This is a genomic window from Streptococcus suis, from assembly GCF_002964575.1.
Lineage (GTDB): Bacteria > Bacillota > Bacilli > Lactobacillales > Streptococcaceae > Streptococcus > Streptococcus suis_R.
The window spans coordinates 57,672-115,342 of record NZ_POQQ01000057.1; the positions used below are offsets into that span (position 1 = coordinate 57,672).

Here is a 57,671-nt window from a genome sequence, read left to right on the forward strand (position 1 = left end):
AATTGTTCAAACCTATCACAATCGCCAGTTTGTTGACAAGTATGCTTATTTAGCTCCGTTAGAGGAAATTATTGAAAACGACTACAATCTTAATATTCCTCGTTATGTCGATACCTTTGAGGAAGAGGAAGAGATTGATCTTGGGCAAGTGACGCAGCAGCTGGAACAAGATAGAGTAGAGATTTTGGCATTGGAAGACAAGATTCGCCAACAGTTGAAAACTCTGGGAGTAGATTTTTAGAAATAAGAAAAGAGCGAGTAGGGTCACTACTTGCTCTTTCTTATATACTAATACTCTTCGAAAATCAAAATCAGACGTTGTTGACTTGATTTGATGACTGAAAAGCTCCTGTGGAGTTTTTCAGCCTGCTCCCTTGAAATGTAATAGGAACAGAGTTCTATCTGCATCTGCGTAGCCTAGTCTGTTTTTGATTTTCATTGAGTTTAAGGCTTAATCACATCAACCCCACCCATGTATGGACGGAGAACTTCTGGAATGGTGACAGAGCCGTCTTCGTTTTGGTAGTTTTCAAGGATGGCAGCCACGGTACGACCAACTGCTAGACCAGATCCGTTGAGGGTGTGGAGCAATTTAACTTTGCCGTCAGCAGCATCGCGGTAGCGGATTTGGGCACGGCGGGCTTGGAAATCCTCTGTATTTGAACAGCTAGAGATTTCACGGTAGGCATTTTGGGCAGGAATCCAGACCTCCAAGTCATAGGTCTTAGCAGCTGAGAAGCCCATATCGCCTGTACAGAGAGCTAGAACGCGGTATGGCAAGCCTAGTTTTTGGAGAATATTCTCTGCGTTTGCCGTCATTTTTTCCAATTCATCATAAGACTGTTCTGGTGTGGCAAATTTGACCATTTCAACCTTGTGGAATTGGTGAAGGCGAATCAGACCACGGGTATCACGACCAGCAGAACCAGCTTCAGAACGGAAAGATGGGCTCATGGCTGTGAAGTAGATTGGTAGGTCTTTTTCTTCCAAAATTTCGTTGCGGTAGTAGTTGGTCAATGGCACTTCCGCAGTTGGGATGAGGACGAAGTTAGTGTCTGCCAACTCAAAAGTATCTTCCTTGAACTTAGGATATTGACCAGTACCGAACATAGAATCATGGTTGACCATGTAAGGCGTGATAATTTCTTGGTAGCCTTCAGCGATATGCTCATCCAACATGAAGTTGTAGAGGGCACGCTCCAAGCGGGCACCCAGGTTCTTGTAGAAGAGGAAGCGGGCACCAGTTACTTTTGCCCCGCGTTCCCAGTCCAGAATGTCTAGGTCTTCGCCCAAATCCCAGTGAGCTTTTGGCTCGAAAGTGAATTCACGAGGCGTGCCCCAACGGCGAACTTCCACGTTCTCTTCTTCATCCGCACCAACAGGGACAGAATCATGCGGCGTGTTTGGAAGTACAGTGAGGATAGCGTTTAGTTTTTCATCGATTTCCAAGAGCTGAGCGTCCAAGTTTTTTACATCGGCAGACAATTTTTGCATGGCTGCAATCTTGTCGTCAGCGTTTTCCTTGTTGCGCTTGGCTTGGGCAATTTCAGCAGAAACAGTGTTGCGCTCTGCTTTTAACTCTTCAACAGTGACCAGGATTTCACGACGTTTTGCGTCCAATTCTTTAATCTCTGTCAAGGTTTCAGCAGCTACGCCACGAGTAGCAAGTTTAGCAGCCACTCCGTCAAAATCTGTACGAATGCGTTTCATATCTAACATATCTAAGATACCGGGCCCTTGAAACAGTCTGGGGACTGCTTCGGATTGGGCGAGTTCAATTCTACCACAACTTTCTTGCAGTAAAACCAAACCTTCCTTTCTATTTTAATAAAAAAACGCACACAGGGAAACTGCTGGAGCGACTTTCACCGCGGTTCCATCCAGCTTCACATGTGTGCACTTTGACTATTTTATTTGTTAACAACGGTAGAATTTCACAACTTTTTCCTATCTGCTCGCAGCGACCGCAGACTTTCTGAAAGGAGCCAGAGGCTACTTATCCGTTTCTACTATTATACTTGATTTTCTATTTTTTGGCAAATAGATTTGAAATTTTTTGTCCAATAGTTTGAACCAAAGTGGGTAGTTTGACGACCTTCTCATTGCCAATATGCTCACGGGCAATTTTTAAGATCTTACCTGAATCTTTAGAAGCAAAGAGAAATTTACCACTGTCTGTAAAGACTTCGAAGTGTCGGCTGACCTTTTTATTGCTCACATTGGCACCGATTTGTTCAATCGATGTCCAAGGAATTTGCACATAATTTTCCACGTTGTTATCTGCATAAAATTCCAAAGCTTGATCACCCAGAAGAAACTTGCCGACAGTACTACCAGCTATGCTCAGATAGGAAACACCGGTTGTTGATAGTTCGACATTTTTATTTAATGATTGTGCCATAGTTACCTCATTTCTTGTTTTATTATACCATAAAACCCCGCATGAGCGGGGTTTGTGAATGGATTACATAATTCCAAGAAGGCGAGCTGCGATACCGAACGCGAACAAGCCAACGATGATAGTGATTGGAGAAACTTTTTTCTTCAACAACCACATACATAGGAAGGTAAGAAGCAAGTGCATGAAGCCTGGGATAAGACCGTCCAAGTTTTGTTGGAAAGTAGTAACTTTAGTTGGAGTTTGTGACAAACCTTGACCAACCAATTCAAAGGCTTTTTGGATACCTTCGTAGCCTTCTGGCAATTTATCCCACTCGATGTAAGCACCTTCTGAGAGTGGAACTTCAGAAACCGTGAAGTTGAAGCCGATAGATACCCAACGTTGAGCAAGTACGGCAAGGATGAACATACCGAGGATAGAAGCCCCTTTAGTGATGTCTTGGAGGATACCACCTGACATATCTTTAGTGATTTCTTTACCTGATTTGTAACCAAACTCTTGAGTGTACCATAGGAAGCTCATACGGATAGCGTTCCAAAGACCGAAGAAGAGGATTGGGCCAAGGATGTTACCTGACACAGCAAGTGAAGCACCTAGGGCACCAAGGATAGGACGTACTGTAAACCAGAATACTGGGTCACCGATACCAGCGAGAGGTCCCATCATACCGATTTTCACACCTTGGATAGCAGCGTCATCGATGTCAGCACCGTTTGCACGCTCTTCTTCAAGGGCAAGTGTTACACCGACGATAGGTGCAGCAACGTATGGGTGTGTGTTAAAGAATTCCATGTGGCGTTTAAGAGCCGCAATTTGATCTTCTTTCTTAGTGTAAAGTTTTTTGATAGCTGGAACCATTGTGTAAGCCCAACCCAAGTTTTGCATACGCTCAAAGTTCCATGATGCTTGAAGGAAGGTTGAACGCCAGCAAATCGCTTTACGATCTTTTACTGAAAGTTGAATTTTTTCTGTCATGATTGTGTTCTTCCTTTCTTCTTAGTAGTCTTCTAGGATGTCGCCGATTGGGTCGTTAGAACCAGCTCCGCCACCGTTTCCACCTTTTTTAGAAAGGTTAAGGTAGATGAAGGCAAGAGATACACCGATAGCACCAAGAGCGATAAGTGTCAATTGGCTAACAGCAGCAAGAGCGAAACCGATAGCGAAGAATGGCCATACTTCACGAGTAGCCATCATGTTGATAACCATAGCGAAACCTACGGCAACAACCATACCACCACCGACGTTCATACCACCTGACAACCAAGCTGGCATAGATTCAAGAGCAGCTTGAACAGCCTCAGTTGGGATAGCTAGAAGAAGGGCAGCAGGAACAGCAATACGAAGACCTTGAAGTGAAAGAGCGATCAAGTGGTAGCGCTCAAGTGCACCGAAATCACCGCGTTCTGCAGCAGCGTCAGCACCGTGTACAAGGGCAACAGATGCAGTACGCACAAGCATTGTAAGGAAAAGACCTGCAACAGCAAGAGGGATAGCAAGACCTTGAGCAACTGAGATAGCAGTTGCTGAGAAGTCACCACCCTTAATCAAGATGATAGCGGCAGCAACAGAAGCAAGGGCAGCGTCTGGTGCAATCGCAGCACCGATGTTTGACCAGCCAAGAGCAACAAGTTGGAGAGTTCCTCCAAGCATAACACCAGCTGTTAGGTTACCGGTAACAAGACCGATGAGGGTACATGCAACGATTGGTTGATGGAATTGGAATTGGTCAAGGACACCTTCCATACCTGCAAGAAAGGCCACAAAAACGACCAAAATTGCAGAAATAATTGAAATATCTGACATATTTATAATCCTTTCATATTTCTGATAATCACACAGTGTTAATCAGTTATTATTTAACATCTGCCTTGTTAATCAAATCAAACAAATCTTTTGGTGAATCGTTTGGAACTTTACGAACATCGAATTTGACACCGAGTTCACGCAAGCGTTCAAAGGTTGCAACATCGTCCTTATCCATAGAAAGAACAGTGTTCACCATTGTTTTACCTGTTGAGTGAGCCATCGAACCAACGTTCAATTCCTTGATTTCTACACCACCTTCGATTGCTTCAAGAGCTTCTTGAGGTGTTTCAAAGAGAATCAAAGCGTGTGTGTTACCGAAGCGAGGATCTTTAGAAACCTCAATCAGTTTCTTGATAGGAACGACGTTTGCTTTAACGTTTCCTGGAGCCGCTTGCTTGATCAATTGCTTACGAAGGTCGTCTTGTGCAACTGTATCTGAAGCGACGATGATACGGTCAGCCTTAGAAGCTGGAGTCCAAGCAGTAGCGACCTGACCATGCAAGAGACGAGTATCGATACGAGCCAAGTTGATTTTCAACTTACCATCACCGATAACAGTTCCTGGTGGGATTGCTCCTTTAGGTGCTTGAGCAGCACTTGCAGCTGGAGCAGCCTCAGCTGGTTGAAGTTCTTCTGGAAGAACCTTGATACCATCTTTGGCTTCCTTGATAATGTTTGCGGCAACCTTTTCAACCCCTGCAGATGCATCCATTAGACGCTCTGTGTAGGCTTGAATTAGCATTGGCAAGTTAAGTCCAGTGATGATGGCAAATTTACGGTCTGGACGTTCGCCAGCAACGCGACTTGCTTGGTTAAATGGAGAACCACTCCAAAGGTCCGCCAATACCAACACTTCATCATCAGCATCGAATGAGTCAACAGCTGCATTGAGCTTAGCATATAAATCATCTGGTCCTTCACTTGGCATAAAAGTTACAACTTGAACTTTTTCTTGTTCGCCAAAAATCATTTGACCAGACTGATGAATGCCAGCTGCAAATTCACCATGACTTGCAATAATGATTCCAATACTCATTATTGTTCCCCCTAAATTTTTTCTAGTTCCTTTGAAATGTAAAACTAATGAATAGGCTTACATTTTCTTGAACTCGTATATTATAAAACGTTTTCAAGTTATTTGTCAAGCAAATTTGTGTTAAAAACAGAAAAAATTTCCGAAATGTTTACATACTCTTTTCAGAAATATGCTGCTAACTGTGCAAAATAAAAGAAAAAAACTGACAGGGATCAGCTTTTTCTTCTATAAAAACATTTTCTCCAATTCCTTTGCCACGCCATCTTCAATATTTGTAAATTCAGTCAAGCGGTCTGCGTGAGGTCGTAGGGTATCGCTACAATTTTTCATGGCATAGCTGGTACCTGCTAGTTCTAGCATTTCGACATCATTGTGCTCATCACCAAATGCGACTAAATCGCTAGGGCTGGCCTGGAAGAGTTCTAAGACATAGCTGAGGGCTGTAGCCTTGTTGACTCCTTTGGCGCAGGTTTCTAGGATGTTCAAGGGGCCGCCCCAAGTATTGATCTCTAACTCATCATTAAAGTAAGATTTCATTTCCTTGGCTAGCTGGTATTTGTCTGCGGCCCGTGTTTGCATGAGGATGGAGTGGGGGTTACTGGTAATCAGTTCGGGTTTAATGAGGGTTTCTGGGGTAATTTGCTCCACTCCCATAAGGGCAGGGTCGATTTTATCCAAATGTTTTTGCGTAATGAAGAATTTATTTTTGTATTCTCCTGCGATAAAATCTGCTTCAAAACGCTCTTCTTCCTTAAGAAAATCGAGCAAATATTTTTTGTCAATGAGAATATTTTTTTCCCAGGCCCATTTTTTTCCGGGAAGATGGATAAGGGAACCGTTGAAGTTAATCATAGGTGTATCTAATTCTAATTGGTGGTAGAACTGTTCTGCCATACGGTAGGGACGACCTGTCGCAATCAAAACAGTATGTCCAGCCTCTTTTACCTTTTTAATAGTAGAAATCGTGTAGTCACTCAGCAGGCTATCTTGATTTAGTAAGGTGCCGTCTAGGTCAATAGAAATAATTTTTTTCTTCATACTTGAATAATCCTTTTCAAAACTAATAAGTTCCAGTATATCAAAATGCTCAAAGAAAAGCAAAAAACCAATCATTTTGAGCAAAACATGGGTAAAACGATCGAAAAATTCGTAAAACACGAACGTTGCTTCAAAAAATAACGCTTTCATATTCAAATTGCTTGAAGTATAAAAATGATTTGTATATAATAGCTGTATCGTTCGTAAATAAAGGAGAATAATTGAAAAATGGAACAGTTTTTTAAACTAAAAGAACATGGAACGACCGTTTCAACTGAAATTATGGCAGGTCTTACGACTTTCTTCGCCATGAGCTATATTTTGTTTGTTAACCCAAGCATCCTTAGTGTTGCGGGTATGCCAACCCAAGCAGTCTTCCTAGCAACCATTATTGCTAGTGCTGTTTCAACGCTTGTCATGGGGCTCTTTGCCAATGTTCCTTATGCCTTGGCACCAGGTATGGGACTTAATGCCTTCTTTACCTACACCGTTGTTATCGGTCTGGGCTTTACCTGGCAAGAAGCTTTGGCAATGGTTTTCCTTTGTGGTTTGTTTAATATCTTTATTACTGTCACCAAGGTTCGTAAGAGTATCATCAAGGCTATTCCAATTAGCTTGCAACACGCTATCGGTGGTGGTATCGGTGTATTCGTTGCCTACCTCGGTTTCAAAAACTCTAACTTGATTACCTTCTTGACATCTGGTTCTGATATTATTACGGTCAACGGAGTTGCTCCTGCAGATGCGACAGCTGAAACATTCGCAAATGGTGTCTTCTCTGTATTTGCTGGTGGTGGTGTCGTACCTGGCATTTCAACTTTCACTGACCCAAGTGTTCTTTTGACAGTATTTGGTCTTCTTTTGACAGCTGTCTTGGTGATTAAAAATGTTCGTGGTGCGATTTTGATTGGTATTGTCGCAACAACCTTGGCAGGAATTCCAGCAGGTGTAGTAGACCTTTCTACGATTGACTTGGCCAACAACAATATCGGTACAGCTTTTGCTGAGTTGGGTACAACTTTCCTAGCAGCTTTCGGTGGTTTGTCTTCTCTTTTTGCTGACTCAAGCCGTTTGCCACTTGTTTTGATGACTATCTTTGCTTTCAGCTTGTCAGATACCTTTGATACACTTGGTACCTTTATCGGTACAGGTCGCAAGACTGGTATTTTCTCAGAAGAAGATGAGAAAGCTCTTGAAAACGGTACTGGATTTAACTCTAAGATGGACAAGGCTCTCTTTGCAGACGCTATTGGTACATCAATCGGTGCCCTCTTTGGTACATCAAATACGACAACTTACGTTGAATCTGCAGCAGGTATCTCTGCGGGTGGTCGTACTGGTTTGACAGCTGTAACGACAGCCGTTCTCTTCTTGCTTTCAATTCTTATCTTGCCATTTATCGGTATTGTCCCAGCAGCTGCAACAGCTCCAGCCTTGATTATTGTCGGTGTTATGATGGTTTCATCCTTCCTTGATGTTGATTGGAGCCACTTCGAAGATGCTCTTCCAGCCTTCTTTGCAGCCTTCTTCATGGCCCTTTGCTTCTCTATCTCATACGGTATTGCAGCAGCCTTCATCTTCTATTGCTTGGTAAAAATTTCAACTGGTAAAACAAAAGAAATCCACCCAATCCTTTGGGGAGCAACTGCCCTCTTCATTCTAAACTTTATCATTCTTGCTTTCTTGTAAGAATAAGGAAAAACACATTTATATACCCTAGCTGACTGCACAAAAGCGGTCAGCTTTTTTGGTTTCTAAAAAACATTGGCTAGGTTAGTTGTTTGGTAGAACTTCCAGTCTAGTAATACTATTCCATGTATCTCGTATGTCGTGGAATAGTGTCGATCTTTACTATTTATCAGAGAGTAGTAATTGGCAACTTCATTTCCTTGTTTCAGGTCATCATTAGAACACTCACTTTCCTCTTGTCAAGGAGTGTTAGATGTTATCGTAGGGGTCATTTTTAACTATTCCCTCACTTTCTTCTTTCGAAGCTTAGGGGTGTACGGCTAGTTTCTTATCCTAAAGAGATCTGCTGAAACAGTCTATTCACAGACTGTTTCACTCGCACCTCCGCACACCTCCAACAGTCATAGTAGGAACTGTTGGAGGTTGGAAATGAAGCGAACTCGTTCGCATCAGCCGTAGAGGTCAGATTTGGAGTGCAAAACACGAATTGCTGAGATGTTGACACGAACTCTGAGAAGTGGGCCTGGGCTTGAGCCCAGCCTCTGCCTACAATCACCTGCCCAACTCCTTCATTCAGGTCTGTTCGTAGAATTATTCGTTCCGCAGTTGTCACAATCATATAGTCATTCGACTATATTTTGATATTTATCCATCAAAAAAGACTTGAACGTATCATTGGATACGTTCAAGTCTTCTGCTATTTTATCTACCAGCCACACTTGATAGACTACCTTGGTAGTGATTGAAGAGGGAGTGAGTAGCCTGGTGGATATAGCGAGCAGTTTCTGCATTGTTCATGGTATAAAGATGGACACCTGCGACATCGTTGGTGACTAGGTCCACAATCTGGTCTACGGCATAGGCTAGGCCAGCTGCACGTAGGGATTCAGGATTATACTCGTATTTTTCCAAGATGGACTTGAATTTACGTGGAAGACGAATATTTTCGCAGGTTTTCAAGAGGCGAAGTGCCTGATTCCTGTTGATGATAGGCATGATGCCTGCAATAATCGGCACTTCGATGTCTGCTAGATGGCATTTCTCTTGAAACTCATAGAAAGCTTCGTTATCGAAGAAGAGTTGAGTTACCAAGCTTGAGCAACCAGCATCCACTTTCTTTTTCAGATTCTTGATGTCAGATACAGAGTTTGGTGACTCAGGGTGAACTTCAGGATAGCAAGCTCCGATGATGTCAAAGTGAGGGGCCTCTTGCTTGATGAAGGAGATGAGGTCCGTTGCATAGCGGAAATCTTCTTTTGGAGGCAGACCATCAATAATATCACCACGAAGGGCTAGAATTTGATGAACACCGACTTCATCAAGAGATTGAAGTACAGACTTGACCTTGTCTTTGGTCAGGTAGGCCGCTGGTAGATGGGCGATGGTTGGAATTCCTAACTCATTGCGAACATGGTTGACCAGGCGAACAGTCGTTTCTTCAATATTGAGGTTGTTATTGCTACAGGTAACGCTGATAAAATGAGGGGCCAAACCCTGCATCTCATCAAGGGTTTGGATAATCTTTTCATTGCCGACTTCTGGTTTTGGAGGAAAAATTTCAAATGAGAGACTTGGGGTTTGACCGATCATAAATTAGAGTTCCTTTCTGGCTGCCTTAGCTGCTTGGGTCAAGTGGATAAGGCTAGCTTTTGTTTCTGATTCGCCACGAGTCTTGAGTCCGCAGTCTGGGTTGATCCAAACTTTTTCTTTCGGTACTTTTGCAAGGATGGCTTGAATAGTGTGTGCAATTTCATCAACGGCAGGGACACGTGGAGAGTGGATGTCATAGACACCAGGACCTACCTGGGTTTGGAAGTTCTTAGCCTTGAGTTCGTCTAGGATTACGAGATTTGAACGGCTAGCTTCAAAGGAGATCACGTCTGCATCCATATTGTCGATAGCAGGAATGATGTCTGTAAATTCGCTATAGCACATGTGAGTGTGGATTTGAGTATCTGGTGCAACAGTTGAGTGTACCAAACGGAAGGCAGGGATTGCCCAGTCAAGGTACTCGCTGTACCAGTCGCTACGGCGGAGTGGTAATTTTTCACGAAGGGCTGCTTCGTCAATTTGGATAATCTTGATACCTGTTGCTTCAAGGTCGAGAACTTCTTCCTTGATAGCAAGGGCGATTTGAAGGGTTGATTCCTTGATAGAGATGTCTTCACGTGGGAAAGACCAGTTGAGGATAGTTACAGGACCTGTCAACATCCCTTTGACTGGTTTATTGGTACGGCTTTGAGCATAGCTAGACCATTTAACAGTAATTGGGTTCAAGCGAGTAACATCACCCCAGATGATTGGTGGTTTTACGCCACGAAGTCCATAAGATTGGACCCAACCGTTTTTGCTGAAGAGGTAGCCAGATAGGTTTTCACCGAAGTATTCAACCATGTCGTTGCGTTCAAATTCACCGTGAACCAGTACATCAAAGTCAACTTCTTCCTGCCACTTAATCCACTCATCCGTACGAGCTTCAACAAAGGCATCGTATTCGGCTTCGGTGATTTCTCCACGGCGGAAAGCCAAACGTGTACTTCGGACGTCCTTAGTTTGAGGGAAAGAACCGATCGTAGTGGTTGGAAGCAGTGGCAAGTTCAATTTCTCGCGTTGAATAGCTTCACGTTCCGCAAAGACTGGGAGACGAGTGTAGTCGGCGTCAGTCAAACCTGCCAAACGGTCTGCAAGGGCTGCATCACGACCAACACGCTCAAGGGCAAAGAGTTCCTTGTTGGCTGTGAGAGCAGATTCTCCTTGACCATTACGAATAGCATCCAAATCACGCAATTCGCTCAATTTTTCAACCGCAAAGGCGAAGTGGTTGAGGATAGCAAGTTCAAATTCTTCATTAGCTGTTGTAAATGGTACATGAAGAAGGGAACAAGAAGTTGTTAGAACGACATTTTCAGCTGGGATAGCCTCCAAGACAGCCAGGCTCTTTTCATAGTTGTTGCGCCAGATGTTTTTACCGTTGACGATACCAGCATAGAGAGTTTTATCAGCTGGGAAGCCTGTCGCAACAAGTGTAGCCGTTTCCTTGCCTTCAACAAAGTCAAGACCGATGGCATCGACTGGTAGGTTTGTTAATTCTGTGTAAATATCACGCACATCTCCGAAGTAGGTTTGGATAAGGACTTGCAAGCCTTTCTTGTCTGCCAAGAGAGTTTGGTAGATGTTGAGGAAAAGGGCTTTTTCTTCAGCAGTCAAATCCTTGACCAAGCTAGGCTCGTCTAACTGGATTTTTTCAGCGCCAAGTTCTGCCAATTTTGCAAATACTTGTCCGTAGGCAGCAACCAAGCTATCTGCTACATCTTCAGCTTTCACCCCTTCTACAAAGTCAGTTAATTGTAAGAGCGTGAATGGACCAATAAGGACTGGACGAGTTGTGATACCTAAGTCTTTTGCTTCTTGGAATTCGTCGAAAATCTTGTGACCAGCTAGTTTGATGTCTGTGTTTTTTTCAATAGCTGGAACGATATAGTGGTAGTTGGTGTTGAACCATTTTTTCATTGGTCTAGCACGAACATCACCCTTGTCTCCTTGATAGCCACGTGCAAGAGCGAAGTATTTTTCAAGGTCTGTCAAGTCTAGGTCCTGAACGGCTTTTGGTACGATGTTGAAGAGAACAGCTGCATCCAAAACATTGTCATAGTGAGAGAAGTCGTTGCTTGGGATTTCAGTAATGCCTGTTTCTTTAACAATAGTCCAGTGCTTAGCACGCAAGTCTTTAGCTGCTGTCAAGAGTTCTTCTTGTGGAATTTCATTTCTAAAGTATTTTTCAGTGATAAATTTTAATTCACGGTGTTCTCCGATACGTGGGAAGCCGATAATAGTTGTTGTCATAGGATTTCCTCCAAAAATATTTCTATGCTCTTATCCTAACAGAAAAAATCCCACTTGTATAATTGGAAAAAATTAGGGATAGTTATAAGTTTTGGCTATAACGAATGAAAAATGAGCTACTTTTTTGATATTTCTACTATATAAAAGTCTGAAAAATGCCTGTTTATCAAGCTTGACTTTTTAATGCCGGCTCCGATATAGTTTTTTCTTAAGCCTGATATAGATTTTATCTATGGAAGGGTAACAGGCATGCTCATGCTTGTGGGCAATGGTTTCTTGGTCGGTCTGATAGTTATTTTTTATCAGCCCATAAAACTTCTATATTAGACAGACAATAAGGCGCGTGGTAGAATGGAGCAAAACAAGGAAGCAGAGTTGTATAGTCATTTAGTTGACTTTTATTACTTCGACGCAAGAGGAAACTCCGTTTCCTTATTTCCAACTTCAAACACTCCACTGGATTGTTTGAACTCGCTTTGCCGTACTCCAGTACTGTCTGCAGCTGTTGATGCGAACTTTGTTCGCTCTATTTCCAACCTCCAACTATCCACCAGATAGTTGGAGCGAGTACTAAAAGTAAACTAAAAGACTATACTGGTTTAGTGATTAGAAAGGAGTTCCTATGAAAAAAATTCTTATTGGTATTTCAGGTAATGAAAGAGAATTTCCGACTGCGGAAGGTCGTCGCTACGTGACAGTTGCGCGTGAATTGGCGGACGGTGTTCGTCAGGCTGGTGGTGTACCGATTGTCATTCCCATGGGGGCTCCTGATATGGCCAAGGACTATATCGACATGATTGATAAACTGATTTTGTCAGGTGGTCAGCACGTGGATCCGAGCTTGTACGGTCAAAAGCGTTTGATTGACAGCGATGATTATCTTTGGGAGCGGGACGAGTTTGAGCTAGCCTTGATTAAAGAGGCGCTCCGTCAGGGGAAACCAATTTTTGCGGTCTGCCGTGGCATGCAGTTGCTCAATGTTGCTCTGGGTGGTAGTTTGGAGCAGGAAGTGGCGGACCATTGGCAAGAGGATATCAAAGGGACTTCTCATCGGTTGCAGGTCAAGCCTCAAAGTCGTGTCAGCCAGCTGTTTGCTCAAGGAAGCTCCATCAATTCCTTCCATCATCAACGGATTAAGGATTTGGCACCTGGATTAGTAGCTACAGGTTTGGATCCGAGAGATGGTACGATTGAGGCCTACGAGAGTCAGGGTAAGCAGGCCCTATTTGGGCTTCAATGGCATCCAGAATTTCTTTACAATGACTGCAAACAGCATAGGGACTTGTTTCAGTATTTGGTGGAGGTGTTTTAAAGAGGGGGTTCCCTCTTTTTATTATCAACTCTTATAATTGCAAGGGTATTTGTTATAACTGAAACTTATAACATTCTATAAAAAAAGCCAATTAGCCAGATTGTTTTTTCTGTGTTAAGATAGTTTCAGTTCAAAAAATTAAGGAGATATTTTTATGAAATTAAAAAAATTGTTTAGTTTGGCAGCAGCTGCCTTGTCAGTAGGTGTACTTGCTGCATGTGGTAGCTCTTCATCTGATTCATCAGCAACAACTGTTCGTGTTGGTGTGATGAGCTTGAGTGATTCTGAGCAAGCACGTTGGGACAAGATCCAAGAAATCCTTGGTGATGAAGTGAAATTGGAGTTCACTCAATTTACAGACTACTCACAGCCAAACAAGGCAGTAGCTGAAAATGAAGTAGACATCAACGCTTTCCAACACTATAACTTCTTGAACAACTGGAATGAAGAAAACGGTGAGGACTTGGTTGCTATTGCTGATACCTATATCTCACCAATCCGTCTTTACTCAGGTACAGCTGATGGCAAAAACAAGTACACTAAAGTAGAAGAAATTCCAGATGGTGCAGAAATTGCGGTTCCAAATGACCCAACAAACGAAAGCCGTGCCCTTTACCTTCTTCAAGCAGCTGGTTTGATCAAGGTGGGTGTATCTGGTACAGAATTGGCAACGATTGCTGATATTACTGAAAACAAGAAAAACTTGAAAATCACTGAGTTGGATGCAAGCCAAACAGCAAGCTCACTTAGTTCAGTTGATGCAGCAGTTGTAAACAACACCTTCGTATTGGAAGCTGGTTTGGATTACAAGAATGCCCTTTATAAAGAGCAAAAAGATGAAAACTCAGCACAATGGTATAACTTGATTGCAGCTCGTAGTGATTGGGAAAAATCAGAACAAGCTGAAGCGATTAAGAAAATCGTTGCTGCTTACCACACAGATGAAGTTCGTGAAGTTATCGAAACAACATCTGACGGTATGGATGAGCCAGTTTGGTAAAAAGCAAATAGATTGAGGACTGGACAGGATCGTTCAGCCCTCTATCTGTTTTTATAGAGATAAGAAAAATCTCTTAACCAGAGTCAGAAATGCGAGAAATTTTTGATTTTGGTTAGAAGATTTGAATGAGGAGGAAGCATGGCAGATAGTAAAATTCAAGCTTTTGAACAGGATGCGATTATTCAGCACTATTTTGAAAAGTTAAAAGTCTTGATTTCAAAGAAATCCATTTTCGCTCAACAGATTGGTCTCTTGGATGTGGCGACTTACTTGAAAGAGATGTTTGAAGAGGCGGGTGCAGAGGTTATTCTGGATGATAGTTATGCGGCACCTTTTGTCATGGCTAAGTTTGCAGCGACAGTCCCAAATGCCAAAACCTTGATTTTCTATAACCACTACGATACAGTGCCAGCGGATGCCGATCAGGTTTGGGAGAAGGGCCATCCTTTTGAATTGACCATTTCCAACGGCTATATCTATGGTCGTGGGGTGGACGATGATAAGGGGCATATTACAGCTCGTCTGTCAGCCTTGAAAAAATACCTGGCTATACAAAACGGTCATTTGCCAGTCAATGTCATCTTTATCATGGAGGGGGCAGAGGAGTCAGCTTCTGTTGATTTGGATAAGTACCTTGCCAAATACAAGGAAGACTTGCTTGGAGCTGATTTGCTGGTTTGGGAACAAGGACACCGCAATAGCTTACATCAGCTAGAGATTGCTGGTGGCAATAAGGGAATTGTGACCTTTGATCTTCAGGTCAAATCAGCTGACTTGGACATTCATTCTTCCTATGGTGGAGTCATTGATTCGGCAAGCTGGTATTTATTATCAGCACTTCAATCCATGCGGGCTGCAGATGGACGAATTCTAGTAGAGGGCATTTACGAGCAGGTGCAAGAGCCAAATGAGCGTGAATTGGCCTTGGTGGAGGAATTTGCACTGGCGACCAGTCAGTCCATGAAAGACATTTATGGCTTGACCCTACCGACCTTGGTAGAAGACCGTCGTGAGTTCCTGAAACGTTTGTATTTTGAACCGTCGATTACTATTGAAGGTTTGTCAACTGGTTATCTTGGACAAGGTGTCAAGACCATTATTCCAGCTCAGGCTTCTGCAAAAATGGAAGTTCGTCTGGTGCCTGGTTTGGAGCCACATGATGTATTAGATAAGATTCGCCAGCATTTGGACAAGCACGGATTTGACAAAGTTGAGGTTATCTTTACTTTGGGGGAAATGAGCTACCGAAGTGATATGTCCCATCCTGCCATTGTCAATGTGATTGAATTGGCTAAAAAATTGACACCAGAAGGAGTGGCTGTCTTGCCGACTTCACCGGGGACAGGACCCATGCACACAGTCTTTCATGCTCTAGGTGTGCCGATTGCAGGATTTGGTCTAGGAAATGCCAACAGTCGTGACCATGCAGGTGATGAAAATGTCAGCATCGCTGACTACTATAGCCATGTTGAATTAGTAGAGGAGTTAATTGCAAGTTATGAGTAAGGAAATGATTAAGCTAGATAATATTGATGTAACCTTCCAGCAGAAAAAACGGACCATCGAAGCGGTAAAGGATGTGACCATCCATATCAATCAAGGGGATATTTACGGTATCGTAGGTTATTCTGGTGCTGGGAAATCTACCCTTGTCCGTGTCATCAATTTGTTGCAAGTGCCGACAGCAGGTAAGATTACCATTGATGAGGATGTGATTTATGAGGGGGATCGGGTCACGCTTACCCCTGCTCAACTGCGAAGCAAACGTCGTGAGATTGGGATGATTTTCCAGCATTTCAACCTGATGGCTCAAATGACGGCAGAAGAAAACGTAGCCTTTGCTCTCAAGCATTCTGGCTTGAGCAAGGAAGCGAAGAAAGAAAAAGTTGCTAAGTTGTTGGATTTGGTTGGTCTTTCGGATCGTGCTGAAAACTATCCAGCTCAGCTGTCTGGTGGTCAAAAACAACGTGTTGCCATTGCCCGTGCCTTGGCCAATGACCCTAAAATCTTGATTTCTGATGAGTCTACTTCTGCCTTGGATCCGAAAACGACTAAACAGATTTTGGCACTCTTGCAGGAATTGAATGAAAAACTGGGCTTGACCATTGTCATGATTACCCACGAGATGCAGATTGTAAAAGACATTTGTAACCGTGTGGCTGTTATGCAAGATGGTCGCTTGATCGAAGAGGGTTCAGTTTTAGAAATCTTCTCTCATCCAAAAGAAGAATTGACCCAGGATTTCATCAAAACAGCAACAGGAATTGATGAAGCCTTGGTGAAAATTTACCAGCAGGATATTGTTCAGAATTTGCCTGAAAACAGTATTTTGGTGCAACTCAAGTATGCTGGTTCCAACACGGATACGGCCATTGTTAATGATTTGTACAAATTCTATCAAGTATCTGCCAATATTTTGTATGGCAATATTGAGATTTTGGACCATACGCCAGTCGGTGAGATGGTAGTTATTCTCTCTGGAGAGCCTGGTCAGTTGCACCGTGCGATTGAGGCAGTGACGGAGGCGCGTGTGGAAGTGACGATTTTGAAAGGAGCAAACTAGATGTTAGAATGGATTCAAACGAATTTTCCAGATATTTATAAATTGGGCTGGGATGGTCAGACAGGTTGGTTAACACATTTTAATTTGACCCTTTATATGACCTTTGTTTCCTTTGCTTTTGGTGGCTTTATGGGCTTGGTTTCAGGTTTGTTCTTGGTATTGACTGGTCCTCGGGGTGTCATTGAAAATAAGACGGTTTATTGGATTTTGGATAAGGTGGCTTCTATTTTCCGTGCCATTCCTTTCATTATTTTGTTGGCGGCCATTGCTCCTTTGACAAAAATTATTGTTGGAAAAACGATTGGTACAGAGGCAGCCTTGGTGCCCCTTGCACTTTCAGTCTTCCCCTTCTTTGCTCGTCAGGTTGAGGTGGTCTTGTCAGAATTGGACCGCGGTGTCATTGAGGCCGCTCAGGCTTCAGGAGCGACTTTCTGGGATATTGTCCTTGTCTATCTGCGTGAGGGTCTGCCTGACTTGATTCGGGTGACGACCTTTGCCCTGGTTTCTCTGGTCGGCTATACAGCTATGGCAGGAGCTATCGGAGCAGGTGGTTTGGGACAGGTTGCCCTTTCATATGGTTACTTGCGTTACAATGATGATGTGACCTTCCTTGCAACATTTTTGATTTTGGTTATCATCTTTGCTATTCAGTTTATTGGTGATTTCTTGACCAGAAAGATTAGTCATAGATAGTAAGGAAATCAGGCATTTCGCATTTTGATTTATTAATTGCTTTTTTAAAAGCAATATTATACAATGAAAGCAACCAAATATTTACTGCCACCGGGTAGTCTTGAATCAGCATTTTATGAACATCGTTAGGTCTTTGAAGATGTTCATAGGGTGCTGATTTTGTATAAAAAAGGAGTAAGAATATGTCACAATTTATTGTTGATTCATCTTTTTGGAGTCTATTTCCAGATGCAAAAATTGGAGTTCTATTATTGAAAGATTATAAAACGCCAGCGCAATCGCCTGATGAATTAGTGAAATTACTGGAAGAAAGCAACGGAGTTGCCCAGAAATTTCTCACAGAAGATACTTTTAGTGAAAATGAAGTCATCCAAACGTATCGCCAAGCTTATCAAAAATTCAAAACTAAAAAAGGTGCACGTTCTAGTATTGAAGCACTTTTGAAGCGTTCTGCTAGTGACCGTCCAGTTTCGACAATCTCGCCCTTAGTGGATATTTATAATGCAGCAAGCTTGCGTTTTGGTCTTCCATGTGGTGCGGAAGATATAGATACTTTTGTAGGCGATTTACATTTAACAGTTACCGAGGGTGGAGATGAGTTCTATCTGATTGGAGATGAGGTCAATCAACCAACCTTGCCAGGTGAAGTTTGCTATAAGGATGATAAAGGTGCGGTATGTCGCTGTTTCAACTGGCGTGATGGTGAGCGAACCATGATTACGGATGAGACAAAGAATGCTTTCTTGGTCATGGAGTTGGTCAATTCTGATAGAGTAGAAGATTTGGAAAATGCCCTTGATTTTATCAGTCAACACGCAGAAAAATTCTTGGGAGTAGTACCAGAAAAATATCTACTAGATTGCGATACGCCTGCAATAGCCTTGTAGGATTTGTCAGCGAGATTGTGTTCTGATAAATAGTGGTCTTTCTAGACAAATGCTGAATTTTCTGCTACAATACTAAGCATGAAAGAAGGTTGTTTCAAAAGCCTGTCTAGCGAGCTTGGGAGAGTGAAAGCCAAGCCAGTCTTGAAATAATTGGCGCTTTCCCAGTCGTGACCATGTCTGACTGCTTATCAATCATAAAAATGAAGTAATAAATTAGGGTGGAACCGCGTTCTCAACGCCCCTATGTCTGTTGACAGGGGAAGGGAATGTGGTTCTTTTTCTGTTTTACCAGAGAGGAAAGAGAGGATATGAAGAATTTTTATCTAGTGGATAGCCAAGAACAGCTGTTTAACTATCAGCAATTTGTCTCAAAATACGAGGCAAAATGGCATGACTATATCCATTTTCTAAGGAAGGAATATCAAGTTCGTGATTTGCCTCAAGCTCTTATCTGGGCAAATGAAGAAGCCGCAAGAAAATTACTTGGCCAAAGTCCCGTACCAGCCTACACTAATGATATCCGCATGGTCATGACACCAGACTTAGCAGTTTGGAAAAAGATTTACCAGCATCAACTAGATAGCTACGAGAACAGCCCAGACTTGCAGACATTGAGTGCTCACTACAAAGGATTGTCGGAAAATCATCTGTTGCAAATTATCGGTCATGAGCTGGCGCATTGGTCAGACCTTTTTCTGGATGACTTTGCGGACTATGATGCAAACATCTGGTTTGAAGAGGGCATGGTCGAGTACATCAGCAGACAGTATTTTTTGACAGAAGAAGAGTTTGCTCAAGAGCGGTTCTGTAATCAGCTCTTGGTTGACCTCTTTCAAGAAAAACACGGCTGGCATTCCTTGGATGCTTTTGGAAAATCCACTTACGAAGGAGATTACGCGAGTATTTTTTACGAGTACTGGCGAAGTTTTCTCACCATTGACCAGTTAGTAGAGAAAGTAGGTTCGGTCCAAGCACTTTTTGAAACCTATCATAAATGGGCGCAGTCAGACCAAAGCATTTCGCTACTCAACTGGTTTGTGCAGGAAGAATTATTAGAAAAAGAAATTTAAAAAGAAACAGGAGTAACTTATGGCAAAAAAACTTACATTTCAAGAGATTATCTTGACCTTACAACAATTTTGGAATGAGCAGGGGTGCTTGCTCATGCAGGCTTATGATACGGAAAAGGGTGCGGGTACCATGAGCCCCTACACTTTCTTACGTGCGATCGGTCCTGAGCCATGGAATGCGGCTTATGTTGAGCCAAGTCGTCGTCCTGCGGACGGTCGTTACGGGGAAAACCCAAACCGTCTCTATCAGCACCACCAATTCCAAGTGGTGATGAAACCGTCGCCTTCTAACATCCAGGAACTCTACTTGGAGTCTTTGGAGCGTTTGGGTATCAATCCCTTGGAGCATGACATTCGTTTCGTTGAGGACAACTGGGAAAACCCGTCAACTGGTTCAGCTGGTTTGGGCTGGGAAGTTTGGTTGGACGGCATGGAAATCACGCAGTTTACCTACTTCCAACAGGTTGGTGGCTTGGCGACAGGTCCTGTCACAGCTGAAGTAACTTATGGTTTGGAACGTTTGGCTTCTTATATTCAAGAAGTTGACTCCGTTTACGACATCGAGTGGGCAGACGGTGTTAAATACGGTGAAATCTTTATCCAGCCAGAATATGAGCATTCAAAATATTCCTTTGAAGTATCAGACCAGGATATGCTTCTCGAAAACTTCACTAAGTTTGAAAAAGAAGCAGAGCGGGCTTTGGAAGAGGGCTTGGTTCACCCAGCCTTTGACTATGTGCTCAAGTGTTCTCATACCTTTAACCTGCTGGATGCCCGCGGTGCCGTGTCTGTAACTGAGCGTGCAGGCTACATTGCCCGTATCCGTAACCTTGCCCGTGTCGTTGCCAAAACCTTTGTGGCAGAGCGGAAGAAACTTGGCTTCCCACTTTTAGATGAAGCAACACGAGCAGAATTGTTGAAGGAGGATGCAGAATAATGACAAAGAATTTACTTGTTGAACTTGGCTTGGAAGAAATTCCTGCCTACATCGTAACCCCAGCCATGCACCAGTTGCGTGACCGCATGGCGACCTTTTTGACAGACAACCGTTTGGCTTTTGATAGCATTGACGTCTTTTCAACACCACGCCGTTTGGCTGTTCGTGTCCGTGGTTTGGCGGACCAGCAGACAGACCTGACCGAAGATTTCAAGGGCCCTGCTAAGAAGATTGCCTTGGATGCCGACGGAAACTTCACCAAGGCGGCAGAGGGCTTTGTCCGTGGCAAAGGCTTGACGACAGCGGACATCGAATTCCGCGAGATCAAGGGTGAGGAGTATGTCTACGTGACCAAGCACGAAGCTGGCCAGCCAGCTAAGGCAGTCTTGGCGGACATTCCAGAGGTTTTGAAGGCGATGACCTTCCCTGTCAGCATGAACTGGGCATCCAACAAATTCGCCTATATCCGCCCTGTCCACACCCTGACCGTTCTCTTGGACGACGAGGCGTTGGATATGGATTTCTTGGACATTTCATCCGCTCGCATCAGCCGTGGTCATCGTTTCCTTGGAAATGAAACTGAGATTGCAAGTGCAGATTCTTACGAGGCCGACTTGCGTGCACAGTTTGTCATTACGGACCCCGCAGAGCGTCAACATATGATCGTCGAGCAAATCAAGGCTATCGAGGACAAACACAATGTGACCGTTGAGATTGACGAGGATTTGCTCAATGAAGTTCTCAACCTGGTCGAGTACCCAACTGCCTTCATGGGTTCCTTTGACACCAAGTACCTAGAAGTACCAGAAGAAGTCTTGGTGACTTCCATGAAAAACCACCAACGTTACTTCGTGGTGCGTGATAAGGCTGGCAAGCTCTTGCCAAACTTCATCTCCGTCCGCAACGGTAACGACCAATACCTTGACAATGTCATCAAGGGAAATGAAAAAGTCTTGGTAGCACGTTTGGAAGACGGTGAGTTCTTCTGGCGTGAAGACCAAAAACTCAAGATTGCTGACTTGGTAGAACGCCTTAAAGTCGTGACCTTCCATGAGAAAATCGGCTCCCTTTACCAGCACATGGAACGTACCAAAGTTATCGCAGAAAAACTGGCTGACTTGGCAGGCTTGTCTGCGGATGAAAAAGCGGATGTGGCACGTGCAGCGGACATCTACAAGTTTGACCTCTTGACAGGTATGGTCGGCGAGTTTGACGAATTACAAGGGATTATGGGTGAGAAGTATGCCCTTCTTGCAGGGGAAAAACCTGCGGTGGCAGCAGCAATCCGTGAGCATTACTTGCCAAACTCAGCAGAAGGCGAATTGCCTGAGAGCAAGGTCGGGGCGGTCTTGGCACTGGCTGACAAATTTGATACCCTTCTCTCCTTCTTCTCAGTTGGCTTGATTCCGTCTGGTTCAAACGACCCTTACGCTCTGCGTCGTGCAACACAGGGTATCGTGCGGATTTTGGAAGCTTTTGGTTGGGAAATTCCATTGGATCAGTTGATTGCGGAGCTCTATAGCTTGAACTTTGCCAGCTTGACCTATGACAACCAGCCAGCTGTGATGGACTTTATCCGTGCTCGTGTAGAGAAGATGATGGATAAGGCGATTCCGAAAGACATCCGTGAGGCTGTACTTGCCAGCTCAACCTTTGTGGTCAGACTGCAACTGGCAGCTAGCTCTGCTATTTTCCAAAAATCAAAAGAGGCTGACTACAAGGAAGCCGTGGAAAACTTGTCACGGGTCTTCAACTTGGCTGAAAAGGCAGAGGCGACTGTCATTGACGAGGCCCTCTTTGAAAATGCTCAGGAAAAAGCCCTTGCTGCTGCAGTGGCGAGCTTAGAGTTGACAGAAGACATGGCGGGCAACTTGGACAAGCTCTTTGCTCTCAGCCCAGTCATCGCGGCCTTCTTCGACAATACCATGGTTATGGCAGACGACGCAGCGGTTAAAGCCAACCGCTTGGCTTTATTGAAAGCCTTGGCGGACAAGGCGGCAGTGGTCGCGGTCTTCAATCTCTTGAATAGTAAGTAGGTAGTATGTCTCTTTTCAGAATTATAGAGTTGTATGTTATCATTCCTTTGCAAGCTTTGGCGATGATTGTTATTATAGTATTCCTTTTTCGTTGGATGTGGCGAACATCTAAGATAGAAAGGGGCAATGCTAAACCTGCTATTCGCAAAAAATGCAAACAGAAACTATGTACTGCTGAAACGCAAGGGCGTTTTATGAGGCAACTACGTTTTAAGAAGAATTATGTCTATGTTTATGCTTATGATGTAGATGGAAAAACCTATGAAATTTATGATGTTATTATTTATAAGATAGGTGAAGTTATTAAGTTAGGGCCAATTCCGGTTAGTTATACAGGAAAAAGACAATTAGAGAATGTTGATGTGGTTAGAATTGCCTACAATCCTCGGATACCACAGGAAGCATATTTACCCGATAATCAAGGGAAGTGGACCGTGTTTTAAGAGATAAAAGGAGTTATTATGGAACAAGCAAAAATCGATCGGATCAATGAGTTGGCCCGCAAGAAAAAGGCGGAAGGCTTGACAGAGGAGGAGTTGCAGGAACAGGCAGCTCTTCGTGAGGAGTACATCGAGGGCTACCGCCGTAGCGTGCGTGCCCATGTTGAAGGCATCAAGATTGTCGATGAAGACGGTAACGATGTGACGCCAGAGAAACTCCGCCAAGTCCAACGTGAGAAAGGCTTACATGGGCGTAGTTTAGATGATCCAAATTCCTAAATCTACATTGCTAAAAAAAAACAAGTAAAAGACTAGGTTTTCTAGTCTTTTTCTGTTATACTATACAAAAAGGAGGTTTGCTATGAAGAAAGTATGGAATTGGATTGTTATAGGTGTTTCTGTTCTTTGTGGTTTTGCGAGTGCCATGTATTCGACTTATGGGATGGCTCAACTTTTACCAGAAAATGATTCCTTCTATGGACTGTGGGTGTTTGGTCTAGGTTATGTCTGGTTTCTAGGTACTTTTTACCTAACCCTCATTCTCCACGAATTAGGGCATGCCTTCTTTGGTTGGCTGACAGGTTTTGACTTGGTGGCGCTTGGCTTGGGCAATCGCTTGTTGGTCAAGACTGACCAAGGATGGAAATGGAAGAAAACCGTGATTGTGCAAGGGGCAGCTGCTCAGTATATCGGAGTCAAAGGAGATGAGAATGACCCTCGGGCGATTCTGATGTTTGCAGGTGGCTTGATTGTCCATCTCAGTCTTATCCTTATTTCTGTTTTGATCGGGTTCTTGACAGGGCATTGGAGCCTACCTCTCTCGCAAATTCTCCTCAATCTATCCTTGTTTATCCTCAATGCCAATCCTTCTGGTATGGCGGATGGTGCTAAGATACAAGAGTTGCGTTCTCATCCAGATTATAGCCGATTGGTCTATCAAGCACTTAGACACACCTCTCAAGTCATGGTGGACCCAACTGCAGCAAACTTAAGCGATTTTGTCTTGGATCTGCCAATCTTGCCAGGGCATTTACCACAAACCCACTATCTAAACTGGACGGAAGTGCTGATTTTCCAAGGGGAGTATCAAGAAGCCCAAGAACGCTTGGAAAAACTGATTGCGGCATCGGACAATGATTATATGGTGAAGCTGGCAAAACTTGTACTGTTGGAAGTCTATCTCTTGCAAGGCCTGGAGGAAGAGGCTAGAGCACTAGGGCAGGACAAACAGGTCAAGGCTCTGCTCAAGTATCCTATGGGAAATTACCAAGTCATCGCGGCTCTCTACCACCAGCGAATTACGGAAGATAGCAAGGCTTTGAAAAAATCTCTGGCTCAGGCTAAAAAAATGTTGCCTAATAGTCCACTATTGGCTGATGAGCAAGATTATTATGGCAAACTCTTAGCGGAAATCGAGTTAGAAAGTCAACTATAACAGTAAAATATTTGCGACTGACAAAAATAATATGTTATAATATGTTTGTAAACGAATATATAAATAAACGATTTAGGAGGTTGGTCATGAAAAAACTGATGTATGCCTTGTTGGTGCTTGCCTATGTTACAGTTGCTTATTTGTCGGTCTACTTCCTTCCTCACTATTATTTTGGTGCGATTATGGGGGCGGCTGGGGCCAATCTTGGCGTAAGTTTTAAACAATTCAAGGAAGTGCAAGCCTGTCCTGACAAACCTTTGTCAGCCTATTTTAAGTTGGATAAGACGACGACAGCTATTCTATTAATGCTTATTTTAGGACTCATTCTTTTTGTTCATCTGCTACCAGTATCCAATGTACAAGTCGTCTTTGCTTTCTTGGTTGGGCTTAGCTATGGAGCGCTTTGGAATATCTTGCATATCCAATTTTTACGGAAATATTATTTTAAAAACGCATGAGCTTATTTCATGCGTTTTTCTTGTTTATATACTTTGTTCAGCTTTTAATTTTTTCATAAAAATGATAGAACTTGGAATGAGGACCAAGATACTGCCAATCCAAGCAGCAGGGTTGGCGGCTGCTGTTCCATAAAATCCGAAATACTGCATGCCAATGACGGCGACTGCTGCTCGGAAAATCAATTCTCCAAAGCCTGCTAATGTCGGTATAAAGCCCTTGCCCAGCCCCTGAATAAAGCTACGAAGAATAAAGAGAGAGGCTACAATCCAGTAACAAGATCCGTTAATGATGTAGTAAACCAGGGCCAAGTCTAGCACGGTTTGACTGGCATTTGGCAGAAAGAGACCAGAGAAGAAGCGATTGCCCAAGATGAGAATGACCGCAAATACAATAGCCCAAGCGATATTGAGGTAGAGTGCCTTGCGAACTCCTTCTCGAATTCGATCATAGAGTTTAGCTCCATAGTTCTGGGCTGTAAAGGTTGCAATAGCCAGCCCCAGATTGACCATTGGTAGCATAGCAAGTTGGTCAGTGCGGAGGGCAATAGCCTGGGCAGCGATGGCATCTGTTCCTAGCTGGTTGACCATAAACTGTAGGGTCATGGCTCCGATGGCAATGATACTAGCTTGAAATCCCATAGGAAAAGCTAGTTGTGCGTGTTTCTTGAGATTGTCCTTGTCCAATCGTAAGTCAGAAAAGCTAATATGGTATTGGGGAACCTTTTTGACGATGTAGAAAATCAGGAAGATAACGGAGCAAGCCTGGGCGGTGATGGTTGCAAACCCAGCCCCGAAAACACCCCATTTCATGACTAGGATAAAGAAAAAGTCCAAACCGATATTGATAAAACAGGCAATGATAAGGGCCACTAGAGGTGTTTTAGAATTTCCAAGGCTGCGCAGGGCTGAGGACAGGAAATTATAGAAAATGGTAAAGGTCAATCCACCGAACATGGCAGTCAGAAAGGCTTGAGAATGCTGGATGATACTAGCAGGTGTCTTCATTAAGACCAAGATAGGTTGTAAAAAAGTCAATGCAAGGATTGTCAGTATCAGGCTGATAAGGAAAGAGTAGAAAAGACCATGAACAAAGGATTTTTTCAGTCCTTCAAAATCTTCAGCTCCGAAGCGTTGGGCAGAAAGAATGGTCAGTCCATTTGTCACACCTTGGGCAAAGCCGATGATGAGAAAAATCAAGCTGGCAGTCGAGCCAACACTGGCAAAGGCATCTTTGCCTAAGGTATGACCAACAATCATGGAATCGGCAAAGTTATAGGCTAATTGGAAGAAGGAACCAATTAGCAGGGGGATGGCAAACTGTAAGATGACTAGAATGGGTTTGCCCTTGGTTAAGTCGCTCATAAAATCTCCTTGGTAACAGAGGATAAGCCTATTAGAATGTATCATTTCTAATAGGCTTTTTCCTTATTTTAATGGGTTAAATCTTCAAAATGGTCTACGGTATTATGGTCTGTAACAGCCATGATGAGTTCGTGGCTCTTGAAGACATAGTCTGGGGTTAGCTGGATGTTCAATTCCTGATTTTCTCCGCTACGGTAACCGATGATATTCATTTTGTAGTGCTGACGGAGTTTAAGTTCACCCAAGGTCTTACCAATCCATTTTGCAGGTGGATGGAATTCTACGATAGACACATTGCCTTCTAGTTCCAGGAGGCTAGTTGTATCTTTATGAAGAAGTTGCTTGGCCAGTGAAATACCTGTTTCACGTTCTGGAGAGATGACCTTGTCAGCACCGACACGGAGGAGAACTTCTTTGGCTGTGGTTCCCTTGACCTTGGCAACGACCATTGGTACTCCGAGAATCTTACTGTGCATAACAGCGAGCACACTAGATTCCAAATTATCTCCAGTTGCAACGACGACTGCATCACAGTTTTCAATGCCCGCAGCTCGCAAGAGAGAACGGTCTGTTATATCACCGACAATTCCTCGAGTGAGAATGGGTTCAAGGTGGTTAATCTGTTGTTCATGGTTATCAATGGCAATGATATTGCAGTCATAATTGTGTAGGGTCTTAGCAATGGTGGTACCAAATACTCCTAAGCCCAGGATTCCGATAGTATAGTTTGGCATGATTTCTCCTTTTTAGAAGCTATATTCACAAGTGAAGTGCTGAACTGCACATACAGGTTCTTAAACTAACATAGATGATTTAGCGTATTGCAGGCTTTCTGTTTTAGAAGCCTTGCGGAGGGCAAGACTGGCCAGAATGGATAGGGGGCCAATGCGACCGAAGAACATGAGGGCCATGATAACAGCCTGTCCTGCCATGCTTAGTGACGGGGTCAGGTTGGCAGTTACTCCAACGGTTGCTAGGGCAGACATCACTTCAAAGACCAAGAAAAGTAAGGGTTGGTGCTTGTCTGTGATAGCGAGGGCAAATAAGCCTGCTAAAAATACAAGAAGGAAGACAGAGAAGGTCGCAAAGGCCTTGCGGATGGTCAGACCGTCAATGGTTCGACCAAGGAAGTTAGTATGGGGCAGTCCCAAAATCTCGCTACGGGCATAGAGGATCAAGGTCAGAAAGGCTGTAATTTTTATCCCTCCTGCCGTTCCACCTGGCGCTCCTCCCAACATCATTTGGAAGATGTAGATAAGGAGGGTGATGGGTTCTGCCTGTGTATAATCAATGCTGGCAAATCCTGCCGTTCGCATGGTCACCGTTTGGAAAAAGCTAGCCAATAGTTTGTGACCAAAGGATAGATTACCGATGGTAGCAGGGTTGTTCCACTCTGTAAGTAAGGTCAACAGGGTTCCTAATCCCAAAATAGTTGCAGTTAAGCCTAGAACGACCTTGGTATGAAAACCTAATTTGCGAAGATGGTGTTTTTGACCAAGCTGTGTGTGTAAATCAAACCAGACTGAAAATCCAAGTCCTCCCATGATGATGAGGCTGGCTAAGGTCAGATTTATCAGAGGATTGTCAACATAGCGGACAATGCTGTTGGCTCCGAAATTATCAAAACCAGCATTACAAAAAGCTGAAACAGCTAAGAAAATAGAAGTAAATAAACCCTTAGCCCAACCAAATTCTGGCACGAAATGAAAGGATAGGAGAATGGCTCCCAGTGTTTCAATGGATAGGGTAAATCCAAAAACGGACTTGAGAAAGCTTCTAAAATGCTTGGTATCGGAGCGATTGAGGGCTTCTTGGAGGGTTGCCATACTCATAAAATTGATTTTCCGACCACCTCGTAGGGCAAAGAGACCGACAAAGCCAACCAGGCTCAGTCCTCCAATCTGAATGAGTAACATACAGATGATTTGACCCACTGTAGAATAGGTATCGGCAACAGCCTTTGTAAACAATCCTGTCACGCAGACCATTGAAACGGTTGTAAACAGATGGTCCCAATAACTAGCAGTCGATGTAGGAACTTGCGAAATGGGCAGACTGAGTAAGAGAGAGCCGACCAGTATAACGAGTAGAAAGCTCAGAATAATTCGTTGACTGGGAGTAAGGTGTATCTTAAATGCTTTCATAAAGCTACCTTTTCAAAAAAATAAAGATGAGCATATTGTAGCACAAATAGGGAAAAAAGTAAGCGACAAAGTGGACGATTTTGTAATAAAAAAGGCTGGACTTGCGCCAGCACGATAATTAGGAAGAGTTCTCCTGTTCTATTGGTCTAACTTCTTATTTTTTCAATTGTCCAACAAAGAGTAGGATAGCTAACATTCCCCAGAATCCAGCTAGGAGCGGTTTGATTTGTCCAGTGAAACATCCAATGGAGAAGGTCAGGACAAAACCTGCCAAGAGAAACCAGAGCAGTGGTTTACGATAAAGATAGATAGCTTTTTGGACAGCATTTGCTTCTGGGCTGCTAGTCTGCCGGTCGCTATTTAAGAATGGAAGTATAGTGAACAGTAAGCTAACGATTGGTGGATTGTCCCCAGCCAAAAAGCTATGTATATACAGGCTGCAAATTGTTGTATAGAAAAAAACAATCAAAGCGAGAATGAGTTTCGGTTTGTCAACGTTCATCTGGCTTCTCCTTTTTGAAATACAGTCGATAGAGGATAGCGATAGCGAATCCAGCAGGTAAGATGAGGATGAGTAGTTTGACATGTCACAGCCAAATGCCCACGGAATAGGTCAAGGTCATGGCAAATAGAGCAAAGACAGATTGAATGAGAAAGTAGCGTTTTTCTTCTGCTGTTTTATAGGATTTGATGATTTGAACAGTAGGTAGTGTGAGCAGGAACGCACCACTGCTAATTGGTTCATTGACCATGTAAGAGTAGATAGAGTAAGCAGAAAATAGGCCGTAAAACAAGACGAAAAATCGACAGGTTTGTTTGGGTGTAAAGGGTTTGTCCATGGTATCAGCTCCTTATTTTTTCTTAGCAGTTTCTGCTTCCAGTTTATGCAGATAGGCAAAGGCTGACAGGGCTATACTAGCAAATAGACCCATCGTGCCACCGAAGAGGAGGGATTTTGTGTGCAAGATTGAGGCCATTAGGGGAAGATTGAGGCTAAAGAGGTCTGCTACTCCAGCAAAAACTGTCGAAAGCAGTGCAACTCCCAGTCCCCAAAGAAGTGGGTTTAGGGGCCGAGCTTGTCTTTCCTCAGGGCTAAGCTCATCCAAGTCATATTGGGGCAAGTCAGCATGGAGGGTCTGCATATTGACTACACCTAGCAAGATAAAGCTAAAGAGAGCAATTGTCATTGGATAATAGGTGGCAACCTCCACAGAATAGCGGATAGCCAGAAAATAAGCGACAGCATTTCCAAGGGCAAGGAAGTAGAAGTGGTAGATAAAGGCCTGTCCCCCAATCTCATCTGCCTTGGTCCGTCGGTACTCGTCTAAAGGCCCGCGAATACCATAGAAGTGCCGTATCATATTTTGGAGCCACTTAGGTTCTTCTTTGGAAATAGCAGAGCTGACAGTTAGTTTTTCAGCCTTTTTCATGCGTTTGCGTAACATGATTTCAAGAGCGATGCCTGTGAAAACACCACCTAGACAGGCAGCTAGGAATTTTCGAAGGTCAAATAGCTGGTCGAGAGGATTGAGCCCCTCCATCCAGGCACCGAAAACAACCACCCAGATGTACATAACGGTAGTGAAATAGAGGGCGAATTTGATACTTGCTCCCTTGAGTTGTTTCTGTTCCTTGCTAGTCAGTTCTTCTACATCTAAACTGTCCACTTGGCTGTGACGCATCTTGGATGTCATATACATACTGGCGGAAAGAGTGGATAGGAGTAGAGCCGTTGGGTAGCCATAGGCAACGACTTCTGGGAAGCGTTTGTATAAGGCAATTGCCAGTAGGGTAAGAGCCATGGCGCTCCAAAAGAGCAGGATAAAACAGGTATTGCCCAGTCGGAAGGCTTCTTGTTTGCGGTATTCATCTAGGGGACCAGCGATACCGTAAAACCGTTTGATCAATTTATCTTGAAAGGTTTCTTTTTTCATACGATACTCCTATTTACTTACGACGAAAAATGAGTGGCAGGTAAGCTAGTCCAAGGAAATAGATTGTCCCAGTAATCAGCAGTTGCACCCAGAATTTAGCCTGACTGATAATGTGCAAAATGTCCGCTCCGCTATTGCCCCAAAGCTGAAAGAGGACAAAGAGTGGGATAAAAATAAGGGTAGAGATAAGAGCTTTACGTGTGTTCTTTTTCATGATAATTCTCCTTCTTATTTGCTTGCCAGTATTTTCTTTTGAAGTTGTTTCTTGTGGTAGAGATAGTCTATGGTAGCAATAGCCACTGCTATGATGAAGCGACTGAATAGTAGGGTTGGGTCTGTTAGTTCTTCAAGAAATACAGACCACTCCTTATAAAAAGCAGAGCTGGTCATAGTCGCTATAAAAGCTCCTAAAAATATGGCGCGACTATTTTTAAGAAGGGCTTTATTGAGTTTGGCGACATCAATCTCATCCTCATAACTTAGACTAATGCCTTTTTTCAAGGCAATGTGAGAGGCTAAGGCTTGAGTGAAACCGATGATTAGTATATTGGTTAGGGGGAGCAGAAAACCAACTTTTTCAGGTTGCCGTAAGGCAATCAGAAGGGCGATAGTATTCCCAATCACGAGGATAGGAAAAACGAGCATAAGGATGGTGTTGCTGAAACGATAGCTTTCTTGCTGTCGCATTTCATCCATGGGTCCGCTGATAGAATAAAAATCCTTGGTTGCTTGATCGAGAATTTTTGCAAATGTATCTTTCATGATAAACTCCTTATTCATTCCAAAAGAGGCTATTGAGATCGGTTTGTAAAGCTTTGGCTAGGTTAATACAGAGGTCTAGCGAGGGATTGTACTTGTTGTTTTCAATCATGTTGATGGTCTGCCTGGATACGCCGATGGCCTTGGCCAAATCTAGTTGGGAAATCCCTAGCAGTAGGCGGTAGTCTTTGACGCGGTTCATGTGCCCTCCTTTCTATGTCAATTATATCTGACATATTTGATTAAAAATGAGAGGATAGGTTGACTATCCTTTTAAACTGCTGTCAATTATATCTGACATACAACTGTAAAAAAATGTGGTAACCCTCCCTGTTGATGTCAACTATATGTGACATCTTTTTGTAATGTTATTATATACCCATCAAGAAAACTTGTCAACTATATTTGACATATTTTTTGTAAAAAGTTTGCAACATCTTTTTGATTTATTTTGTGGTACAATAGATAAGATATGAGCAAGGAATTTAATCACACTACTGTTCTTTTGCATGAAACAGTAGACATGTTAGACATCAAACCAAATGGAATTTATGTAGATGCAACGCTGGGTGGGGCAGGTCATAGTGAGTACCTGCTCAGTCAGCTGACGGATGGAGGGCATCTCTATGCCTTTGACCAGGATCAGACGGCTATTGATCATGTCCAGAGCCGTTTGGCAGCCTACATTGAAAAGGGGCAGGTGACCTTTATCAAGGACAATTTCCGCAATCTCAAGTCCCGCTTGGCAGAGCTTGGGGTGACAGAGATTGATGGGATTTGTTACGATTTGGGTGTGTCTAGTCCACAGTTGGATGAGCGGGAGCGTGGCTTTTCTTACAAGCAAGATGCTCCGCTTGACATGCGCATGAACCGTGATGGTCGGTTGACAGCCTATGATGTGGTCAATAACTATGACTACCATGATTTAGTGCGGATTTTCTTCAAGTACGGTGAGGACAAATTTTCCAAACAGATTGCTCGTAAAATCGAACAGGCGCGTGCCATCAAACCTATTGAAACGACAACTGAGTTGGCAGAACTAATTAAGTCTGCTAAGCCTGCCAAGGAACTCAAGAAGAAGGGCCATCCTGCCAAGCAGATTTTCCAGGCCATTCGGATTGAAGTCAATGATGAATTGGGTGCAGCAGATGAGTCTATCCAGCAGGCCATTGACTTATTGGCTCTGGACGGACGGATTTCGGTTATCACCTTTCATTCCTTGGAAGACCGCTTGACCAAACAACTCTTCAAGGAAGCGAGTACGATTGATGTGCCAAAAGGTTTGCCATTTATTCCAGATGATTTGAAAGCACCGCTGGAGTTGGTCAACCGCAAGCCGATTTTGCCAAGTCAAGAAGAATTGGAAGCCAACAATCGTGCCCATTCAGCCAAGTTGCGCGTAGCCAAGAGAGTACATAAGTAGGAGAAACATCTATGTTACAAGAAAAACGTAGAGAAGCTACCATGCGAGTGATTGGTGATAAGTTTAAAACCTTCACCCGTGTAGAAAAAGCCTTTTATACCAGTATTATCCTATCCGGTCTGGCCTTGGCGATAGGGATTATTTTCTTGCAGACCCGTTTGATTCAAGTCCAGTCTGAAATGGCCAAGGTCAACCAGAATATCAATCAAAAACAGATTGAAATCAATGATGCCAAACAGGCTGTTAATGAGCTCACACGTTCGGCACGTCTGATGGAAATTGCTGAGAAGGCCGGATTAACATTTAACAACGACAATATTGGAGTAGCTGAATAATGCCCAGAAGAAACAATAAACTCTTGCAGTATGTTTTGAAAAAACGATATATTCCGTCCCAAAATCGTCGAAAAGTGGGCCAAGGTCTGCTGTTTTTGACGGTTTTAGTCTTTTTTATCTTTCTATTTAATTTTGCCTTTATTATCGGAACGGATAGCAAGGCAGGGGTAAAACTGTCTGAGAGGGCAGATGCTGTTCATCAGAAAGAGGTAACCATCCAGGCAAAACGTGGAACAATCTATGATCGTACGGGGATTCCTATCGCAGAAGATTCTACCACCTATACCGTTTATGCCATTATTGATAAGGAATATGTATCAGAACTGAAAAAAATTCTTTATGTTCAGGACAGTCAATTTAGTAAGGTTGCAGATGTATTCAAAAACCATCTTGGGATGGAAACGGATTACGTTCTTCAACAGTTACGACAGCCAGAACTGAAGCAGGTTTATTTTGGAACCTTAGGGAAAAATATTTCTTATAATACAATGACCACTATCCAGGAGGAGATGAAGGCAGCGGGGATCGAAGGGATAGCCTTTAATGCCAGCCCAGGTCGGATGTATCCAAATGGAAACTTTGCTTCAATCTTTGTTGGGTTAGCCAATTTGATTGAAAACAAGGATGGAAGTCATAGCCTGCAAGGTATGAGTGGCATGGAGTACTATCTCAACGATATTCTGGCCGGTCAGGATGGCAAGGTTGTTTATGAAAAGGATAGCCAGGGTCGAGTTTTGCCAGGGACAGAAACGGTGAAAGAGGCCACTATCAATGGTCAGGATGTTTATACGACTATTTCAGCAGACCTGCAGCGGTCCTTAGAAACCAACATGGATACCTTCTTTAATACTGCCAAGGGGCGCTACGCCAATGCTACTCTGATCTCAGCTAGGACTGGGGAGATTTTAGCAACGACACAACGTCCAAGTTATGACTCAGATACCAAGGAAGGCTTGGGACAAGAGGGGGTTCTAGAGCGTTCCCTCCTCTACCAAGAGGCCTTTGAACCAGGTTCTACCATGAAGGTTTTGACAGTAGCTTCTGCAATTGATAATGGTACATTTGATCCAAATGCATATTACACAAATAATGAATACGTAATTGCAGACGCAAAAATCAATGACTGGACTTTAAACGCTGGCCAATCAGCTGTTACGTTAAATTTTGCTCAGGGTTTTTCACTCTCAAGTAACGTCGGAATGACTTTGTTACAACAAGAAATGGGTGACGAAAAATGGCTAAATTACCTGACAAAATTTCGTTATGGCTATCCAACGCGTTTCGGAATGGGAGATGAAGCACCCGGCTTAGTTCCGGAAGACAATATTGTCACAATCGCAATGTCAACTTTTGGTCAAGGTATTTCAGCTAACCAAGTTCAAATGCTTCGAAGCTTCTCAGCCATTGCAAATAACGGAATTATGTTGGAGCCGAAGTTTATTTCTGCTCTCTACAATCCAAATTCTGATTCAGTGAGAATTGCGACGAAAGAAGAAGTTGGAAATCCAGTTTCTGAACAGGCGGCAGATGCTACCTTAGGGTATATGATAAATGTTGGAACGGACCCAGTCTTTGGTACCTTATATTCTCACGATTTACAAGGACCGGCTATTCAGGTTGAAGGCTATGATATTGCGATGAAATCAGGTTCAGCCGAAATTGCCAGCGAAGACGGTCAGGGTTATATCAAGGGCGCTTATACCAACTCGGTTGTCGCCATGATTCCTGCTGAGGATCCAGAGTTCATTATGTATGTTACGATTCGACAACCAGAAGTATTGAGTGTCTTATCGTGGAATACTATTGTAAGCCCGACTTTGAAAGAAGCGATGTTATTGAAGGATAATCTCAATCTAGATGCACCTGCTCCGTCCTTGACTTATGTAGAAAAAGAAACAGACTACAAGTTACCAGATTTGATAGGGAAAGCGCCGGGTGAGTCGGCGGAAGAACTTCGTCGCTATCTGGTTCAACCAGTTATTTTAGGCAAAGGTGCTGAGATTAAGAAGGTTTCTTTGGAAAAAGGTAGCTTAGTAGCCCCTAATCAACAGGTTCTCTTATTGACGAATAAATTGGAAGAAATGCCAGACTTGTATGCGGTGACCAAGGAGAATATGGATCTACTAGCTGAATGGACAGGTATTGAAGTGACCTATGAGGGGTCTGGTTCCAAGGTTGTGAAGCAGAGCGTAGAAGTGGGGACCAAGTTGAATAAAACCAAGAAATTAACAGTTACGTTAGGAGAATAATATGCAGTTTGCACTTATGTCGGGATTGGTTGCATTTTTAGCAACGGTAATCCTGATACCACGATTTATTACCTTTTATCAAGCCAAGCGCATCGAAGGGCAACAGATGCACGAAGATGTCAAGCAACACCAGTTCAAGGCCGGAACTCCTACCATGGGGGGTACAGTCTTCCTAGTTGTTGCTGTCCTTGTTAGTTTTATTTTTGCAGCTAGCCTGAAAATGCTGACAGGTGGTGTCTTGGCTATTCTTTTCATTTTGGCTCTCTATGGCTTGGTCGGATTTTTGGATGATTTCTTGAAAATCTTCCGCAAAATCAATGAAGGACTTAATCCCAAACAAAAGCTAGCCCTACAAATCCTGGGTGGTCTTGTTTTCTATTTTGTCCATGTCAAAGGTGCTGGCGGTGGTGAGCTCAATGTCTTTGGCCACATTATCAATCTTGGGGTGCTCTATCTACCATTTGTTCTATTCTGGTTGGTTGGTTTTTCAAACGCGGTCAATCTGACAGATGGGATTGATGGATTGGCTTCTATTTCTGTGACAATCAGTTTGCTGGCCTATTCTGTTATTGCTTACCAGGAGCAGAAGTTTGATATTCTCTTGGTCTGTGTGACCATGATTGGTGGTTTGCTTGGTTTCTTTGTCTATAATCGCAAACCGGCTAAGATTTTCATGGGAGATGTGGGTAGTTTGGCACTCGGTGGAATGCTGGCAACCATTTCCATTGCCCTTCGTCAAGAATGGACCCTCCTCCTAATCGGTTTGGTCTATGTTATCGAAACGTCATCTGTTATGTTACAAGTTTCGTATTTCAAATATACTAAAAAACGCTTTGGAGAAGGTCGTCGTATCTTCCGTATGACCCCTTTCCACCACCATTTAGAATTAGGTGGTTTGACTGGTAAGTCTGAAAAATGGAGTGAATGGCAGGTTGACTTCTTTTTATGGTCAGTTGGACTTGTCATGAGCTTGATTACCCTGGCTATTCTTTATCTATAGATTTTCAGAAACAGCAGAAATGCTGTTTTTGTGCTATAATAGAAGGCAGTAAAATGAAGAACCTCTATTTGCAGTCGTCGTTACGCCTGTCCATACAGGTTCCAAAGAGGAAACTATGAAATTTACAGATATGAAACTCAAGCCTTACATTCAGGAGGCTTTGAAAGAAATTAACTTTGTTCAGCCGACAGAGGTTCAGGAGAAATTGATTCCTGTTGTTTTGTCAGGCCGCGATTTGATTGGGGAATCAAAAACAGGTTCAGGGAAGACCCATACCTTCTTGATTCCGATTTTCCAAAAACTAAATGAGGAATTGGACCAGGTTCAGGCTGTTATTACAGCACCATCACGAGAACTGGCAACTCAAATCTACCAAGCAGCTCGTCAGTTGGCCAGTCATTCGGACATCGAGGTTCGTGTGACCAATTATGTTGGTGGTACGGATAAGAACCGTCAAATTGACAAGCTTCAAACTGGTCAGCCACATATTGTTGTTGGGACACCAGGTCGTATTTATGACTTGGTTAAATCAGGAGACCTTGCAATCCATAAAGCTAAAACCTTTGTGGTGGATGAGGCAGATATGACCTTGGACATGGGCTTTTTGGAAACGGTAGATAAGATTGCCGGAAGTCTGCCAAAAGACCTACAATTTATGGTCTTTTCAGCCACCATTCCGCAGAAACTGCAACCGTTTTTGAAAAAGTATTTGTCTAATCCAGTCATGGAACAAATCAAGACCCAGACGGTCATTTCAGATACCATTGAAAATTGGCTGATTTCAACCAAGGGTCGTGATCGCAATGCGCAGATTTTGGAAGCGACCAAGCTCATGCAGCCATATTTGGCTATGATTTTTGTCAATACAAAGACCCGTGCAGATGAATTGCACAGTTACTTAACTGCTAATGGTTTGCGGGTTGCAAAAATTCACGGGGACATTCCACCGCGTGAACGCAAGCGGATCATGAACCAGGTGAAAAATTTGGATTTTCAGTACATCGTAGCAACAGACTTGGCAGCGCGTGGGATTGATATCGAAGGTGTTAGCCATGTCATCAACGATGCCATTCCTCAGGACCTTTCCTTCTTTGTCCACCGTGTGGGTCGTACAGGTCGAAATGGCTTGTCGGGTATTGCCATTACCCTCTATCAGCCGAGTGATGATGCGGACATTCGCGAGTTAGAAAAACTCAACATCAAATTCTTGCCAAAAGAAATGAAGAATGGGGAGTTTGTCGATACCTACGACCGTGACCGCCGTGTCAACCGAGAAAAATCTCGTGAAAAACTGGACTTGGAAATGATTGGCTTGGTGAAGAAGAAAAAGAAAAAAGTCAAGCCAGGCTACAAGAAGAAAATCCAATGGGCTGTTGATGAGAAGCGCCGCAAGACAAAACGTGTGGAAGCGCGTGCCAAGGGGCGTGCAGAGCGCAAGGCCAAACGCCAAACCTTCTAGGAGGGTTGGAAAAGACTATGTTACAAAATATTCTCAGTTTTTATTTGCAGGGGCTTTTGGTTGCAGCCCTGCTGGTCATTCTATCTAGCTTGATTTATTTTGCTGTAAGAGCAGGTAAAAAAGTTGATCGAACGCCGCAAGAGCGCCAGGATTTTATATTTGATTTGTTGATGATCAACGTCATGACCATCCCAATTCTTGCTTTTGGGGTCATGGGGATTTTGTTAATGTTTAAAGCATAGAAGGAAAAGATATGTACGATACAATTGTTGTTGGAGCAGGTCCTGCAGGGATGACTGCTGCTCTCTACGCAGGACGAAGCAATCTAAAGGTAGCTCTTCTGGAACGTGGTATTTACGGCGGCCAGATGAACAATACGGCTGAAATCGAAAACTATCCAGGCTATGACCATATTTCTGGTCCAGCCTTGGCAGAGAAAATGTTTGAACCTCTGGAAAAATTCGGAGTAGATCACATTTTTGGCACCTTGGTGCGTATCGAAGAAGATGGACCAATCAAGAAAGTTATTACAGAAGATGGTGTTTTGGAAACCAAAACTGTCATTCTAGCTATGGGGGCTAAACACCGCTTATTAGGTGTTCCGGGTGAGGATACCTACAATAGCCGAGGTGTTTCCTACTGTGCCGTCTGTGACGGAGCCTTCTTCCGTGGTCAGAAGCTCTTGGTAGTTGGCGGAGGTGATTCTGCGGTCGAAGAAGCCCTTTTCTTGACACAGTTTGCTGAAACCGTGACAATTGTTCACCGCCGTGACCAGCTCCGTGCTCAAAAAGTTATCCAAGACCGTGCATTTGCCAATGAAAAAATTAACTTCATCTGGGATAGTGTGGTAGAAGAAATCAAGGGCGACGACTTACGTGTACAAAGCGTTGTTATCAAAAATGTGAAAACAGAGGAAGTCAGCGAGCTGGACTTCGGTGGTGTCTTTATCTATGTCGGTTTGGATCCGATGACGGATTCGGTTGTCGATTTGGGTATTACAGACGAGGCTGGCTGGATTATCACGGATGAAAAGATGGCAACCAGCAAATCTGGTATTTACGCCATCGGTGACATTCGCCAAAATCAACTGCGCCAGATTGCGACTGCTGTTGGAAATGGTGCAGTTGCCGGTCAGGAAGTCTATAATTACATCACAGAACTAGCTGAATAGGGGAAAATCATGTTTCATATTTACGACATTCAGAAAAATCCAGATGGAATCTCCTTTGATAAAACCTTGGACTTGCAGGAAGAATTGCAGGTTCGCAATAGTGAAGTTTTAGGTTTGTCGCCTGTACAAGTAAGTGGAAATGTTCGCTTTGAATCAGGTTTCTTTTTCTTGGACTATCAGATGACTTACGACATTACCTTGGCTTCCAGCCGTTCCCTACAACCTGTCCTTTTACATGAAGTGCAAGAAGTCAATGAACTCTTTGTTGCCAATGAGGCTGTTCTTAAGGAGCAGGACTTGATTGACGAGGATATGGTTCTGGTAGTAGAAGACGACCACATTGTCCTAGAGGAAAGCGTGGCGGATAATATTCTTTTAGCCATTCCAATCAAGGTTTTGACACCTGAGGAAGAGGCGGGAACCGACCTACCATCTGGTCAAGCTTGGGCTTTGATGACCGAGGACGATTTCCAACAAAAAGCGCAAGAGAAAAAAGAAGCCAACAGTCCTTTTGCCCAATTGCAGGGCTTGTTTGATAGCGAAGAATAGTTTGGATGGTTAAATTATCTGAAAATTCTTGTCAATTTCAGGCTTTCAGTGTATAATAAAAGAGATAGAAATTAGAGGAGTAAACAAATGACAAAAGCAAATTTTGGTGTTGTAGGAATGGCCGTTATGGGCCGCAACCTGGCACTTAACGTAGAATCACGTGGTTATTCAGTAGCCATTTACAACCGTTCTGCTGATAAGACAGAAGACGTTGTTGCAAGCAACCCAGGTAAAAACTTGGTCCCAAGCTACGATGTGGAAAGCTTTGTAGCATCTATCGAAAAACCACGTCGTATCATGCTTATGGTTCAAGCTGGTCCTGGTACAGATGCAACTATTCAAGCCCTCTTGCCACACTTGGATGAAGGCGATATCTTAATCGATGGTGGTAATACTTTCTACGAAGACACTATCCGTCGTTCCAAAGAATTAGCTAACTCAGGTATCAACTTCATCGGTACAGGTGTATCTGGTGGTGAAAAAGGCGCCCTTGAAGGTCCATCTATCATGCCTGGTGGTCAAAAAGAAGCCTATGAATTGGTGGCAGATGTCTTGGAAGAAATTTCAGCAAAAGCTCCAGAAGACGGCGCTCCATGTGTGACCTACATCGGTCCAGATGGTGCTGGTCACTATGTAAAAATGGTCCACAACGGTATCGAGTATGGCGATATGCAGTTGATTGCGGAGTCTTATGACCTCATGCAACACTTGCTTGGCTTGTCAGTGGATGAAATGGCTGACATCTTTACTGAGTGGAACCAAGGCGAATTGGATAGCTACTTGATTGAAATCACAGCGGATATCTTGAAACGCAAGGATGACCAAGGTCAAGAAGGTCCAATCGTTGACTATATCATGGATGCTGCTGGTAACAAGGGTACTGGTAAATGGACAAGCCAATCATCACTTGACTTGGGTGTGCCTTTGTCATTGATTACAGAGTCTGTTTTTGCTCGTTACATCTCAACTTACAAGGATGAGCGCGTGGCAGCCAGCAAGGTCCTTCCAAAACCAGCTCCGTTTGCCTACCAAGGCGACAAGGCTGAATTGGTGGAAAAAATCCGTCAAGCCCTTTACTTCTCAAAAATCATGTCTTATGCACAAGGTTTTGCCCAGTTGCGCGTAGCATCTAAAGAAAACAACTGGAACTTGCCATTTGGTGAAATCGCAAAAATCTGGCGTGCAGGTTGTATCATTCGTGCTCGTTTCTTGCAAAAGATTACAGATGCTTACGGACGTGATGAAGACTTGGCGAACTTGCTCTTGGATGAATACTTCCTTGATGTGACCGCTAAGTACCAACAGGCTGTTCGCGATGTTGTTGCCTTGGCTGTTCAGGCAGGTGTACCTGTTCCAACCTTCTCAGCAGCTATTACTTACTTCGATAGCTACCGTGCTGAAAACTTGCCAGCTAACCTAATCCAAGCACAACGTGACTACTTCGGTGCCCACACATACAATCGTAAAGACAAAGAAGGTGTCTTCCACTACGATTGGTATAGCGAAACAAAATAAAAAGAATGGGCGTGTGAGCGCCCTTCTTTCTAACTTGACGTTAGCTAATTTGATTGATAGAGAGAACAATGAAAGAGATAATGGCTAAGAAAATTTTGATTGCCGGAAGAGAGCGCAATCTTTCGCACTTTGTTTCCATGGAGCTGCAGAAGAAGGAGTATTTGGTAGATTATGCCTCAACGGGGAAAGAAGCCCTCTCCTTAGCTCATGAAACGGATTTTGATTTGATTTTGATGAGCTTTCAGCTTTCTGATATGTCTAGTAAGGAATTGTCTAGGGAGTTATTGGCCATCAAGCCTGCTAGTGTCATGATTGTGGCTATTGATTCTGCAGATGTTGCACAGCATGGGGAAGAGGTCCTTTCTTATGCAGTTTCCTATGTCGTCAAACCCTTTGTCATCAGTGACTTGGTGGAGCAGATCACAGCCATCTTCCGTGGACGTGACTTTATCGATAAGAACTGCAAGCATGTTCCGCTACAGGCAGCCTATCGTGACTTGAAGGTTGATTTTCAAAATCGAACTGTCACTCGTGGTGATGAGTTGATTAATTTGACTAGGAGAGAATATGACCTCTTGGCTACCCTGATGAATAGTCCTGAACCTGTCAGTCGTGAGCAATTGTTAGAGCGGGTTTGGAAGTATGAAACCATGTCTGAAACAAATGTGGTAGATGTCTATATTCGCTATCTTCGCGGAAAATTAGATGTAGCTGGGAATCCTTCTTACATTAAGACAGTACGCGGTGTTGGCTATGCAATGCGGGATTAGTTTGAACTAGACTAGTGGTTCCAACTACAGTAACAAAGCGAGAATAAGGAAGGAGGTAGAGCGAACTTGATTTCTACTTCTTTTCTTTTTGGACTCCTTGTGTTACACTAGGACTAATCATGTTGAGATGGAGATGTTATGAATTCGTCATTTAAAGAAAAAGCTTTATTGATCTTACTGGCAGGAGCGACCCTTTTGGCAGTATTAAATTGGGATACGATTTACAAGGCTATCCAAATTTTATTGGGAAGCATGAATTCCCTCTTTATTGGTAGTGTTATTGCCTTTATTTTGAATGTTCCTATGAAAAAATTGGAGGATCTGTTAGAAAAGGTCTCCTTTCTTGAAAAATCCAAGCGCTCCCTAGCCATTGTTGGAGTATTGATTGGTTTTCTTTTGATTGTCACTGGCTTGGTGGTTATTGTCTTGCCTACCCTTATGACGACGGTATCCCAGTTGGTAACGGTTAGCAGCACGGCTATTCCTAAATCGGTCAATGCCTTGACAAGTTTTCTAGAAGAAAATGGGCTTTTGGCTGGTCAGGTTGGGGACCAGATTGCAGGAATGCTAGACCAGTTGAAAAACTTAACCTTTATTTCCAATCTGGTAACTCCTGTCTTGTCGGGCTTGGTATCCAATGTCACGGGGATTTTCTCCAATACCATGACGCTTGTGATGGCTTTCTTCTTTACCTTGGCTATCTTGGGGAGCAAGGAACAATTGCAGTCTATGACGGAAAAATTCTTAGAGGCTACTCTACCAGCCAAAGCGGTGAGGGTCATTGCTTACATCGGTGAAGTCATTATTGATACCTATGATAAATTCTTGATGAGCCAAATTGTAGAAGCCTGCATTATCGGAAGTCTGGTTTTTGTGACCTATTCTCTTTCTGGTATTCCTTATGCCAGCATGGCGGGAATTTTATCGGGTGTCTTATCATTCGTGCCTTACATTGGCCCCTTTACAGCCTGTCTGATTAGTGCCTTGTTTGTGGCAGTTCAAAATCCGCTCCTGGCACTCTGGTCTATTGTCCTCTTCCAGATTCTTCAGTTGATTGAGGGGAATGTGATTTATCCGCGCGTGGTCGGTCAATCAGTTGGACTTCCGACCCTCTTTACCCTAGCCGCAGCCTTGATTGGTGGAAACTTGTTTGGTTTGCTTGGGATGGTCTTCTTTACCCCCATTTTTGCGGTTATTTACCGTCTGGTTCGTGAATGGGTGGCCAGTCGCTTGAAAAAGCAAGAGGATGCGACAGTCAGTTAAAATAGAAAGTGAGTCGTTCTCGCTTTCTTTTATTTTTGTTGTTTTTATGCTATACTGAAGTGATAAAGAAGATGTAGGAGTGAGAGTATGCGTTGTCCAAAGTGTCAAAGTTTGAAATCAAGTGTTATTGATAGTCGTCAGGCTGAAGATGGCAATACCATCCGTCGCCGTCGTTCTTGCGATCAATGTGGTCAACGTTTTACCACCTATGAACGTGTTGAAGAAAAAACCTTAGTCGTTGTGAAGAAGGATGGGACCAGGGAGCAGTTTTCCCGTGAAAAGATTTTCAATGGGATTATTCGTTCTGCTCAAAAACGTCCAGTATCAACCAGTGATATTGATGAAGTGGTCAATCGGATCGAACAGAAGGTTCGCGCTCAAAGCGACGGAGAAGTCGAAAGTGACGTCATTGGTAATTTTGTCATGGATGAACTGGTGGAGCTGGATGAAATCACCTATGTGCGTTTCGCCTCTGTCTATCGTTCCTTTAAGGATGTAGAAGAATTGGAGAACTTGCTCAAACAGATGATTTCTAAGGGTAGTAAAGTAAAGTCAGGTGCTGCCAATGAAACCAAGTGATTTATTTACCTATATCAAGACTAGTCCCTTTACACCAGACATTGTCAGCCTCAGCCAGTGCTATCAACCGATCATCGGTTTTGATGCCCTAGCCCTCTACTACTACCTCTATAGTTTCTCGGATCAGGGCCAGGGACGTTTTAAATGGACGACAATTCTCAACCATATGGATTTTGGGATGAAACGCTTGGAGCAGGCCTTGGATCTCTTATCTGCCATGGGGCTCCTGCAAGTCTATCGGGCAGATGAGTTGACGGGGCTAGCCTTACAGGCACCGCTGTCTGTCAAACAATTTGTGGACAAGCCCCTATACAAACAGCTATTGGCACAACGAATAGGTGAAGCCAGTGTAGAAGGCTTACAGGGTTCCAGACCTCCTCAAGAAAAGAATGTATCCAAGACCTTCTCTCAGGTCTTTACGCTTACTGGTCAGATTGAGGGGAGGTTTGAACCCAAACATGATTTTGACTGGTCTGCCTTCAAGGCCTTGATGGCAAAAGACAAGCTTCTTTTTCAAGATGAAGCAGAGGACATTATTGCTCTTAGTCACATAGCAGAGCAGGCAGGGTGGACTTGGTTGGAAACCTATCGTCAGGCAAAGGTAACGGCGATTGGACAGACTATCTCGACCAAGCGCTTGCAGCAGTCACGTCAGGCTAAACAGGTGCCTGCAGGTCATTTAAGTCCTCAGGAACAGGCCATTGTTCGAGAGGCAAAAGCTAAGTCAAGTTCGGCTTTGCTCGCTTTTATCAAGGAACAACGTAAGGCGGTCCCGACTGACACAGAGAAAAAGTGCTTGAAAGATCTGGCAAACTTGGGCTTGCTAGATGAAGTCATCAATGTCTTGGTCCTCTATACTTTTAACAAGGTGGATTCGGCCAATCTAAATGAAAAATATGCCATGAAGCTGGGCAATGATTTCTCCTATAAAGGAATTGCTAGTGCAGAGGCAGCTGTTCTTTACCTAAGAGAGTTGAAAACAGGTCAAGCGGTCACCAAGCCGATCCAGCCACAAAAAACCAATGTGCCTGACTGGAGTAAGGAAGAGGTTCAGCAAGAACAAACGCAAGAAGGTCAAGCCAAGCTGGCTGCCCTTTATCGTGAATTAGAAGAAATGGAAAACAAAGGAGGTAGCTGATGAAATCAGTACAAGACAGGCTGTCGCAGGCAGCCAATCCAAGTCCAAAATCTTATCAGCAACTCTATCAGGAGATAGTGAGTGATCCTGAAGTCGCTGCTTTTATCAAAAAAGAAGGCTTGAGCCAGCAGGAAATCACTCTGTCCATTTCAAAGTTTTTGGAATATATCAGCCAGCGCGACCTCTTTGTCAAGCAAGACCAAGCCTATATTGCTAAGGGGTACCAACCAGTTTTGGTCATGAATGAGGGCTATGCGGATGTGTCCTATCTTGAGACAGAGGAATTGGTCGAATACCGTCGTTTGGAAGCTATCAAGAACCGCATCCAGCTCATCAATATGCCAGCAAGTTTGAAAAATGTAACCGTGGCGGATATTGATAAGAGCGATGAAAATCGTGTGGAAGTCATGCTAGCCATTGCGGATTTTGTCAAACGCTTTGAGGAAAAGCCAAAAGGTCTTTACATCTATGGCAATTTCGGTATTGGAAAAAGTTATTTGATGGCTTATTTAGCCAATTTGTTGTCCAAGACCCATCTTCAATCGACCACCATGCTCCATTATCCGACCTTTGTTGTTGATATCAAAAATGCCATCAAAGATGGTTCTGTCAAGGAGCGAATTGATGAAATCAAGATGGCTCAGGTATTGGTGCTAGATGACATTGGAGCGGAGCAACATAGTCCGTGGGTGCGTGACGATGTTCTGCAGGTCATTCTGCAATACCGTATGCAGGAGAATTTACCGACCTTCTTTACGTCCAATTTCTCCCTTGATGATTTGGAACGGCATTTCGCCTCTGGTAAGTCTGGTGATGAAACTTGGCAGGCCAAACGGGTTATGGAGCGGATTCGTTATCTGGCTCGCGATTTGCATTTGAAAGGAAAGAACCGCCGATGAATGAAACCATTGATTTGATGCTGAACCATACTTCCGTCCGTCGTTTTACGGAGGAACCCATTGAGGCGGAACAGTTGCAAGCTATTCTTTCAGCTGGGCGAGCTGCGTCTAGCTGGAAGAATTTCCAGTCTTATTCCATCATTGTGGTGCAGTCGGAGGAGAAAAAACAGGCTCTCTACGATTTGGTGCCCCAGCCAGCTATCTTGCAGGCCAAGGCAATTTTACTCTTTGTAGGGGACCACAACCGTGCCAGCAAGGCAGCTCAACTCCATGGTTCAGACTTTGAAGCCAAAGGAACAGAGAATCTCCTGATTTCTTCTGTTGACGCGGCTCTAGCAGGGCAAAATGCCCTTTTAGCAGCTGAAAGCCTGGGTTATGGTGGTGTCTTCATCGGTATGATTCGCCATAAGGCTTTGGCAATAGCAGAGCTGTTCAACTTGCCAGATTATACCTATCCCATTTTCTGTATTGCACTGGGTCGACCAGCCCAAAACCATCCTGTTAAGCCACGTTTGGCAGCGGAAGCCATTGTCTTCCAAGAAGAATATGTGGAGCAAGGCGTGGAAGTCATCCAAGCCTACGACCAAGTCCAGACAGACTATGCAGGTGCCCGTCAGACAGAAACCTGGTCGGAGCGTTTGATTGCCCAGTTTGGTCAGCCAGAACAACCTGAAACGAGGGCTGTATTAGAAAAAATAAATTATTGTAAGTTATAGTCTTTTTATTTGCTTTTAGTACTAGGCAACGAGCTGCAGACAGTACTGGAGTACGGCAAAGCGAGTTAACGACGTAATAAAAGATAAACGAAAACGACTATATTAGAAGAGGAGGAGCAATGGCTCAACCAACTATTGCCATCGTTGGCCGTCCCAACGTTGGAAAATCAACACTTTTTAACCGTATTGCGGGGGAACGCATTTCTATCGTAGAAGATGTGGAAGGTGTGACCCGCGACCGTATTTATGCCATTGGTGAGTGGCTCAATCGCAAGTTTTCCTTGATTGATACAGGCGGTATCGATGATGTGGATGCACCTTTCATGGAGCAAATCAAGCATCAGGCCGAGATTGCCATGGATGAAGCAGATGTTATCGTCTTTGTCGTATCAGGCAAAGAAGGTGTGACGGATGCTGACGAGTATGTATCGCGTATCCTTTATAAGACAAACAAACCTGTCATTCTGGTTGTCAACAAGGTCGACAACCCTGAGATGCGGAATGACATCTACGATTTCTATTCACTTGGACTTGGCGATCCTTACCCAGTATCTTCTGTACACGGTATCGGAACCGGGGATGTCTTGGATGCTATCATTGAAAATCTTCCAGTTCAAGAAGTAGAAGAAAATCCAGACATTATCAAGTTCAGCTTGATTGGTCGTCCAAACGTTGGTAAATCCAGTTTGATTAACGCTATTTTGGGTGAAGAGCGAGTGATTGCTTCGCCTGTTGCTGGAACAACTCGTGATGCTATTGATACGCACTTTACAGACCCAGAAGGTCAGGAATTTACCATGATTGACACCGCAGGGATGCGCAAGTCTGGTAAGGTCTATGAAAATACCGAGAAATACTCTGTTATGCGTGCCATGCGTGCCATTGAGCGTTCCGATGTCATATTGATGGTTATCAATGCCGAAGAAGGCATTCGTGAGTACGACAAACGCATCGCTGGTTTTGCTCATGAAGCTGGTAAGGGAATGATTATCGTGGTCAACAAGTGGGACACGCTTGAAAAAGACAACCACACCATGAAGCAGTGGGAAGATGATATTCGTGACCAGTTTCAGTATTTATCATACGCACCGATTATTTTTGTATCGGCTTTGACCAAGCAACGCTTGCACAAATTGCCTGAGATGATCAAGGCTATTAGTGAAAGCCAGAATACCCGCATTCCGTCGGCTGTCCTCAACGATGTCATCATGGATGCCATTGCCATTAACCCGACACCGACTGATAAAGGGAAACGCCTCAAGATTTTCTACGCGACACAAGTTGCGACCAAGCCACCAACCTTTGTGGTCTTTGTCAACGAAGAAGAGCTCATGCACTTCTCCTATATGCGTTTCTTGGAAAATCAAATCCGCAAGGCCTTTGTCTTTGAAGGAACACCAATTCATCTGATTGCACGGAAACGGAAATAAAAGAGGGGAACCTCTTTTTTCTTTGCAACTGTTCGCAAATATGCTAGAATAGGGCTAGGAGGTGTTGGTATGGTAGCGTTTCCGATTTGGCGAATTTTCTTTATACTGCTTTCTGTTTCTACTTTTTATTTTATTTTCTATGAAGATAGTCAGTATAAACCTTTTGGCTTTCGGTATTGGCTGGGACTAGTGGCTTGCATCTGGCTCAATTTGGTGACTTTGGCATCCTATTTTATCGCCTTTACAGGCGGTTCGATTATGGCCAATAATCAGTATAAAATGCCATTGGTCGTGATATTCCTTTTTTGTCTATTCGTGGCTAGTATGCTTTCCATACTTTCCTTTAAGGCTATTAAGATTGTGATTCGACGAACCAAATATTACCGACAGGTCGGAAAGGAAGGCTAGTATGGAATTTTTTGGTGAGCTGCTAGTGGAGTTTTTGACTGGATTGGCAGACTTTGATGAAAGAAAATATCCTCCTTTTGGCTTTCGTTATTGGTTGGGTTGGTTGGGGCTTCTGACCAACCTCTTAATGCTTGGCTTGCTTGGTTTTGTTCTAGCAGTTTTCTTCCTGATGTTTGCGGGAGGAAGGGGTTGGAGTTTCCTCGTTTTAGCTCTCCTTTTCATGCCTATTCTGTTCTTTTGGTTCTATAAAACCCATGGTTTTATCAGGAAAATGTGGCATGTCACACTGTATTATAGAAAGATTTCTAAGAACATCAGTTGAGTGAACTGGTGTTTTTTTGGTGCCTTGGTAAAGAATTCTTACTTGAAATAAGCTATAATGAAAAGATAATATTTTAGATTGTGCTAAGTCAGAAGAGGTAGTTGAATGGGTCGGATGATGCCTGGGCGAATTCGCCAAGAAGGAATTGATTTGTATGAGGCTGGGAAACTGACTGTTCTTCATAGTGAGAATGGGAAGATGGAGCTGGATATTGCTGGAGAGCGCTTTATTTATAGTGATGATGACAGTGATTTACTCTGTAGTTGTGACTTATTTCAAAGAAAGGGCTACTGTCAGCATCTGGCTGCCACGGAGTATTATTTAAAAAATGATGGGGCTGGGAAAGATCTGAAGCAGTCATTGAAGGAAGAAGGGGAGCAACATAAGGAAACGGTGCGTCGGACCTATTTTGGTGGCCTCTTTTTAGATGAGATTTTGGGGTCAAAACCAGAAGAACTGGGTATCAAATACCGTCTGTCTGTAGAGGGAAATCTCTTGCCCTATGACCGACAGATTGATTGGACTTTGAAAATCAGTCGCTTGCCAGATACCCGTGCCTATATTGTGCGGGACATCGGTGCTTTTTTGCGTTTGCTCAAGACCAATGGCCATTACCAAATCGGGAAAAATTACTACGAGCAGTTGGCCTATGAAAATTTTGATGAGCCCAGTCAGGCTGTCCTAGATTTACTTTGGAACTTGGTTCCGGAGAAGGCGAGTATAGATTCGGATATTTTGATTCACTTTGGCCGACATTTTCGGTTGCCGCAGGCCTATTTTGAAGAGGGCTTAGAATTGTTGAATCGGCTGGATGGCTTTGTCTTTACCTACCAGCAGCAATCCTATTCGTCCTTGATGGTGCTTCCTTTGACGGAGGAAGATGGTCTGTATCATTTTGAAGTAACGGTCCATACGCTCATGATTGAAATGGTCATTCATGAAAAACGTGTCCGTCCTCTCTTTCAAGGTCGTTACATCTTGGTAGATGGCGTTATTTATTGTGCGAATCGGAAGCAGGAACAGCTAATTGCCCGGATTTCGAATTTGGTTCCTACCGAGTCAGGCTTGAGAAAGGTCCAGGTTGACTTTCAAGATCAGAATCGCTTGGCGCTGACTTTGCTGGATTTGCAGACCATAGGGACGGTCAAGGCACCCAAACGCTTTAAAATCCATGATTTTACACCTCATTTCCATATGGAGATGGAGGCAAGTGGTAGCTTAATCTTGCATTTGGTTTTGGATTTTGACGGTCGCTTGGTCAGAAGTGAGGATGAATTGAGTCTGCTGCCATTTGCCAGTCATTTCCAACACCTAGAGTCTGTCTATCAGGCAATCGGTTTGGCGGGTTTTCGTGGCAAATACCTGGCTCATAGACCTGCTCTTTGCCAACAGGAAGTCTATCCTTTTTTCCGCCAGCAGTTACCACTTTTAGAGAGCATGGGGCAGGTGCATCTATCAGAAAATCTTCAGTCTCTTGTGATAGAAGCCAAACCTCAGTTGGAAATCGTCAGAAATGGCTCGCTTTTGGATATTTCATTTGATCTGACAGGCATTGCTCAATCCGAAATTGATCAGGCTCTGGAAGCCTTACTCAATCAAGAAGACCACTATACAAGTCCAAGTGGTAAGGTTCTAGTCTTTGATGAGGAAACCAAGAAAATTAGCCAGACCCTGCTTCAGCTAAGAGCCAAGCATGGCAAGGGTGGGCAGGTGCAGGTTCATGCCTTGGCAGGTTATCAATTAGCCCAGTCCCTGTCAGGCTTTGATCAGGTTCGTTTTTCCAAGGATTTTCAGGAAATGGCTGCCTATCTTGCTCAGCCAGACAGTTTTCCAATGCCAGATGTGGATGTGAAAACAGCGCTTAGGGACTACCAGCAAACAGGTGTTAAATGGCTGTCCATGCTGGATCATTATGGTTTTGGCGGTATTTTGGCGGATGATATGGGACTTGGCAAGACCCTGCAAACCATTGCCTTTCTGTCCAGTCGGATGACGGAGACTACTCGTGTGTTGATTTTGGCCCCCTCTAGTTTGATTTACAACTGGGCGGAAGAATGCAAGCGATTTGCTCCAGACTTGGACCTAGCTGTTGTTCATGGAAGTAAGGAGCAGCGAGTAGACGTGATTGGTCAGGAACATCAAATCTTTGTAACCTCCTATCCATCCTTTAGACAGGATAGTGACCTCTATAAGCAAGAACATTTTGATTACCTGATTTTAGATGAAGCCCAGGTCATGAAAAATGCCCAATCCAAAATTGCTCAGTTACTGAGAGAATTTGAGGTTGGAAACTGTTTTGCACTTTCGGGTACCCCTATTGAAAATCATTTGACTGAATTATGGTCTATTTTTCAAATTGTTCTCCCAGGTTTATTGCCCGGAAAACAAGCCTTTGGGAAATTGGCAACCAAGGACATTGCTAGAAGCATTCAGCCCTTTGTCCTCAGACGGCATAAGGAAGATGTTCTGCAGGAACTGCCTGACTTGACGGAGATCAATGTTTTAAATGAATTGACAGATGAACAGAAGACCATCTACCTAGCCCAGCTCCAGCAAATGCAGTCCAAAATTATGGGTGCAGATGATGCCCAAATCAATCGAAGCAAGATTGAAATTTTATCTGGGATTACGCGATTACGTCAAATCTGTGATACGCCTAGTCTCTTTATGGATGATTTTCAAGGTGAGAGTGGCAAGCTCAATAGCCTGAAAGAACTGTTGGTGCAACTGAAAGAGGGGGAACACAGGGTCTTGATTTTCTCCCAATTTAGAAACATGCTGGAGCAAATTGAAGCGCAATTAAATGAGCTTGGTCTGACTTCCTATACGTTGACGGGCTCAACCCCGGCCAATCAACGCCAAGAAATGACCCAGGCCTTTAATGCAGGTAGTCGGGATGTCTTCCTCATTTCCTTGAAAGCAGGTGGGGTTGGTCTCAATTTGACTGGTGCAGACACGGTTATTCTGGTTGACCTCTGGTGGAACCCTGCTGTGGAAGCCCAGGCCATTAGCCGTGCCCATCGAATGGGTCAGACTGAAAAGGTGGAATGTTACCGCCTGATTACCAGAGGAACCATTGAAGAAAAAATCCAAGTCCTGCAAGAAAATAAGAAAAATCTAGTCAAAACGGTTCTCGATGGAAATGAAAGTCGTGCAAACTTGACGGTTGAAGATATTCGTGCTATTTTGGGGATAGAATGAGCTCAATTTGATATTAGTTACTTGAGTCTTATAGCCGTTTATCAACTGCAAGGTGGTTAGAGTTTCCAAAGTCCAAACATTGCAGAGTTAAAAGAACCTTTAGTTAAGGAAAAAATAAGCAAAAATGGTATAATTAAGGGATACTAGGATTAGTAAGAATGATTTCATGTAAAGGAGATGAGAACACGAACATGACCAAGTTGATTTTTATGGGAACACCAGCATTTTCAGCGACAGTCTTAAAAGGACTTTTGGCGGATGACAAGTATGAAATCCTTGCTGTTGTCACCCAGCCAGACCGAGCTGTTGGACGAAAAAAAGTCATCCAAATGACACCTGTGAAAGAAGTAGCCTTGGCATACCAATTACCAGTCTTTCAACCTGAAAAGCTATCTGGTAGCCAAGAACTAGATGAGCTTATGAATTTGGGAGCTGATGGAATTGTAACAGCAGCTTTTGGGCAATTCCTACCAACCAAATTATTGAACTCAGTTGACTTTGCAGTCAATGTTCATGCTTCTCTTCTTCCTAAATACCGTGGTGGTGCCCCTATCCATTATGCCTTGATTAACGGTGATGAGCGTGCCGGCGTAACCATTATGGAAATGGTCAAGGAAATGGATGCAGGCGACATGATTTCCAGCGATAGCATTGCTATTGAAGAAAGTGACAATGTCGGCACCTTGTTTGAAAAGTTGGCTGTTGTTGGTCGGGATTTATTATTACAAACCTTACCAGCCTATATTGCTGGTGACTTGAAACCAGTCGCTCAAAATCCAGAACAGGTAACCTTCTCACCAAATATCCAGCCAGAAGAAGAGGTACTGGATTGGAACAAATCTGCTCGCCAACTCTTTAATCACATTCGCGGGATGTACCCGTGGCCCGTTGCCCACACCTATTGGCAAGGGGAACGGTTTAAAATTCAAGAAGTTGTTGAAGTAGAAGGAACAGGTCCAGTAGGTCAAGTTATTGCTCGAAGCAAAAAAGAATTGATTATTGCGACAGGTCAGGGAGCTCTTTCACTGAAAACGGTTCAGCCAGCAGGTAAGCCTAAAATGACCATTGCAGACTTTTTAAATGGTGCAGGTCGAGATATTGCAGTAGGAGATCAATTTGGTGATCAATAAACATGAAACAGCAAGAAGTCTAGCCTTAACTGTATTGGAACAAGTCTTTGATCAAGGAGCTTATTCGAACATCGCTCTCAATAAGGCTCTAGAATCTTCTCCTTTATCAGCACAAGACAAGGGCTTGGCGACCGAGTTGGTCTATGGGACGGTTTCTCGGAAGATAACACTGGAATGGTACCTAGCACATGTTATTGAAGATAGAGAGAAATTGGACACTTGGGTCTATTATCTCCTCATGTTGAGCCTCTACCAGTTGGTATATTTGGACAAATTGCCCCCCCACGCAGTTGTCAATGAAGCTGTAAATCTTGCAAAGAGAAAGCCTGGAACCGACAAGTTTGTCAATGCTATTTTGCGCAAAATGAGCCAATCGACCTTGCCAGATCCAACAGGCATCAAACGGAAAAATAAGAGGCTATCTGTCCAATATTCTGTGCCAGTTTGGTTGGTCCAAACCCTGATAGCAGAATATGGTGACGAGCGAGCGGAGCGGATTTTCCAAAGTCTGCATATTCGAAATAAGGCCAGCATCCGTGTAACAGATGGTAAGCAAGTAGAAGGATTGGCAGAGGAGCTAGATGCCCAACAATCGCAGTTATCACCAGTCGGCCTAGTCAAGGGCCAGGGACATTTTGCGGCTACTGATTACTTTAAACAAGGTCTGATTACCATTCAGGATGAAACCAGTCAATTAGTGGCGCCAACTTTGGATATACAAGGGGATGAACTCATCTTGGATGCCTGTGCAGCCCCTGGTGGAAAAACCTGTCACATGGGCTCCTATCTGACAAGTGGCAAAATCCTTGCCCTAGATTTGTACGAACACAAACTAGCCTTGATTGAAGAAAATGCCCAACGCTTAGGCTTAGCAGATAAGATCGAAACCAAACGTCTAGACGCCAGTCGCGTTCATGAGGAATTTGGTCCAGATACCTTTGATAAAATCCTAGTGGATGCCCCATGTTCTGGAATGGGGCTCATTCGCCGGAAACCAGATATTCGCTATAACAAGGCGGCTATGGATTTTGATTCTCTAAAGGCAATCCAGTTGCAGATTTTGGACAGCGTTTGCCAAAGCCTGAAAATAGGTGGTATAATAACCTATAGCACCTGCACGATTATTGCCAAGGAAAACCAAGAGGTTATTCACGAATTTTTACAAAATCACCCCAATTTCGAACAGGTCATGCTAGAGCATCCCAAATCAGATATTATGGTGGATGGCTGCCTCTTGATCACCCCTGAACAATACCAGACAGATGGCTTTTTCATCGGTCAATTTAGAAGAAAATCCTAGAATAAGAGGAGGAAGTTGCATAGCAACGATAGAAAATTATGGAAATTGCATTACTTACTGACGTTGGACAAAAACGTTCGAACAACCAAGACTATATCAACTGTTACAAGAACCGTGCGGGTATCGACTTGGTCGTTCTGGCAGATGGTATGGGTGGTCACCGCGCCGGTCATATTGCCAGTGAAATGGCTGCGACAGATTTAGGTGCAGCCTGGGTTGATACGCAACTGGTGACCTTGAATGATGTTCGTGAATGGCTGATTGCCATCATCGATGCAGAAAATCAAAAAATCCATGAGCTTGGGCAAACAGAAGAATATAGAGGAATGGGAACCACGCTAGAGGCAGTTGTGGTGATTGATAATCAGATGATTTATGCCCATGTCGGTGATTCTCGCGTTGGTTTGATTAGAAATGGAGAGTATACTCGTTTAACCAATGACCATTCCTTAGTTGGTGCCCTTGTTCGCGCAGGTCAGTTGACAGAAGAAGAAGCCCTTCGTCATCCTCAGAAAAATATCGTTACCCAGTCGATTGGACAGGCAGAACCCATTGAGCCAGATATTGCTTTGAAAACTCTGGAAGTTGGTGATTACGTTCTGATTAACAGCGATGGTTTGACAAATATGGTATCTGTGGAAGATATTCGTGATATTGTCGTGAGTGGTGTATCATTGGAAAGTAAGGCAGAAACCTTGGTTCGTTTTGCCAATAATGCAGGAGGTTTGGATAATATTACAGTAGGTCTACTTCATATTACAGAGGAGGCTCGGTAATGATTCAAATCGGTAAGATCTTTGCTGGGCGCTATCGGATTGTCCGGCAAATTGGTCGAGGCGGTATGGCGGATGTGTATCTGGCTAGAGATTTGATTTTGGATGGTGAGGAAGTAGCTGTTAAGGTCCTTCGCACCAACTATCAGACCGACCAGATTGCTATCCAACGTTTCCAACGGGAAGCACGTGCGATGGCAGACTTGGACCATCCCAATATTGTTCGTATTTCGGACATTGGTGAGGAAGATGGTCAACAGTATCTGGCCATGGAGTATGTCAACGGCCTTGACCTGAAGCGTTATATTAAGGAAAATGCCCCCCTTTCAAACGACGTGGCTGTTCGGATTATGGGGCAAATTCTCCTAGCCATGCGGATGGCCCATACACGGGGCATTGTTCATAGGGACTTGAAACCCCAGAATGTTATCTTGACCTCAAATGGTGTCGCTAAGGTGACGGACTTTGGTATTGCAGTGGCCTTTGCGGAAACTAGTTTGACCCAAACCAATTCAATGCTGGGCTCTGTTCACTATCTTTCACCAGAACAGGCGCGTGGTTCGAAAGCAACCATTCAAAGTGATATCTATGCAATGGGGATTATTCTCTTCGAGATGTTGACAGGTCGTATTCCATACGATGGGGATAGTGCTGTGACCATTGCCCTCCAGCATTTCCAAAAACCACTGCCATCTGTCAGAGAAGAAAATGCAAATGTCCCTCAAGCACTTGAAAATGTTGTGTTAAAAGCGACAGCTAAAAAATTAAACGAGCGCTATAAGTCTGTTGCGGAAATGTACACAGATTTGGCCTCATCCTTGTCATTGGATCGTAGAAATGAACCTAAGATTATACTGGAAGATAACAAGGTTGATACAAAAACCTTGCCTAAGCTCTCTCAGGCTAATGTTGATATCAAGCCGGCAGCTAATGCAGAGGCTGCCAAAACCAAGGCTGAGAAACAGCCGACAAGTAAGCAGGACAATGCAAAACAAAAAGGGGTTGCTAAGCCAGTAGCGAAAGCGAGACAAGGAGTTCGAACTCGTTTCAAAGTCTTGTTAGGTGTATTTCTGTTGACCCTCATGGCAGTTGGGATTGTGTTTTTCAATTCACCAAGAACAGTCACTGTACCGAATGTAGCGGGACAAACTGTTGAAAAAGCACAAGAAATGATTGAAGTGGCTGGATTGGAAGTAGGGAGTGTAACCAAAGAGGCAACCAATGACGTTGCTGAAGGTTTAGTGATTCGTACTTCGCCAGGAGCTAAGACCTCAAAACGTCAGGGGAGTAAGGTTGATCTGATTATTGCAACTGCTGCCATGGTCGTTATTCCAGATGTTAGCGGTAAAGATTTGGCTACTGCCCAGCAAGAATTGGAAGCGCTGGGATTACAGGTTTCTGTTAAAGAGGAGTATAGCCTAACGGTTGATAAAGGCATGGTCATCAAGACTAGCCCAGAAGTCAATGCGTCTATTGAAAAAGGTGGTAGTATCACTCTCTATGTTTCTAAAGGAGTTGTGGTACCAAATGTAGTTGGCAGAAGTCAGGAATCGGCGAGTCAGATACTTCAAGATGCAGGTTTTTATATCGGAACTGTAACACAGGTCTATAGTTCATCTGTTGAGGCTGGTCAAGTCATTAGTACAGATCCAGTAGCTGATACAGAACTTGAAAGAGGCTCAGTCATCAATTTGGAAATTTCCAAAGGCAAGGAATTGATTATGCCTGATTTAACATCTGGTCATATCACTTATTCACAAGCTAGCAGTCAACTGCAAACTTTGGGCGTCAAGGTTGCCAATATCGAAAAACAGGAGGATAGGAGTTACTATTCAACGACTAGTGATATTGTGATTGGTCAGTATCCAGCAGCTGGTAGTACTATCGAAGGGACTGTTACTCTTTATGTATCGGTAGCCTCAGCGAGTGCTAGCTCGACAAGTAGTAGCATAAACTCTTCTGCTTCCACTCCGACTTCGACATCAACAGATACCAGTGAATAAAGTTATTGTAGGCGATAGACTGCTCAGAATTAAAATTTCTACTTTTAAAGTTTGACTCACTGTGCGACACGCTTCATGAAGTTTTTCGTCTTTTATTTGTTGTTAAAGATAAAGGTACCAAATCAAAAGTTTTGAAGGCATTAAAACAAGCATTTCAATACGCTTGACCATCCGATGCCCCTCAATCATTTCCAAATCTTTGTATTGACACAGACGACGGGAAATATCAATTAATTTCTGTACAATTTTGTAGTAAATCGTTTTTTCGTGGCACTTAGGTATGATAGTTAATTGATATGACACATCCATTTACTATGTTGTAAACTGTAACCGATTTTTATCATAACAAGAAGTTCCAATTAAGAGTTGCTCATTTTTCATTCTGTATTTAAAAAATATCGACAAAATAACTCTAAAAGTATGAAAATACGTAAGCAATTCAACTCAGAACAGCTAAGTCTTGAGAAAATCTTGCTTGGGAGTGACCCGTAGCGTAGGAGGTACGTCTGTTTAGTCAGTTTGCCGAAGTCATTATTTAAGTAATTTTATTAGATAGGGCTTCTAACACTAGTTCAGTCTGTTATGTTGCTCGAAAAGTTTTTACTTTCCTATAATTTCCAAATCTACATTCAATGAAAATCAAAAACAGACTAGGCGACGCAGATGCAGATAGAACCCTGTTACTATTTTATTTCAAGGTAGCAGGCTGAAAGGCTCCACTGGAGCCTTTCACTCATCAAATCAAGTCAACAACGTCTGATTTTGATTTTCGAAGAGTATTAGATGCTCTATCGTTCTTAATACCTTAGGTGTCTTTGACAATCCTGTTGAATTTTTCGGCTCTTTATCAATTGTAGTGGGTGGATGAAAAGCTAATACCTAGAGAGGACGAACTTCGTTCTCTCTTTCCTATTTTCAGGAGATAAAATAGCATAGTCGATTGAAACAAGAACAGGACAAAAGTGCCTCAAGAAAAGTATCGCAATTTGACAATACTTTTCTGAGGTGTTTTTGATATGAGCCCATGTTTTCTCAATGGGATTATACTCGGACGAGTAAGGAGGCAGAGGTAAAAGTCTATGTCCCTGCTCCTCGCATAAATCTCTTAGCTTACTCATCCTATGAAAACCTGCATTGTCCATAATGATAACAGCTGTTTCATCTAAAGTTGGTAGCAAGACTTTTTTGAACCAAG

Annotated in this window: 55 protein-coding genes and 1 pseudogene (2 of these 56 cut by a window edge); 38 read left to right on the forward strand and 18 right to left on the reverse strand. The window is 43.5% G+C overall.

Features of this window, described 5'->3' with window-relative positions:
• A protein-coding gene (locus C1E58_RS08055; RefSeq protein WP_105209988.1) for a type I restriction-modification system subunit M crosses the window boundary here: on the forward strand, positions 1–241 show its 3' end. 1,349 nt of this gene lie to the left of the window's left edge; only the last 241 of its 1,590 coding nucleotides appear in the window; the start codon falls outside the window, past its left edge; the stop codon is at positions 239–241.
• A 203-nt stretch (positions 242–444) separates the two neighbouring features.
• Here C1E58_RS08055 and serS read toward each other — a convergent pair whose 3' ends face one another.
• From serS to C1E58_RS08085, 6 genes are all read right to left on the reverse strand, one after another.
• Positions 445–1,719, reverse strand: a complete 1,275-nt coding sequence (gene serS / locus C1E58_RS08060) for a serine--tRNA ligase (RefSeq protein WP_105114058.1) — start codon at positions 1,717–1,719, stop codon at positions 445–447.
• A 307-nt stretch (positions 1,720–2,026) separates the two neighbouring features.
• Positions 2,027–2,401 (reverse strand): DUF956 family protein, encoded by a 375-nt coding sequence (locus tag C1E58_RS08065; RefSeq protein ID WP_029186103.1) that lies wholly within the window; start codon positions 2,399–2,401, stop codon positions 2,027–2,029.
• Positions 2,402–2,464: 63 nt separating this feature from the next.
• A complete protein-coding gene (locus tag C1E58_RS08070) occupies positions 2,465–3,376 on the reverse strand; it encodes a PTS system mannose/fructose/sorbose family transporter subunit IID (protein ID WP_105118524.1) in 912 nt (303 codons plus the stop codon).
• A gap of 21 nt (positions 3,377–3,397) precedes the next feature.
• Positions 3,398–4,204 (reverse strand): PTS mannose/fructose/sorbose transporter subunit IIC, encoded by an 807-nt coding sequence (locus C1E58_RS08075; RefSeq protein WP_105118523.1) that lies wholly within the window; start codon positions 4,202–4,204, stop codon positions 3,398–3,400.
• Positions 4,205–4,253: 49 nt separating this feature from the next.
• Entirely contained in the window at positions 4,254–5,243 is a 990-nt protein-coding gene (locus tag C1E58_RS08080) for a PTS sugar transporter subunit IIB (protein ID WP_105118522.1), read from the reverse strand.
• Between the two features lie 225 nt (positions 5,244–5,468).
• The gene (locus C1E58_RS08085) at positions 5,469–6,281 is read right to left on the reverse strand and encodes a Cof-type HAD-IIB family hydrolase (RefSeq protein WP_105210024.1); all 813 of its coding nucleotides are present in this window, start codon (positions 6,279–6,281) and stop codon (positions 5,469–5,471) included.
• A gap of 228 nt (positions 6,282–6,509) precedes the next feature.
• Between C1E58_RS08085 and C1E58_RS08090 the strand changes: the two genes are divergently transcribed.
• Positions 6,510–7,970 (forward strand): NCS2 family permease, encoded by a 1,461-nt coding sequence (locus C1E58_RS08090; protein WP_105209989.1) that lies wholly within the window; start codon positions 6,510–6,512, stop codon positions 7,968–7,970.
• A 702-nt stretch (positions 7,971–8,672) separates the two neighbouring features.
• Here the strand turns inward: C1E58_RS08090 and metF are convergent.
• Positions 8,673–9,560, reverse strand: coding sequence for a methylenetetrahydrofolate reductase [NAD(P)H] (gene metF, locus C1E58_RS08095; protein WP_105209990.1), 888 nt, complete (start codon positions 9,558–9,560; stop codon positions 8,673–8,675).
• 3 nt (positions 9,561–9,563) lie between these two features.
• Positions 9,564–11,813: a 5-methyltetrahydropteroyltriglutamate--homocysteine S-methyltransferase gene (gene metE, locus C1E58_RS08100; protein WP_105209991.1), complete on the reverse strand. Its 2,250-nt coding sequence runs from the start codon at positions 11,811–11,813 to the stop codon at positions 9,564–9,566.
• 622 nt (positions 11,814–12,435) lie between these two features.
• On the opposite strand from metE, the gene C1E58_RS08105 reads away from it, so the two are divergent.
• The 13 genes from C1E58_RS08105 (at position 12,436) to C1E58_RS08165 (ending at position 24,644) form a co-directional block, all read left to right on the forward strand.
• Complete coding sequence (locus C1E58_RS08105) at positions 12,436–13,125, forward strand: gamma-glutamyl-gamma-aminobutyrate hydrolase family protein (RefSeq protein ID WP_105209992.1); 690 nt, start codon at positions 12,436–12,438, stop codon at positions 13,123–13,125.
• 154 nt (positions 13,126–13,279) lie between these two features.
• Positions 13,280–14,125: a MetQ/NlpA family ABC transporter substrate-binding protein gene (locus tag C1E58_RS08110; RefSeq protein WP_105114020.1), complete on the forward strand. Its 846-nt coding sequence runs from the start codon at positions 13,280–13,282 to the stop codon at positions 14,123–14,125.
• A gap of 138 nt (positions 14,126–14,263) precedes the next feature.
• Positions 14,264–15,631 (forward strand): M20/M25/M40 family metallo-hydrolase, encoded by a 1,368-nt coding sequence (locus C1E58_RS08115; protein ID WP_105209993.1) that lies wholly within the window; start codon positions 14,264–14,266, stop codon positions 15,629–15,631.
• Positions 15,624–16,688: a methionine ABC transporter ATP-binding protein gene (locus C1E58_RS08120; protein WP_105209994.1), complete on the forward strand. Its 1,065-nt coding sequence runs from the start codon at positions 15,624–15,626 to the stop codon at positions 16,686–16,688. Before C1E58_RS08115 ends, C1E58_RS08120 begins: the two co-directional genes overlap by 8 nt.
• Positions 16,689–17,381 (forward strand): methionine ABC transporter permease, encoded by a 693-nt coding sequence (locus C1E58_RS08125; protein ID WP_029179347.1) that lies wholly within the window; start codon positions 16,689–16,691, stop codon positions 17,379–17,381. It begins immediately after the preceding gene.
• Between the two features lie 182 nt (positions 17,382–17,563).
• Positions 17,564–18,268 (forward strand): B3/4 domain-containing protein, encoded by a 705-nt coding sequence (locus tag C1E58_RS08130; RefSeq protein ID WP_105209995.1) that lies wholly within the window; start codon positions 17,564–17,566, stop codon positions 18,266–18,268.
• Positions 18,269–18,576: 308 nt separating this feature from the next.
• Positions 18,577–19,338, forward strand: coding sequence for an elongation factor Tu (locus tag C1E58_RS08135; protein ID WP_024380535.1), 762 nt, complete (start codon positions 18,577–18,579; stop codon positions 19,336–19,338).
• Between the two features lie 19 nt (positions 19,339–19,357).
• Positions 19,358–20,275 (forward strand): glycine--tRNA ligase subunit alpha, encoded by a 918-nt coding sequence (gene glyQ, locus C1E58_RS08140; protein WP_024403586.1) that lies wholly within the window; start codon positions 19,358–19,360, stop codon positions 20,273–20,275.
• A complete protein-coding gene (gene glyS / locus C1E58_RS08145) occupies positions 20,275–22,311 on the forward strand; it encodes a glycine--tRNA ligase subunit beta (protein WP_105209996.1) in 2,037 nt (678 codons plus the stop codon). The genes glyQ and glyS overlap by 1 nt, the downstream gene beginning before the upstream one ends.
• Before the next feature lie 5 nt (positions 22,312–22,316).
• Complete coding sequence (locus C1E58_RS08150; RefSeq protein ID WP_105209997.1) at positions 22,317–22,754, forward strand: hypothetical protein; 438 nt, start codon at positions 22,317–22,319, stop codon at positions 22,752–22,754.
• Positions 22,755–22,772: 18 nt separating this feature from the next.
• Complete coding sequence (locus C1E58_RS08155) at positions 22,773–23,030, forward strand: DUF896 family protein (protein WP_024378147.1); 258 nt, start codon at positions 22,773–22,775, stop codon at positions 23,028–23,030.
• An 82-nt stretch (positions 23,031–23,112) separates the two neighbouring features.
• Positions 23,113–24,186, forward strand: coding sequence for a site-2 protease family protein (locus C1E58_RS08160; RefSeq protein WP_105209998.1), 1,074 nt, complete (start codon positions 23,113–23,115; stop codon positions 24,184–24,186).
• An 86-nt stretch (positions 24,187–24,272) separates the two neighbouring features.
• The gene (locus C1E58_RS08165; protein WP_105209999.1) at positions 24,273–24,644 is read left to right on the forward strand and encodes a hypothetical protein; all 372 of its coding nucleotides are present in this window, start codon (positions 24,273–24,275) and stop codon (positions 24,642–24,644) included.
• A 24-nt stretch (positions 24,645–24,668) separates the two neighbouring features.
• On the opposite strand, the gene C1E58_RS08170 is transcribed toward C1E58_RS08165, so the two are convergent.
• From C1E58_RS08170 to C1E58_RS08210, 9 genes are all read right to left on the reverse strand, one after another.
• Positions 24,669–26,006 (reverse strand): MATE family efflux transporter, encoded by a 1,338-nt coding sequence (locus tag C1E58_RS08170; RefSeq protein ID WP_105210000.1) that lies wholly within the window; start codon positions 26,004–26,006, stop codon positions 24,669–24,671.
• Between the two features lie 68 nt (positions 26,007–26,074).
• Positions 26,075–26,740 carry a potassium channel family protein gene (locus C1E58_RS08175; RefSeq protein ID WP_105210001.1) on the reverse strand — a complete coding sequence of 222 codons (666 nt, stop codon included), beginning with the start codon at positions 26,738–26,740 and terminating at the stop codon, positions 26,075–26,077.
• Between the two features lie 60 nt (positions 26,741–26,800).
• Positions 26,801–28,150 carry a TrkH family potassium uptake protein gene (locus C1E58_RS08180; protein WP_105210002.1) on the reverse strand — a complete coding sequence of 450 codons (1,350 nt, stop codon included), beginning with the start codon at positions 28,148–28,150 and terminating at the stop codon, positions 26,801–26,803.
• A 154-nt stretch (positions 28,151–28,304) separates the two neighbouring features.
• Positions 28,305–28,652, reverse strand: coding sequence for a hypothetical protein (locus C1E58_RS08185; RefSeq protein ID WP_105210003.1), 348 nt, complete (start codon positions 28,650–28,652; stop codon positions 28,305–28,307).
• A gap of 85 nt (positions 28,653–28,737) precedes the next feature.
• On the reverse strand, positions 28,738–28,989 hold the full coding sequence (locus tag C1E58_RS08190) for an MFS transporter (RefSeq protein WP_238142257.1): 252 nt from the start codon (positions 28,987–28,989) through the stop codon (positions 28,738–28,740).
• Between the two features lie 12 nt (positions 28,990–29,001).
• Entirely contained in the window at positions 29,002–30,084 is a 1,083-nt protein-coding gene (locus C1E58_RS08195) for a DUF3278 domain-containing protein (RefSeq protein WP_105210004.1), read from the reverse strand.
• Between the two features lie 13 nt (positions 30,085–30,097).
• Complete coding sequence (locus C1E58_RS08200; RefSeq protein ID WP_105210005.1) at positions 30,098–30,298, reverse strand: hypothetical protein; 201 nt, start codon at positions 30,296–30,298, stop codon at positions 30,098–30,100.
• 14 nt (positions 30,299–30,312) lie between these two features.
• Positions 30,313–30,846 carry a DUF3278 domain-containing protein gene (locus tag C1E58_RS08205; RefSeq protein ID WP_105210006.1) on the reverse strand — a complete coding sequence of 178 codons (534 nt, stop codon included), beginning with the start codon at positions 30,844–30,846 and terminating at the stop codon, positions 30,313–30,315.
• 10 nt (positions 30,847–30,856) lie between these two features.
• Positions 30,857–31,045 carry a helix-turn-helix transcriptional regulator gene (locus C1E58_RS08210; RefSeq protein ID WP_002942681.1) on the reverse strand — a complete coding sequence of 63 codons (189 nt, stop codon included), beginning with the start codon at positions 31,043–31,045 and terminating at the stop codon, positions 30,857–30,859.
• Positions 31,046–31,315: 270 nt separating this feature from the next.
• On the opposite strand from C1E58_RS08210, the gene rsmH reads away from it, so the two are divergent.
• The 23 genes from rsmH to pknB all read left to right on the forward strand — a co-directional run bounded on the left by rsmH (position 31,316) and on the right by pknB (position 56,476).
• Entirely contained in the window at positions 31,316–32,266 is a 951-nt protein-coding gene (rsmH, locus tag C1E58_RS08215; RefSeq protein WP_105210007.1) for a 16S rRNA (cytosine(1402)-N(4))-methyltransferase RsmH, read from the forward strand.
• Between the two features lie 11 nt (positions 32,267–32,277).
• The gene (ftsL, locus tag C1E58_RS08220; protein WP_024412194.1) at positions 32,278–32,601 is read left to right on the forward strand and encodes a cell division protein FtsL; all 324 of its coding nucleotides are present in this window, start codon (positions 32,278–32,280) and stop codon (positions 32,599–32,601) included.
• Positions 32,601–34,850: a penicillin-binding protein PBP2X gene (pbp2X, locus tag C1E58_RS08225; protein WP_105210008.1), complete on the forward strand. Its 2,250-nt coding sequence runs from the start codon at positions 32,601–32,603 to the stop codon at positions 34,848–34,850. The genes ftsL and pbp2X overlap by 1 nt, the downstream gene beginning before the upstream one ends.
• A 1-nt stretch (position 34,851) precedes the next feature.
• The gene (gene mraY / locus C1E58_RS08230) at positions 34,852–35,850 is read left to right on the forward strand and encodes a phospho-N-acetylmuramoyl-pentapeptide-transferase (protein WP_105210009.1); all 999 of its coding nucleotides are present in this window, start codon (positions 34,852–34,854) and stop codon (positions 35,848–35,850) included.
• Positions 35,851–35,965: 115 nt separating this feature from the next.
• Positions 35,966–37,309: a DEAD/DEAH box helicase gene (locus tag C1E58_RS08235; RefSeq protein WP_105210010.1), complete on the forward strand. Its 1,344-nt coding sequence runs from the start codon at positions 35,966–35,968 to the stop codon at positions 37,307–37,309.
• A gap of 17 nt (positions 37,310–37,326) precedes the next feature.
• Positions 37,327–37,551 (forward strand): DUF4059 family protein, encoded by a 225-nt coding sequence (locus C1E58_RS08240; RefSeq protein ID WP_105125122.1) that lies wholly within the window; start codon positions 37,327–37,329, stop codon positions 37,549–37,551.
• An 11-nt stretch (positions 37,552–37,562) separates the two neighbouring features.
• A complete protein-coding gene (gene trxB / locus C1E58_RS08245) occupies positions 37,563–38,480 on the forward strand; it encodes a thioredoxin-disulfide reductase (RefSeq protein ID WP_105210011.1) in 918 nt (305 codons plus the stop codon).
• A gap of 9 nt (positions 38,481–38,489) precedes the next feature.
• Positions 38,490–39,029 carry a YceD family protein gene (locus tag C1E58_RS08250; RefSeq protein ID WP_105210012.1) on the forward strand — a complete coding sequence of 180 codons (540 nt, stop codon included), beginning with the start codon at positions 38,490–38,492 and terminating at the stop codon, positions 39,027–39,029.
• Positions 39,030–39,116: 87 nt separating this feature from the next.
• The gene (gene gndA / locus C1E58_RS08255) at positions 39,117–40,544 is read left to right on the forward strand and encodes an NADP-dependent phosphogluconate dehydrogenase (RefSeq protein ID WP_105210013.1); all 1,428 of its coding nucleotides are present in this window, start codon (positions 39,117–39,119) and stop codon (positions 40,542–40,544) included.
• Between the two features lie 80 nt (positions 40,545–40,624).
• Positions 40,625–41,314 (forward strand): response regulator transcription factor, encoded by a 690-nt coding sequence (locus C1E58_RS08260; protein ID WP_105210025.1) that lies wholly within the window; start codon positions 40,625–40,627, stop codon positions 41,312–41,314.
• A 138-nt stretch (positions 41,315–41,452) separates the two neighbouring features.
• A complete protein-coding gene (locus C1E58_RS08265; RefSeq protein ID WP_105114046.1) occupies positions 41,453–42,577 on the forward strand; it encodes an AI-2E family transporter in 1,125 nt (374 codons plus the stop codon).
• 87 nt (positions 42,578–42,664) lie between these two features.
• The gene (nrdR, locus tag C1E58_RS08270; protein ID WP_105114047.1) at positions 42,665–43,156 is read left to right on the forward strand and encodes a transcriptional regulator NrdR; all 492 of its coding nucleotides are present in this window, start codon (positions 42,665–42,667) and stop codon (positions 43,154–43,156) included.
• Positions 43,143–44,294, forward strand: coding sequence for a replication initiation/membrane attachment protein (locus C1E58_RS08275; RefSeq protein WP_105210014.1), 1,152 nt, complete (start codon positions 43,143–43,145; stop codon positions 44,292–44,294). Before nrdR ends, C1E58_RS08275 begins: the two co-directional genes overlap by 14 nt.
• Positions 44,294–45,193 (forward strand): primosomal protein DnaI, encoded by a 900-nt coding sequence (dnaI, locus tag C1E58_RS08280; protein WP_105210015.1) that lies wholly within the window; start codon positions 44,294–44,296, stop codon positions 45,191–45,193. Before C1E58_RS08275 ends, dnaI begins: the two co-directional genes overlap by 1 nt.
• Positions 45,190–45,909, forward strand: coding sequence for an NADPH-dependent oxidoreductase (locus C1E58_RS08285; protein WP_105210016.1), 720 nt, complete (start codon positions 45,190–45,192; stop codon positions 45,907–45,909). The genes dnaI and C1E58_RS08285 overlap by 4 nt, the downstream gene beginning before the upstream one ends.
• A gap of 119 nt (positions 45,910–46,028) precedes the next feature.
• Positions 46,029–47,339: a ribosome biogenesis GTPase Der gene (gene der, locus C1E58_RS08290; protein WP_105210017.1), complete on the forward strand. Its 1,311-nt coding sequence runs from the start codon at positions 46,029–46,031 to the stop codon at positions 47,337–47,339.
• A gap of 69 nt (positions 47,340–47,408) precedes the next feature.
• Positions 47,409–47,747, forward strand: coding sequence for an MFS transporter (locus tag C1E58_RS08295; RefSeq protein WP_105210018.1), 339 nt, complete (start codon positions 47,409–47,411; stop codon positions 47,745–47,747).
• Between the two features lies 1 nt (position 47,748).
• Positions 47,749–48,069 (forward strand): hypothetical protein, encoded by a 321-nt coding sequence (locus C1E58_RS08300; RefSeq protein WP_105210019.1) that lies wholly within the window; start codon positions 47,749–47,751, stop codon positions 48,067–48,069.
• 105 nt (positions 48,070–48,174) lie between these two features.
• Entirely contained in the window at positions 48,175–51,270 is a 3,096-nt protein-coding gene (locus tag C1E58_RS08305) for a DEAD/DEAH box helicase (protein ID WP_105210020.1), read from the forward strand.
• Positions 51,271–51,461: 191 nt separating this feature from the next.
• Positions 51,462–52,400, forward strand: coding sequence for a methionyl-tRNA formyltransferase (gene fmt / locus C1E58_RS08310; protein WP_105210021.1), 939 nt, complete (start codon positions 51,462–51,464; stop codon positions 52,398–52,400).
• The gene (rsmB, locus tag C1E58_RS08315) at positions 52,387–53,700 is read left to right on the forward strand and encodes a 16S rRNA (cytosine(967)-C(5))-methyltransferase RsmB (protein ID WP_105210022.1); all 1,314 of its coding nucleotides are present in this window, start codon (positions 52,387–52,389) and stop codon (positions 53,698–53,700) included. Before fmt ends, rsmB begins: the two co-directional genes overlap by 14 nt.
• Before the next feature lie 38 nt (positions 53,701–53,738).
• Positions 53,739–54,476, forward strand: coding sequence for a Stp1/IreP family PP2C-type Ser/Thr phosphatase (locus tag C1E58_RS08320; RefSeq protein WP_105114056.1), 738 nt, complete (start codon positions 53,739–53,741; stop codon positions 54,474–54,476).
• Positions 54,476–56,476: a Stk1 family PASTA domain-containing Ser/Thr kinase gene (gene pknB / locus C1E58_RS08325; RefSeq protein ID WP_105210023.1), complete on the forward strand. Its 2,001-nt coding sequence runs from the start codon at positions 54,476–54,478 to the stop codon at positions 56,474–56,476. The genes C1E58_RS08320 and pknB overlap by 1 nt, the downstream gene beginning before the upstream one ends.
• Before the next feature lie 915 nt (positions 56,477–57,391).
• Here pknB and C1E58_RS08330 read toward each other — a convergent pair.
• Positions 57,392–57,671 (reverse strand): annotated as a pseudogene (locus tag C1E58_RS08330) (IS630 family transposase); it runs 593 nt beyond the window's last position.

What these genes read in the sequence shown, in the direction of transcription:
- C1E58_RS08090 (WP_105209989.1), top strand. Translation starts at nt 6,510, where the DNA reads ATGGAACAGTTTTTTAAACTAAAAGAACATGGAACGACCGTTTCAACT.
- C1E58_RS08185 (WP_105210003.1), bottom strand. Translation starts at nt 28,652, where the DNA reads ATGAACGTTGACAAACCGAAACTCATTCTCGCTTTGATTGTTTTTTTC.
- C1E58_RS08125 (WP_029179347.1), top strand. Translation starts at nt 16,689, where the DNA reads ATGTTAGAATGGATTCAAACGAATTTTCCAGATATTTATAAATTGGGC.
- C1E58_RS08105 (WP_105209992.1), top strand. Translation starts at nt 12,436, where the DNA reads ATGAAAAAAATTCTTATTGGTATTTCAGGTAATGAAAGAGAATTTCCG.
- C1E58_RS08085 (WP_105210024.1), bottom strand. Translation starts at nt 6,281, where the DNA reads ATGAAGAAAAAAATTATTTCTATTGACCTAGACGGCACCTTACTAAAT.
- C1E58_RS08080 (WP_105118522.1), bottom strand. Translation starts at nt 5,243, where the DNA reads ATGAGTATTGGAATCATTATTGCAAGTCATGGTGAATTTGCAGCTGGC.
- C1E58_RS08070 (WP_105118524.1), bottom strand. Translation starts at nt 3,376, where the DNA reads ATGACAGAAAAAATTCAACTTTCAGTAAAAGATCGTAAAGCGATTTGC.
- metF (WP_105209990.1), bottom strand. Translation starts at nt 9,560, where the DNA reads ATGATCGGTCAAACCCCAAGTCTCTCATTTGAAATTTTTCCTCCAAAA.
- C1E58_RS08180 (WP_105210002.1), bottom strand. Translation starts at nt 28,150, where the DNA reads ATGAAAGCATTTAAGATACACCTTACTCCCAGTCAACGAATTATTCTG.
- C1E58_RS08195 (WP_105210004.1), bottom strand. Translation starts at nt 30,084, where the DNA reads ATGAAAAAAGAAACCTTTCAAGATAAATTGATCAAACGGTTTTACGGT.
- C1E58_RS08190 (WP_238142257.1), bottom strand. Translation starts at nt 28,989, where the DNA reads ATGGACAAACCCTTTACACCCAAACAAACCTGTCGATTTTTCGTCTTG.
- C1E58_RS08135 (WP_024380535.1), top strand. Translation starts at nt 18,577, where the DNA reads ATGAAGAATTTTTATCTAGTGGATAGCCAAGAACAGCTGTTTAACTAT.
- ftsL (WP_024412194.1), top strand. Translation starts at nt 32,278, where the DNA reads ATGTTACAAGAAAAACGTAGAGAAGCTACCATGCGAGTGATTGGTGAT.
- C1E58_RS08170 (WP_105210000.1), bottom strand. Translation starts at nt 26,006, where the DNA reads ATGAGCGACTTAACCAAGGGCAAACCCATTCTAGTCATCTTACAGTTT.
- C1E58_RS08240 (WP_105125122.1), top strand. Translation starts at nt 37,327, where the DNA reads ATGTTACAAAATATTCTCAGTTTTTATTTGCAGGGGCTTTTGGTTGCA.
- C1E58_RS08155 (WP_024378147.1), top strand. Translation starts at nt 22,773, where the DNA reads ATGGAACAAGCAAAAATCGATCGGATCAATGAGTTGGCCCGCAAGAAA.
- C1E58_RS08120 (WP_105209994.1), top strand. Translation starts at nt 15,624, where the DNA reads ATGAGTAAGGAAATGATTAAGCTAGATAATATTGATGTAACCTTCCAG.
- C1E58_RS08210 (WP_002942681.1), bottom strand. Translation starts at nt 31,045, where the DNA reads ATGAACCGCGTCAAAGACTACCGCCTACTGCTAGGGATTTCCCAACTA.
- C1E58_RS08275 (WP_105210014.1), top strand. Translation starts at nt 43,143, where the DNA reads ATGAAACCAAGTGATTTATTTACCTATATCAAGACTAGTCCCTTTACA.
- gndA (WP_105210013.1), top strand. Translation starts at nt 39,117, where the DNA reads ATGACAAAAGCAAATTTTGGTGTTGTAGGAATGGCCGTTATGGGCCGC.
- C1E58_RS08250 (WP_105210012.1), top strand. Translation starts at nt 38,490, where the DNA reads ATGTTTCATATTTACGACATTCAGAAAAATCCAGATGGAATCTCCTTT.
- C1E58_RS08160 (WP_105209998.1), top strand. Translation starts at nt 23,113, where the DNA reads ATGAAGAAAGTATGGAATTGGATTGTTATAGGTGTTTCTGTTCTTTGT.
- C1E58_RS08305 (WP_105210020.1), top strand. Translation starts at nt 48,175, where the DNA reads ATGGGTCGGATGATGCCTGGGCGAATTCGCCAAGAAGGAATTGATTTG.
- dnaI (WP_105210015.1), top strand. Translation starts at nt 44,294, where the DNA reads ATGAAATCAGTACAAGACAGGCTGTCGCAGGCAGCCAATCCAAGTCCA.
- nrdR (WP_105114047.1), top strand. Translation starts at nt 42,665, where the DNA reads ATGCGTTGTCCAAAGTGTCAAAGTTTGAAATCAAGTGTTATTGATAGT.
- C1E58_RS08300 (WP_105210019.1), top strand. Translation starts at nt 47,749, where the DNA reads ATGGAATTTTTTGGTGAGCTGCTAGTGGAGTTTTTGACTGGATTGGCA.
- fmt (WP_105210021.1), top strand. Translation starts at nt 51,462, where the DNA reads ATGACCAAGTTGATTTTTATGGGAACACCAGCATTTTCAGCGACAGTC.
- C1E58_RS08205 (WP_105210006.1), bottom strand. Translation starts at nt 30,846, where the DNA reads ATGAAAGATACATTTGCAAAAATTCTCGATCAAGCAACCAAGGATTTT.
- metE (WP_105209991.1), bottom strand. Translation starts at nt 11,813, where the DNA reads ATGACAACAACTATTATCGGCTTCCCACGTATCGGAGAACACCGTGAA.
- C1E58_RS08150 (WP_105209997.1), top strand. Translation starts at nt 22,317, where the DNA reads ATGTCTCTTTTCAGAATTATAGAGTTGTATGTTATCATTCCTTTGCAA.
- pknB (WP_105210023.1), top strand. Translation starts at nt 54,476, where the DNA reads ATGATTCAAATCGGTAAGATCTTTGCTGGGCGCTATCGGATTGTCCGG.
- C1E58_RS08295 (WP_105210018.1), top strand. Translation starts at nt 47,409, where the DNA reads ATGGTAGCGTTTCCGATTTGGCGAATTTTCTTTATACTGCTTTCTGTT.
- mraY (WP_105210009.1), top strand. Translation starts at nt 34,852, where the DNA reads ATGCAGTTTGCACTTATGTCGGGATTGGTTGCATTTTTAGCAACGGTA.
- C1E58_RS08285 (WP_105210016.1), top strand. Translation starts at nt 45,190, where the DNA reads ATGAATGAAACCATTGATTTGATGCTGAACCATACTTCCGTCCGTCGT.
- C1E58_RS08130 (WP_105209995.1), top strand. Translation starts at nt 17,564, where the DNA reads ATGTCACAATTTATTGTTGATTCATCTTTTTGGAGTCTATTTCCAGAT.
- C1E58_RS08260 (WP_105210025.1), top strand. Translation starts at nt 40,625, where the DNA reads ATGGCTAAGAAAATTTTGATTGCCGGAAGAGAGCGCAATCTTTCGCAC.
- serS (WP_105114058.1), bottom strand. Translation starts at nt 1,719, where the DNA reads ATGTTAGATATGAAACGCATTCGTACAGATTTTGACGGAGTGGCTGCT.
- C1E58_RS08235 (WP_105210010.1), top strand. Translation starts at nt 35,966, where the DNA reads ATGAAATTTACAGATATGAAACTCAAGCCTTACATTCAGGAGGCTTTG.
- glyS (WP_105209996.1), top strand. Translation starts at nt 20,275, where the DNA reads ATGACAAAGAATTTACTTGTTGAACTTGGCTTGGAAGAAATTCCTGCC.
- C1E58_RS08265 (WP_105114046.1), top strand. Translation starts at nt 41,453, where the DNA reads ATGAATTCGTCATTTAAAGAAAAAGCTTTATTGATCTTACTGGCAGGA.
- C1E58_RS08110 (WP_105114020.1), top strand. Translation starts at nt 13,280, where the DNA reads ATGAAATTAAAAAAATTGTTTAGTTTGGCAGCAGCTGCCTTGTCAGTA.
- C1E58_RS08165 (WP_105209999.1), top strand. Translation starts at nt 24,273, where the DNA reads ATGAAAAAACTGATGTATGCCTTGTTGGTGCTTGCCTATGTTACAGTT.
- pbp2X (WP_105210008.1), top strand. Translation starts at nt 32,601, where the DNA reads ATGCCCAGAAGAAACAATAAACTCTTGCAGTATGTTTTGAAAAAACGA.
- C1E58_RS08320 (WP_105114056.1), top strand. Translation starts at nt 53,739, where the DNA reads ATGGAAATTGCATTACTTACTGACGTTGGACAAAAACGTTCGAACAAC.
- C1E58_RS08200 (WP_105210005.1), bottom strand. Translation starts at nt 30,298, where the DNA reads ATGAAAAAGAACACACGTAAAGCTCTTATCTCTACCCTTATTTTTATC.
- C1E58_RS08065 (WP_029186103.1), bottom strand. Translation starts at nt 2,401, where the DNA reads ATGGCACAATCATTAAATAAAAATGTCGAACTATCAACAACCGGTGTT.
- glyQ (WP_024403586.1), top strand. Translation starts at nt 19,358, where the DNA reads ATGGCAAAAAAACTTACATTTCAAGAGATTATCTTGACCTTACAACAA.
- C1E58_RS08075 (WP_105118523.1), bottom strand. Translation starts at nt 4,204, where the DNA reads ATGTCAGATATTTCAATTATTTCTGCAATTTTGGTCGTTTTTGTGGCC.
- der (WP_105210017.1), top strand. Translation starts at nt 46,029, where the DNA reads ATGGCTCAACCAACTATTGCCATCGTTGGCCGTCCCAACGTTGGAAAA.
- C1E58_RS08175 (WP_105210001.1), bottom strand. Translation starts at nt 26,740, where the DNA reads ATGCCAAACTATACTATCGGAATCCTGGGCTTAGGAGTATTTGGTACC.
- rsmH (WP_105210007.1), top strand. Translation starts at nt 31,316, where the DNA reads ATGAGCAAGGAATTTAATCACACTACTGTTCTTTTGCATGAAACAGTA.
- trxB (WP_105210011.1), top strand. Translation starts at nt 37,563, where the DNA reads ATGTACGATACAATTGTTGTTGGAGCAGGTCCTGCAGGGATGACTGCT.
- C1E58_RS08115 (WP_105209993.1), top strand. Translation starts at nt 14,264, where the DNA reads ATGGCAGATAGTAAAATTCAAGCTTTTGAACAGGATGCGATTATTCAG.